This is a genomic window from Psychroserpens sp. AS72, assembly GCF_038900375.1.
GTDB lineage: Bacteria > Bacteroidota > Bacteroidia > Flavobacteriales > Flavobacteriaceae > Psychroserpens.
The window spans coordinates 1-57,671 of record NZ_JBBMRC010000001.1 but is presented as its reverse complement, the minus strand read 5'-3'; the positions used below and the strand labels follow the sequence as shown (position 1 = coordinate 57,671).

Here is a 57,671-nt window from a genome sequence, read left to right as displayed (position 1 = left end):
AATCTTCCGAAGATGAAATATTCACATTATTAAATGACGATTTAACTTATGCAATAGCAAATTTAGATTGGATAGATACTTTTGGTCGTGTTACAAAAGGTACTGCAAAACATGTAAAAGCTAAAGTTGCAATGTGGCAAGGTGATTGGACAGAAGCCAAAAACCAAGCATTAGATATTATTGAAGGACCAGAAAGTCCTCATAGTTTAGTTGGCTCAACTGCTGATGTCTTTGCTGGAGATAGAAATAACTCTGAATCTTTATTTGTAATCCAAAGAAATAATGAACTATCTGGAGGTGGAGGTTTAAACATGATGAATGCAAATTATGTAACCCAATATTTTCAAATAAGTGGTATTGAATCAAATAATGAGCAAGGCGGAAGAGGCTTTTCACGAATATTACCAAATAGATATTTAATGGATTTAATTGCTGAAGATCCAAACGATACAAGAGATGATGACACCTATTTTAGATTAAATTGGTATTATACGTCAGGCTCTAATTTTGGAGAAGTGGTAGATAATTATGCACCATTTCCTTCAAGTGATTATCAAAATTATTATAAAAGAATGCATCCATCTTGTATAAAATTTGCTCAAGAAGATGGTAATGCAGATTCTTACCTTATAACCGGTAATATTTTAGTGTATAGATTAGCCGAAACCTATTTAATTGCTGCAGAAGCAATAATGAATTCTTCAGGTGATCCATTACCTTATATTAACGCAGTTAGAACACGAGCTAATGCTACACCTTTAATGAGTGTAGATCAACAAGCTATATTAGATGAACGTGCTAGAGAATTAGCTTTTGAAGGACAGCGTTGGTTTACTTTAAAACGTATGGGACAATCTGTAATTGATTTTCAAATGACTAACTATGCTGGAGACGGTGAATTTTTTCCTGCAAATTTTGGAGGCTCTAAAGATCCAAGAGTTAATTGGATGCCACATTTTATTAACTGGCCAATTGCTCAAAGAGATCTAGATTTATTAGGTATAGATTATCCTCAAAATGATGGATACTAAAATTTAAAACTTGACTCATCATTATAAGTTTATATTTTGTTTATAATGGTGAGTTTTTCTATAACTTTTTCAATAGCTAAAATCCCGATCCCTAATTAAAAGTAGCTATAATTATCTGCGAAACTCTATTTTCGCTTTAAAAGCCTAAACTATGCGTTACATATTTTTTGTTTTAGTCTCTCTTATATTAATGTCCTGTGAGTCTTCTAAGGTTGAAAATATTAGTTTTGCAGATAATAAAGTTATAGCTCATCGTGGTGCATGGAAAGCTAAAAATTTACCCGAAAATTCCATTGCAGCTCTTAAACATGCCATAGAATTAAATTGTACTGGCTCTGAGTTTGATGTTCGTATGACTTCAGATAATGTGCTTATCGTAACTCATGATGCAGATTATGCAGATTTAATAATTGAAAATTCTACATACGACGAGTTAGCAAAAACTAAACTTTCTAATGGAGAAATTCTTCCAAAATTAAGAGATTTTATCATTGCTGGAATGACCAATAATACCACTACAAGTCTGGTTCTCGAAATTAAACCTTCTAAAACAGAAGGTCGTAACATAGAAATCACTAACAAAATCCTAGATTTAGTAAAAGAACTAAAAGCAGATTCTTACATCTCCTATTATATTAGTTTTAGTTACGAAATTTTAAAACATATCGTTAAAGTCAATCCTAAGGCAAAAACATTATATCTGGATGGGTCAAAAGATCCTCAAGGTTTAAAAAATGATAGTATTACTGGTTTAGATTATTTAATATATAAATTAAAGAAAAAACCGCATTGGATTGAGGAAGCAAAAAAATTAGATCTAAAATTAAACGCTTGGACTGCAGATAAAACTGAAGATATTGATTGGTTAATTGCTAACGACTTTGATTACATCACAACCAATGAACCAGAATTAGTTTTTGAAAGAGAGAAGGTAAGTCCAATACATGAAGGCTATACTTTAGTTTGGAATGATGAGTTCAATGAACAAGGAAAACCAAATGCTTTAAAATGGAGTCATGAAATTGGACTAATTCGTAATATCGAAAAACAATACTACACAGATAGTTTAAAAAATTCTAGAGTGGAAGACGGATTTCTTATTCTAGAAACCCATAAAGAACAAATTAAAAACGCTGCATTTGAAAATAAAAACGTTAAAGACTGGAGAAAAAATCAAGAGTTTTCAAAATATACTGCAGCAAGTCTTACAACTAAAAACTTAGCAGAATGGACTTATGGTCGTATCGATATTAGAGCAAAATTACCAAAAGGTGTAGGCTTATGGCCTGCATTTTGGATGTTAGGTGCTAACCATAGTCAAGTTGGCTGGCCAGAAAGTGGTGAAATAGATATCATGGAGCATGTTGGTTTTGAGCCAGATTCAATCTTCGGCACTATCCACACAAAATCTTATAACCACATGAGAGGCACGCAAAAAGGAAAGAAAATTTACGTTGATAAACCTTATGATACGTTTCATACCTATACACTCGTATGGACACCAGAATACATGGATTTTATTTTAGACGGAAAAGTTTACAACCACATTATAAACGAACACAAAACAACTCAAGAGTGGCCTTTTGACCAAGATTTTTATCTTAAAATCAATGTTGCAGTAGGTGGAATGCTTGGTGGAAAAGAAGGAATTGACGATCAATCCTTTCCAAATAAAATGATGATAGATTACGTGAGAGTCTACCAAAAAGAGAACTAGGTATGAGATGGAACATAGTACTTTTAGGATTACTAATTCTAAATTTAAGTTGTGATGATAAAGTGAAATCTGATTCCGAAGCAGAACAAGATAACTTGCTAATTATTACTCCAAAACACCTCAAGGTAATGACCTACAACATGCGTTTAGATACCGCTTCAGATGGTGAAAATGCGTGGCCTAACAGAAAAGACTTTTTTTGCTCTCAGGTTTTATTTTTAGAACCAGATATTATGGGTATACAAGAAGCTAGACCTAATCAAATTGAAGATTTAAATACATCATTAACAAACTATAAATATATTGGTCATGGACGTGATGGTGAGAATGAAGGGGAATTTTCTGCTATTTATTATAACTCCAAAAAAATAAAAGTAGAACAAGAAAATACATTTTGGTTGTCGCAAACACCAAATAAAATATCTAAAGGTTGGGACGCTGCCTACCCAAGAATATGCACTTATGGTTTATTTACATTTTTAGAAAACAATCAAAAAACATGGGTATTTAATTCACATTTAGACCATGTAGGTGTTGAAGCTCAAAAAGAAGGGATGAAACTCATTCTTGAAACAATCAAATCTATAAATACAGAAAATCTACCTGTGATAGTAATGGGTGATTTTAACGTAGAGCCTAATAGTGATGTTATTTCTTCAACCAAAGTAACAATGAACGATTCAAGAGATTTAGCCAATGTAAAATTTGGTTCTATTGGTACTTTTAATGGATTCAAATATGATGAAATAGCGACAAGACGTATTGACTATATATTACTTTCAAAATCATCAAATTTTAAAGTCAATAAATATGGAGTTTTGTCAAGTGCAATTGATTTCAAATTTCCTTCAGACCATTTTTCGGTTATTGTTGAATTAGAATTTTAATATTTTTTCATGAGATTATCCCCATCTTTTTTTTACAAATTTGTTATTATTTTTTTCGTAGGAATTATAGTCATATTAGGTGCTAACAAATTAAAAGCACAAGACAATACTACTCTTAGACAAATTCTTCCAAGAACATCTACTAATTCTATTCATTTTAATAACAATATTTTAAACCAAAAAGTAGATTCTGTTTTAGCACTTATGAGAATCAATGAGAAAATTGGACAACTCGTTCAATATAGTGGTAAATGGAATATGACAGGTCCATCTTCATCAAAGGGAGACCAATACAAATTAGAAAAACTAAAAAAGGGTGAGGTTGGTTCCATGCTCAATATAACATCTGTGACTTCCATTAGAGAAACGCAACGCATCGTAATGGAGAATTCTAGATTAAAAATCCCTTTGATTTTTGCATACGATGTTATTCATGGTTATAAAACCATCTTCCCAATTCCATTAGGAGAAAGTGCAAGTTGGGATTTAAAAATCATAGAACAATCTGCTGCAGTTGCTGCAAAAGAATCTGCTGCATCAGGTTTAAACTGGACCTTTGCACCAATGATTGATGTCTCTAGAGATGCACGTTGGGGAAGAGTTATGGAAGGTGCAGGAGAAGATACTTTTTTAAATTCTGAAATTGGCGTTGCTAGAATAAAAGGCTTTCAAGGTAAGAATCTGTATGACAACTCAACAATAGCAGCATGTGCAAAACATTTTGCTGGCTATGGTTTTGGAGAAGCAGGACGTGATTACAACACCGTAAATATTGGAGAAAATGAATTACATAACGTCATTTTACCACCTTTTAAAGCTGCTGCAAAAGCTGGAGTAGCAACATTTATGAATTCTTTTAATGACATTGATGGGATTCCTGCGACAGGTCATAAAGAGTTACAAAGAAATCTATTAAAGGGTAAATGGAACTGGAATGGTTTTATAGTTTCAGATTGGGGAAGTATTGGTGAATTAGAAGCTCATGGTTATGCTGTAGACAAAAAAAATGCTGCCGAGATTGCTCTAAATGCTGGTAGTGATATGGATATGGAATCTTATGCTTACGAAGCTTTTTTAGAAACTCTACTAGATGAAAAAAAGGTATCAATTACCCAAATTGACGATGCGGTAAAACGTGTTTTGCGACTTAAATTTGAATTAGGGTTATTTGATGATCCTTATAAATATTGTAATGAAGAGCGAGAACGTACCGAAGTCTATTCCGAAGAAAATCTAGCTATTGCTCGTGATGTGGCAAAAAAATCTATAGTACTTCTCAAAAATGAAAACAACATCCTTCCGCTATCAAAAAGTATAGGCAGTATTGCTGTAATTGGTCCTTTGGCTGACGATAAAAATTCGCCATTAGGTAATTGGAGAGCTAAAGCTGAATATAATTCGGCAATATCCTTGTTAGAAGGCGTAAAAGCTTCCGTAGATAAAAACACAAAGATCTATTTTGAAAAAGGAATTGAACTTACAATTCCAACAGTAGAACCTGGACAAAATCAATTTTTATATCCTTTAAAATTCAATACAACTAATCGTTCTGGCATTAAAAAAGCTGTTGAAGCAGCTAAAAAAGCAGATGTTGTTTTGTTGGCTATTGGAGAAGATGCGTACCAAACAGGAGAAGGACGAAGCCAAACAGATATTGGCTTTAAAGGATTACAAATGGAATTATTAGAAGCTGTTAAAGCAGTAAATCCTAATATTGTGATAGTTTTAATGAATGGTCGACCAATGGATTTAAGTCGTCCTTCACAGATGGTACCTTCAATTTTAGAATGTTGGCATTTGGGTTCGCAATCTGGATATGCAATTGCAGATGTTCTTTTTGGTGATTACAATCCGTCTGGTAAATTACCTGTTTCTTTTCCTCATAATGTTGGTCAGGAGCCTTTGTATTACAATCAGAAAAACACTGGAAGACCCTATAACGTGAAGCATGTCACCTTTTCTGGATATCGAGATGCACCAAAAACCGCGTTGTATCCTTTTGGTTTTGGATTAAGCTATACTACATTTGAATATAGCGATTTAAACAGTTCTCAAACTGAAATAAAAGCAAATGGAAGCTTAACAGTTTCAGTGAATGTGACTAATACTGGAGAACATGATGGTGAAGAAGTCGTTCAACTTTATATTAGAGATGTCGTTGGCAGTTTAACACGACCAGTAAAAGAATTAAAAGGTTTTCAAAAAATAAAGCTTAGTGCAGGAGAAACCAAGACTGTTACCTTTTCTATAGATTCTGAAACTTTACAATTCTACACTGTAAACAAGATATGGGAAGTAGAACCTGGTACATTTAATGTTTGGATTGGCGGAAGTTCTGAAGCACAAATGATGACCAGTTTTAGTGTTGTTGAGTAGCTAAATTTTCTTTTCGGAAATTTTAATGCTTAATTATAAATTCATTTTCTTTATGTTTTCAATCAACAAATAATCAAGATCTTTTTTGTAAAAACACAAAATACTCGTAAAAAGCATAGTAATGTTACATATAGTACATACTTTGTTACAATAGTTTTAAGTATAAACAAAGACTTCAATTAATTTTATCATCTACAAACCAGGCACTTAAAAGAGTCTTAAAATATATGGTGATGAAAACATTTTTACTTTTTACGGGATTTCTAATATTCGGATTAACGTCCGCTCAAAACTCCATAAACTATAAAGCTATTATAAAAGATAGTAACGGTAATGTTTTAAATAACGAAACCATAGCAGTTAGATTCGGTATTATTAATGAATCTGAATTTACAACAGTTTATCAAGAACAGTTTTTATCTGTAGAAACAGACGAGAATGGACTTATCATTTTAGAGATTGGAGAAGGTAACCCATCAATTGGTTTCTTTGAGAATATTAGTTGGAATAATGGTGATTTGTATGCTTTAAAAGTTGAATTAGACATTAACGATGGTTCAGGTTATATTGATATGGGAACAAGCTCATTTAATGCTGTGCCATTCTCCCAAGTGGCTACATTAATTGCAAACATTCCATCAAGAACTCTAGAAGTAGCTGGAGTTGGTGAACAGAAATTACGAATTAATTCGAATGATGGAGACCTCACTTCTTTGGAGTTTTTAAGAACTGGATCAAGTACAGATTGGAAAATAGAAAATTCTAATACATGGTTGGATTTTTTGATATCTGAAAGTGATTTTCTAAATACTAATATAATATTTTCTCTTCATAAAGACGGTCGTTTAGGCATAAACAATAGCAATCCCGTTGAAGAACTTGATGTCACTGGAACGATTCGATCGTCTGATCTCGCTGGTTCAGGTACACGTAACGTTATTGCTGACGCACAAGGGAATCTAGTCACAGACACCCAAACAAAATTCATATCTATTAATCCAGTAGCTTTTCATGCAAAAACGCCAAGTGGAGTAGAAGTAGCATCGACTGTTATTACTGGGAATGGCCTATCAGGACAGTCTGGAGATAAGCTTTTTCAAACGAACCTAAACATTCCTCATGGAGCAACCCTTACTGGTGTATGGGTACACTATGTCGATAATTCAGCAGCCTCAAATATGACTTTCCAAATGGAAAGAAGACCAGTGAATAACAATACTTTCGTTTTAGTTGTTGATGGTGCTTCTTCAGGAAGCAGCTCTGCACATAGAGTTTATACAGTTTCTCCGTTAGGTTTTACTAATATAGATAATTCTACATACACTTATATAATGAAAGTACGTTCAACCAATTGGCAAAATCAAATGTATGTAACAGGTATTGTAATTTCTTATATAGACTGAATATTATGGCTACCCTCTAAATAAAAAGAAGTCATCCTTCATGTCTTCAATTTGAGCATCTTCATTTGTGATGATATAATCAATAGCTTGAGTGGTAAACATATCCCCTTTTGGAGTTAAAGACACAATGTTTTTGTTAATCTCAATCATATTATTTTTCAAAGCTAAATCCAAAACTGTTTTAGAACGCACTTTCTGCCAATTAATATGTTCATTTAAATGATTCACATGACGTTCTCGTTCTTCATCATGGTTTTTTAAATGGAGTAAAAAAGTAAGCAACGACACTTCTGTACGTTGTTGTTTTTCTCTGTACATCACAGCAATGACACCTTTACTTGGTGCAAATAAATAAACTAATAAAAACAATAGCCCAAGCATAGTTGATATGGATCCTGCAATTGAAGCATCAAGACCATGTGCTAACCAATATCCAGAAATAGCACTAAATACTCCAAATACAATAGAGAGTAATAGCATTTTCTTTAAATCTGTTGTCAATAAATACGCAGTTGCAGCTGGAGCAATCATCAATGCGACTACTAAAATTGCTCCAACAGCATCAAAAGCACCTACTGTCGTTACAGAAGAGACTGTCATTAACCCATAGTGAATAATTACTGGAGAGAATCCTAATGAAGCTGCCAAACCTTTATCAAACGTACTTAATTTTAGTTCTTTAAAAAATGCTAGTAACAATACAATGGTGATGATTAAAATAATACCAATCACCCAAAGTGCTTTAGGTCCAACATCAACTCCAGAAATTAGTAAACGGTCAAATGGTGCTAGAGCTAATTCTCCAACTAATACTGCATCAATATCAAGATGTACATCATTGGCTTTTTTTGCAATCATTAATACACCAATACTAAATAGGACAGGAAATACTAAACCAATTGCTGTATCTTCTTTTACTAATCCTGTTTTCTGAATATACTCTACCAAAACAACAGTAATCACTCCAGTTAATGCTGCTAATAGAATTAATAATGGTGAATTCAAATCTTGAGTGATAAAAAAACCAACGACAATTCCTGGTAATATAGAATGACTGATAGCATCGCTTATCATAGCCATTTTCCGAAGTACCAAAAACGTTCCTGGAATAGCACATGCAATAGCTACTAAACTCGCAATAAGTTGTATTTCTATTTGTGCGTTACTCATCGTTTTTTGTTAATTGGTTATATAAATTCAAAGCAGATTCAAAACCTTCGTTAGTTAAACTCCAAGTTGTGCCTTTTAAGGTCACGTAATTTTTCTCAACTAATTTTTTAAGTGTGCCTTTTGTGTAGCCTTGAAAACTATTGAGGATTTTAATTTCGTGTGGATGCGAAATATCAGCATGTGACTCTGCAATATGATACATAAACGCTAACGTTTTATGGAGTTCTAAATCGCGTCGGTTTTTTATAAATCTTATTTGCTTAAATAATAATCCTCTACTTGGAGAAAATATAAAAGAGATCAATACAAAAACTGCTGCTACCAATACTATGACTGGACCAGTAGATAAATTATTCTGACTTGCGCTAATTGCGGTTCCAACAACTCCAGAAAACGCTCCAAAAATAGCAGCTAAAAACACCATGGTTGCGAGACTGTTTGTCCATTGTCGAGCTGCAGCTGCAGGCGCCAAAAGCATCGCACTCATTAAAACAACTCCTACAGTTTGAAGTCCTAATACAATGGCTAAAACAATAAAACTAGTAATCAATATGTCTATGGCTTTTGTATTAAACCCAAGTGTTTTAGCATAGTCTTTATCAAAGAGTAATATTTTAAATTCCTTCCAAAACAACAATAATACGAAGAGACATAATCCTGTGACAATAGCCATCATCCAAACATCGCTTTCTACAAGAGTTGCTGCTTGACCAAATAAATATTTATCCAATCCAGCTTGATTAGCATTAGGTTGCTTTTGTATGAATGTGAGCAAGAGCATTCCGAAGCCAAAAAATAAAGATAAAATCAAACCAAGAGCAGTATCAGATTTGAGATGCGTTTTGGTAATGATTCCTCGAATCCAGAATGTACCAATCAATCCACTAACCAATGCTCCCAACAATAATGTATTACTATCTTTTGCACCTGTAATTAAAAATGAAATAGCTATTCCTGGCAATGCTGCGTGTGAAATGGCATCACCTAAAAGACTTTGCTTTCTTAGTACTGCAAAACTACCTAACATACCAGTGACTGCACCAAGAATTGCAGTTCCTAGTGTGATGGTTCTTAAGGTATAGTCTGTGAAGACAAGATGTATGTATTCTGTTAAGTCCATATTTCTGCGAAGGCAGGAATCTCTTCCTTTTTTCGCAATTATTTTTAATTATTATACTTTTTGACTTCTTCTATTCTTTTTGACCCTTCCGTCTTAAACTCTTCTCTGAGTTTAAATCCACCTTCCCTTGAAAAAAGGGAAGGAATTTTAAATTGCTATTTTATTAAAAATATTTAAACTTATTTTAAAACTGCACTAATCCAATGTACAGTGTGTTATCACCTATGAAATTTCTACCTTCCCAGGAATGGGCTACTCTTGTATACTCACTTTATAATTAATACCATAAGTCTTCGTCAAATTATCATCATTAAAAATATCTTTAACTGGACCTGTGGCTATTTTTTTAACGTTCAAAAATGTTACCCAATCAAAATATTCTGGAACCGTTTGTAAATCGTGATGTACCACTATTACTGTTTTTCCTGCTTTTCGTAATTCTTTTAAAATATTAATAATCGCGATTTCTGTAGTAGCATCAACACCTTGAAATGGTTCGTCCATAAAATAGATCGAAGCATCTTGTACTAAAGCACGTGCTAGAAATATACGTTGCTGTTGACCACCTGACAACTGACTTATTTGTCTACTTTTAAAAGCTAACATACCGACTTTTTCAAGCGCTTCTAAAGCAGCTTTCTTTTGTTTTTGACGAGGACGTTTAATCCAACCTAAACTACCGTAAGTTCCCATTGTAACCACATCGAGAGCTGTTGTTGGAAAATCCCAATCTACACTTCCTTTTTGTGGTACATAAGCGACGAGAGAACGTTGCTTTTCGTATGATTTACCGTAGATAGAAACACTTCCAGCTATGGGTTTTAGAATTCCTAATATGGATTTAATAAGCGTAGATTTTCCCGCACCATTTGGTCCAACAATAGCCATCAAAACGCCTTCTGGGATTTCTAAATCGATATCCCAAAGTACAGGTTTGTAATTGTATGCAACGGTTAAATCGTCTACTTGTACTGCTATTTTTTGTTTCATTTTTTTTATAATTGCTGTCATTCAAAAGGAGGCACGACTAAAGAATCTTTTACTAATAGTTTTTAGATTCTTCGCCTCGCTCTGAATGACACAAAGCATTTATTTTAAAGCATTCACAATCGTATTCACATTATACTCAAACATTCCAATATAAGTGCCTTCAATTGTTCCTGAGTTCCCTAAAGAATCAGAATATAAAGTGCCTCCTATTTCAACGTCATGTCCTTTAGATTTTACGGCAGCTTGTAATGCCTCTATAGTTCGCTTAGGAACTGAACTCTCAACAAAAATTGCCTTAATTTGTTTTTCTATTATGAATGTAGACAATTTCTGTACATCTTGCACTCCAGCTTCTGTAGCAGTAGATAATCCTTGTAAGCCAACAACTTCAAAGTCGTATGCTTTTCCGAAGTAATTAAATGCATCATGCGCTGTCACCAATATTCTTTTTTCCTTCGGAAGTGTCTTAATAGTGGCTATTATTTTTGTTTGTAGTGCGTCTAAATCTGCTAAGTACTTAGTTTCATTTGCTTTAAAATTATCTGCATTTTCAGGATTTTTTTCTGAAAGTACTTGCGTTATTTTTTTAGCAAATTGTTTGAAATACTCAATATCAAACCACACATGCGGATCGTAATTAGACGCAAAATAATCTGATCCAATCAATGTGTTTTTATCTAATTCTTCACCTAAAGCAATTGGCGTTTTTGTTGCAGTTCCCATTTTTTCGAAAACCTCTACGAGTTTACCTTCAAGATGTAAACCATTATAAAAAATCACGTTTGCTTCTACTAATTTTGTCACATCGCCTTCACTTGCTTTGTACAAGTGAGGATCTACTCCACTACCCATTAAACCTTGAACGTTTATGTAGTCTCCACCAATGTTTTTAACTAAATCGGTAATCATTGATGTTGTTGTGACGACATTTAATTTTCCGTTAGATTTTGTGTCATTTTTACAGCTGAAAATTGCCACTAAAACTAAAAATACAAGTATGTTTTTTTTCATAATATTTATTTTGCAAGTATTCTAAAGCTTGCTCCTAGACCTAATAATAAGTCTTGTCCTTTTGTAATACTTGTACCTACGTAAGCGTCTAATTGTAAGTTGTTAGAGACTAAATAAGTGACTCCTGCATCCCAATAATGGTTAGCCGAACTATCTTCTGGAAAATCACCATAAATTTCTGCATATACACCAAATTCATCTGTTAAACTATAACCATATGCTACTGAATAAATAGCTGCAGCTTCTGATGAGTCATTTCCCCATTGCGCTCCTATATTATAACCTAAACTCGATTTTTCACTCAATGTATAAGAAAAAGAAAACCTAAAATCTACAGCAGTTGTTTCTGGTCGATAATCTTGTGAGGCTGTAAATAAAGGGTAAACTTGACCAATCAAGGCTATTTCAGGTATTCCATTTTTTTCTTCAGCAATGTCAATTTTTACACCTAGTAATAGTGGAGACAGTCCACTCGTTACATTATTTAATTTATTCCCATTAACTTTTGTTGTTCCCTCAACAAAATCCCATCCTAAACGTAGCTCTACATTATCGAGAAGACCGTAGCGTAAAAGTGTTGTATTGTATGTGTAGTTTTCTAACTGTATTGAGTTTTCTTCAAAAGACTCATATAAACCACCAGATTCTATTTGAAAAACGCCTTTCCCTACTGTTGACGACGCTTCTGTAGCATCTGGTCTATCAGTCACTAAAGGTGTTGGTGATTTGCTTGGTTTTATATCATCTTGAGCAAAAATTGCTCCAGTACTTAATAATAAGCCAATGTATGTAAATCTAATTTTCATCAACATAAATAATTTTAGTAAAATCTTCATTCAAAACAAGCGTATTAGATCCAATAGAAATTTGGGTCATTTTATTACTAATAAATTGCTTTGAAACCGTTAATGTGTTTCTATATTTAATCTCATTTTGAGCACAGAAATCAAAAAACTCCTTATCATCACTCATCAATCTAGAAATGATATATGTTTTACCTTCTTTTGCTTCGGAAAGTGAGATAGATGTATCTTCTGTGGTTATTTTTCCATCTGCATTTGGGATAGGATCTCCATGAGGATCAAACTTAGGATGACCTAAATAAGAGCTTATCTTATCGGCTAATAAATCTGATGTTTGATGTTCTAACAATTCGGCTTCACGATGAATATCATGCAACGACATATCAAACATCTTAAACAAAAACGCTTCCCAAAGACGATGCTTTCTCACAACATTAAGTGCCATTTTGGTACCTTTTTCTGTGAGTTGGAGTTCCTGGTATTTTTCGTAATTTAATAAATCTTTGGCTGCAAGTTTTTTAGCCATATCTGTAGCTGCCGCATTAGAAATACCAAGTTTCTTGGCTATATTACCAGGCTTGGTGTTTTTAATATCATGATTATCGTTATTGTAAATTGCTTTTACAAAGTTCTCAATCGCTACAGACATTTATTAGTGCTTTAATTAATTTTTAAGTATACTTAAATATTTTACAAATGTAACTAAAATTTATAATTCATCAACATATAAAGACAAAATCTAAATAATTATTATAATTTAGTTAAACACACGCTAACAACAATCCTTTAATTTTAAAGTCATGTCGTTCAAAATATTCATGGTAATAGTTCTCTTTTTTGGATGTTGTCATGCCCAAAAATTAATTAAACCTTTAGGCTTTAATAAAGATTCTATTTCTATAAATACTAATATTAAACTACATGACGCAGTGTCTTTTGAAAATTTGATAATTACCTTTGAGAAGGTAATTGTAGATTCTAGATGTCCTAAAGGTGTACAATGTGTGAGAGCTGGAGAAGCAAAAGTTTTAATCTCAATTTTTGAAGATGGAATCTTTCTTGAAAATAAAGTTATTATTATAGATCCAGAAGGGTATATTTTTAAAAACAATATGTTTTATAAAAAAAAGACGTATGAATTATACTTAAGTGCTCTGCATCCACATCCAAAAGCTGATGAAAAAATTACAGACGAGACTTACAATGCAGATTTTTTTGTAATGCGAAATTACCGTCAATGACAGCCACAATCACTTTCGCCACAAGCTTTAGATCCAGCTGTTTTCTTCTTAGGAAGCGCTCCAAACTTATGCAACAAAAACCATATTGCTAGAGCAACTGCTATAAAAACTAATATGTTTTGAATAATTGTGTTCATAATTACTTGGTCGCGATTTTATCTAATACTTTACTTTAATAATTGATAAGCAATTAAAGCTACAACATAAGCAAAAGCTGACATTATAACCAGTTGATACATTGGCCATTTCCAGGAGTTCGTTTCTCGTTTTACAATTGCTAATGTACTCATACATTGCATGGCAAAGGCATAAAAAAGGAGAAGTGAGATTCCGCTAGCAAAATTAAACAAAGGACCTCCTAAAATTGGATTGACTTCTCCTGCCATACGGTTTTTAATCGTTTCTTCTTCATCACTTCCAACACTATAAATTGTCGCTAGTGTACCTACAAAAACTTCTCGTGCTGCAAATGAACTTACAATAGCGATTCCTATTTTCCAATCATAACCTAATGGTCTAATAGCTGGTTCAATAGCATGTCCTGCAATACCAATAAAAGAATGTTCTAGTTGATGTGATGAAATTTTTTGTTGCAATTCTTCCGAAGATAAATTTTCCGAAGCATATTGCGTTGTTACAATTTCTTCAGCATTATTAAAGTCGTCTCCAGGTCCATAAGATGCAAGAAACCAAAGCACAATTGATATGGCTAAAATGATTTTTCCTGCTCCAAATACAAAAGATTTAGTCTTTTCTAAAACCGTTAAGGCAACGTTTTTAAATAATGGCAACTTATAATTTGGCATTTCTACCACAAAGAACGTTTTACTCTTAATTTTTAAAACTTTATTTAAAATCCAAGCCGATATTATTGCTGCTCCAAACCCAATGAGATAGAGTAACATCAAGGTTAGAGCTTGATAACTCAAACCAAAGAAACGACCTTCTGGTATAACTAATGAAATGATTATCAAATACACTGGTAATCGTGCAGAACAGGTTGTGAAAGGTGTTACTAATATGGTGATTAATCGTTCTTTCCAACTTTCTATATTTCTAGTAGCCATAATTGCTGGAATAGCACATGCTGTACCTGATATTAATGGTACTACACTTTTTCCGCTTAAACCAAAACGTCTCATAATGCGATCCATTAAAAAGACAACGCGACTCATATAACCGCTTTCTTCTAAGACTGCAATGAATAGGAATAAAAATGCAATCTGCGGAATAAATATTACAATTCCACCCAACCCAGGAATAATACCTTCGGCAATTAAACTGGTAAAAGCACCTTCTGGTATGACATTTTTAGTCCATTCACTTAACGAAGCAAATGCGCTATCAATAAAATCCATAGGAACACTTGACCAATCATAAATGGCTTGAAAAATAGTAAGTAAAATAACTCCAAAAATTAAATAACCCCAAACCTTGTGAGTCAATATTCTATCTAATTTTATTCTAAGATCTTTAGCAGATTTGAGATCAATAGTCTGCCCTTTTTTAAGTGTATTATTAATAAATTGATAGCGTTTTATAGTCTCTTTTTGCTGTAAACGCTTAAGATCTGCTTTACCTTTTGTTTTAAAACTATTAATGGCATCAACTTCGTTTCTATTTACATTTCCGAAGTTAACATCTTGCGTAATAACCAACCACAGCTTATATAATAACTGATTTGGAAATGCTTGTCTCAGTTTATCAAAATACTCGTTATCAATTTCCGAAGCATTTAAACAAGGAACAGTTGAAAGTTCTTTATAATTAGCAATTAACTCTTTGAGATTATCTATACCTCTTTTTTTTCTAGTACTTATAAGTGCAATTTTAGTTTGCAGTTCTTTTTCTAAATATGCAATATCTAATTGGATGCCTTTATAAACCATCCTATCAGACATATTGATAACCAAAATTGTAGGAATCTCTAAGTCTTTAATTTGAGTATATAAAAGTAGGTTACGTTTTAAATTTTCTACATCACTTACAACAACTGCAACATCAGGAAAATCCTTATCGTTCTTATTGAGAAGCAACTCAATCACTACATTCTCATCAAGAGAAGAGGCATTTAAACTATACGTTCCTGGTAAATCAATGATATGTGCTTTTACACCTCTTGGAAGTTTACAAATACCTTCTTTTTTCTCAACCGTAATTCCTGGATAATTACCAACTTTTTGATTTAAGCCTGTAAGTGAGTTAAATACTGAGGTTTTTCCAGTATTTGGATTTCCTATAAGTGCAACGTTAATTTGTTTAGGCATTAGAAATCTCGATTAGAATATGAATTGCGGTTTCTTTTCGTATGGCTAAATGTGTCCCATTTATATTAAGATACATTGGATCTGCAAAAGGAGCTACTTGTACAAGCTCAACAGAATTGCCAGGTAAACATCCCATTTCTAAGAGTTTAAGAGGTATATGAATTGATGAAACATCGATAATTGTACCTTGTTGACCTCGTTTGATATCTGCTAATGTGAGTTGCAAGCTTATTTAGATTGATTTTAAGTAAGCAAAAGTAAAGGAAAAAATTAGTGTAAAAAAATTGTAGTCGTTTTTTATTGATATTCCTTTTTAAGTCTCTTGATATCTTGAATCAAAGAGTCTACAGAAGTTGAGCTTATTCCATTATATAAACCTCTAATTTGCTTGTCTTTATCTATAAGCGCGAAATTCTCGGTATGTATCATTCCATAGTCTTCAGAATTATCATCTTTAACCACTAAATATGATTTTCTTGCTAAGTCGTAAATTTGTTTTCGGTCTCCTGTGACGAGGTTCCATTTTTTATCGATGACACCTTTTTCAATAGCATAGCGTTTTAATTGTGCTACCGAATCAATTTCTGGAGTAACAGAGTGAGACAGCAACATTACTTCATCATCATATAATATTTCATTTTGAACACGAACCATTTGATCTGTCATTATGGGACAAATTGTTTGACAAGTTGTAAAAAAGAAATCTGCTACATAAATTTTATCTTTATAATTGTCTTGAGTAATCGTTTCTCCATTTTGATTTACCAGCTTGAAATCTGAAATTTTATGATACTTTTTTTTATGCTGAATAGTGCTATCCACCAATGACGCATCTACTCTATTAGGTTGATAAATTGGCAATGGTTTTTCTATAGCTAAGGCAGAGTAAATAAAATAAATAATCACCGTAGAAACTATCGCAAGTACGATAAAAAACAATTTTAGCTGTTTTAGATATCTCAACATAAACTGATATTTAGGACTTTATATAAAGTGAATTGTAAGTTTGGAATGCAAAAATACGACACTATACCAACAAATTACCTACTTTTATCATGCTATATTTGAATAAAAAGAAAAACATAATACCATGAAATTACGACTACTCCTTTTTTTTGGTCTCTGCTCAGCAGTATCCTTTTCACAAGATTATAACGAAACTCTAGATGCCATCAGTGAGTCTGAAGCTAAGTCTGCATTAAATCACATGATGCAACGCTCTAATCTTAACACAGGTAATTACGATTTAAAATATAATAGACTAGAATTAGACATAGACCCTTCAGTGGCTTTTATTGCTGGTGAAGTTACAAGTTATTTTGAGGCAAAGAGTGATATGACCACCATTACCTTTGATTTGACTTCAAACATGATTGTGTCTCAGGTTTTACAAAGAGGAAATGCATTAGCTTTTACTCAGAATACTGATGATGAATTAGTCATCACTTTACCAACAATTCTAAATACAGGTGTTTTAGATTCTCTTACTGTAAGTTATTCTGGAAATCCAATCAGTTCTGGATTAGGGTCATTTGAACAAACGCAACACAATGGAGACCCAATAATTTGGACACTTTCTGAACCTTATGGTGCAAAAGCTTGGTGGCCATGTAAGCAAGATTTAATTGACAAAATAGATTCTGTAGATGTATTTATGACAACGCCTCAATTTAATCCATCTAATGAAGAATATATATCTGTAGCAAATGGTCTTGAGCAAAGTCAAAGTATTGAAGGAACAAATAAAACAACCCATTATAAACATCGTTACCCAATACCAGCATATTTAATTGCGATTGCTGCAACCAATTATGAAGTCTATTCTCACACAGTACCAAATAATGGAAATCCGTTTGATATCGTAAACTACGTCTATCCAGAAGCGCTTGCAAACGCACAAGCTAACACACCAATTACAGTAGATATCATGAATATTTACAGTAATCTTTTTGAAGAATATCCTTATGCAGATGAAAAATATGGACATGCTCAATTTGGTTGGGGAGGCGGAATGGAACACACGACCGTTTCCTTTATGGGAAGCTTTGGTCGTAATCTTGTTGCACATGAATTAGCACATCAATGGTTTGGTAATAAAATTACCTGCGGAAGTTGGAAAGACATCTGGCTTAACGAAGGTTTTGCCACTTACCTGTCTGGAATTATCATAGAAAACCTTGATGGCAATGACGATTTTACATCTTGGAAACAGCAACGAAATAACTCTATTACCTCACAACCAGATGGAGCTGTGTATCTCACAGACCAAGATACAACCAGTGTTAATAGAATATTTAGTAGTAGATTATCTTACAATAAAGGATCTATGGTTTTACATATGCTTCGGAAAAAACTTGGAGACACTCCATTTTTCCTAGCGATGCAAACATATTTAGCCAGTTCAGAGCACGCTTATGATTATGCTAAAACGGAAGATTTCATCAATATCGTTGAAACGTCGTCTGGTGAAGATTTAACTGAGTTTTTTGATGATTGGTTATACAATCAAGGATATCCTAGTTATACAATTAACTGGAATCAGCCATCAACAAACCAAGTGTCTATAACGATTAACCAAACGCAAAGTCATGCATCGGTTTCCTTTTTTGAAGCGCCTGTTCCTGTACGTTTAATTGGTACACTTGGTGAAACACTAAATCTTGTTTTAGATAACAACACTAATGGGCAACACTTTTTAGAACCCGTTAATTTTGAAGTTCAGAACATTCTATTTGACCCAGAGTCTGATTTAATTTCACAAAATAATAGTGTGCTTTTAGGTGTTGATGATTTGGAAATAGCGGATTCATTGTTGTTGTATCCTAACCCAACTTCACAAGTTTTATTTATAGACAAACCTTCTAGCTTGGATATTTCAGAAGTGAAAATTTTTAATCCGTTAGGTCTACTCGTAAATCAGTTTCCGTTCAACGCTACAATAGACACGACTGATTGGGCTTCTGGTTTATTCTTTATTCAATTTCAAACCAAAGTTGGAGTCATTACTAAAACGGTGTTAAAAAAGTAAGTATAAACCATGCTAAAACACTATTTTTGCAGCTTAGAATTTTTTTGATTTAAGATACATGGAGTTTGTAATTAGAATATCTCAGTTTTTATTGAGTCTTTCACTACTAATCGTTTTACACGAATTAGGACATTTTATACCAGCTAAGTTATTTGGAGCTAGAGTAGAGAAATTTTACCTATTTTTTGATTTAAAATTTTCTTTATTTAAAAAGAAAGTTGGAGATACGGTTTATGGAATTGGGTGGCTACCTCTTGGTGGTTATGTGAAAATCGCAGGTATGATGGACGAGAGTATGGATAAAGAGCAAATGGCTCAACCACCAAAACCTTGGGAGTTTAGATCAAAACCAGCTTGGCAACGTTTAATTATTATGCTTGGTGGAGTTACTGTTAATTTTATTCTCGCTTATATTATTTATGTCTTTTTAGCTTTTGGTTATGGAGATACAGATATTACAACAGATAGTGTAAAAGATGGTTATACGGTTACAAATCCAATTTTAACAGATCTTGGTTTAAAAACAGGAGATAACGTCGTTTCTATTAATGGCGAAAAAGTAACCATGGTTTCTGAAATTAGAAAGAAACTTATTGAAGCTGAAAAAATAACAGTACTAAGTAATAACGAAACTAAGGAAATCACACTTCCTGAAGATTTTTTAGGACAATTAAGTACTGGTGAAAGCAGAAGCTTTTTTGGTTTACGTTATCCGTTTGTTGTTGACTATGTTATTGATAGCATGGCAAATAAAGGAGCATCACTTAAAACTGGAGATATAATAGTTTCTATAAATAATGAACCTTTAAAGTACTTTGATCAAATAGAAGATAGAACTAAACCGTTAGCTAATACTAAGATTTCTGCGGAAATTTTAAGAGATGGAAAAACCATCCCAATGCAACTTAATGTTGATGCTAATGGACAACTAGGCATCATGCCAGGCGGTACATTAACTGATCTGGAAAAAGTAGGCTATTATGATATCGTAAAGAAAGAATATGGCTTAGGTGAAAGTGTTGTTGTAGGCTTCGACAAGTTTACAGAGACAGTAGCTTCATATGGTGTGCAACTCAAAAAAATATTTACACCTAGTACTGGAGCATATAAAGGTGTTGGTGGTTTTAAAGCCATTTATAGCATTTTTCCAGCAGAATGGAGTTGGCAAGCTTTTTGGGCACTGACCGCATTTTTATCTATTATGTTAGGTGTACTTAATTTATTACCAATACCTGTTTTAGATGGTGGTCATGTGATGTTTTTGTTATATGAAATGATTTCAGGAAGAGCACCAAACGAGAAGTTTTTAGAACGTGCTCAGTTGGTTGGATTTATTCTTTTAATCGCAATGGTACTATCTGCCAATATCAATGATTGGATTTAAATAAAAAAATTAGAAATTTTTTAAAAAAATCTTTGACTAACTTAAAAAATGATTTATATTTGCGCTCGCTAACGCGAAAAATAACCTTCCTCTTTAGCTCAGTTGGTTAGAGCATCTGACTGTTAATCAGAGGGTCCAAAGTTCGAGTCTTTGAAGAGGAGCATACAAAGTTCAACAGAAATGTTGGACTTTTTTGTTTTATATTATTTCCTATGAAACATTGTGTCTACATTTTATCTTCCAAAAAAATTAATAGATTCTATATCGGCTATAGCTCAAATCTTAATTTAAGATTACTATTCCATGAAAATCCTGAAAGAAGAAAATATACTTACAACGCAGACGATTGGTTTCTATATTATAAAATTGACTGCAAAACAAAAACACAAGGTCTCGCTATTGAAGCACACATTAAAAGAGTGAAAAGTAAAATTTACATTCAAAATCTACTCAAATATCCTGAAATTACTTTAAAACTTTTATTAAAATATAAAGACTGTTAATCTAAGTCCCGAAAGCTTTCGGGAAAAGTTCGAGTCTTTGAAGAGGAGCATACAAAGTTCAACAGAAATGTTGGACTTTTTTGTTTTATATTATTTCCTATGAAACATTGTGTCTACATTTTATCTTCCAAAAAAATTAATAGATTCTATATCGGCTATAGCTCAAATCTTAATTTAAGATTACTATTCCATGAAAATCCTGAAAAAAGAAAATATACTTACAACGCAGACGATTGGTTTGTATATTATAAAATTGACTGTAAAACAAAAACACAAGGTCTCGCTATTGAAGCACACATTAAAAGAATGAAAAGTAGAATTTATACTCAAAATCTACTCAAACATCCTGAAATTACTTTAAAACTTTTATTAAAATATAAAGACTGTTAATCTGAGTCCCGAAAGCTTTCGGGAAAAGTTCGAGTCTTTGAAGAGGAGCATACAAAGTTCAATAGAAATGTTGGACTTTTTTGTTTTATATTATGAACGAAAACATAATAGCATATTTATAAACTAAAACAACCGCATTTGTCCATCTTTAAAAGGTTCATGCAACTCTGTATTTAACTTGGGCATCATTTTACCTTTAAAATATTTGAGTCGTGCTAATTTCACTAAATCATTTATTTGTTTCGCTATTTGACCTTCGCCACGCATACGTTGACCAAAACGAGAATCGTTAAGCGTTCCTCCATGACAATCTTCTATTTGGTGTAATACTTTCTCTGCTCTGTCTGGCATAGTTTTATGTATCCAATCTGTAAAAATTGCACCAATGGCTCCATTTAATCTCACAATTGTATGTGCTATACTAGACGCTCCAGCATTTGAAACCGCTTTTGCTAATGGTAAAATCTCATGACTATTGATTGACGGAATTATAGGAGCTAACATCACATTTACAGGAATCCCATTGTCAGTTAAAATCTTTACAGTTTCTAGACGTTTTTTAATGGTTGCTGTTCTTGGTTCTAAAATTCGTCGAGTGGTTTCAGAAAGTGAGGTTATAGATATATTAGCACTTACTAAATTATCTTTAGCCAAAACTTTCAACACATCCAAATCTCGAAGAATCAAAGCGTTTTTTGTAATAATACCAACAGGATGCTTGTATTTTAAAAACACCTCCAAACATTGCCTTGTGATTTCAAATATCTTTTCAGCAGGTTGGTAACAATCTGTATTTCCAGACATTATAATGGGATAGGCTTTCCAACTTTTTCTCTTTATAAAAGCTTCTAATAATTGTGGAGCCTCTTTTTTAATTAAAATACGACGTTCAAAATCTAAGCCTGCACTATATCCCCAAAATTCATGACTATTACGAGCGTAACAATAAATACAACCATGTTCACAGCCTTGATACATATTCATAGAATATGCCATTCCAACATCTGGACTCTTTACTTTATTAACTATAGTTTTAGGAAATACGGGAAGATATAGTGTTTTATTTTTATCTGGATCTTCTCCTTCTTTAGCACAATATTCTAAAAAATCATCACGTTGTTCGTGACTCAATTCAAAAAATCGATTGTGTACATTTTGCTGTGCTCCACGACCTTTTATAATTGACTTATCTAACATATTGCTTGTTTTTTTGTAAAATTACAAAAACATTAAAGCAAACTAGTCAGTCAAGTTTTAACTTATAAACAAATCACAAAAGTTTAATTATTTTCCAGGAAAATCAGCTTTACGCTTTTCTAAAAATGCTGTCGTTCCTTCTTTGAAATCTTCGGTACCAAAACATTTACCAAATTGTTTGATTTCAGTTTTATAACCATCAACACCATCTTTATAATTAGCATTAATTGCTTTAATAGCGCCTTTAATTGCTACAGATGAATTTCGCATTATTTTACTAGCAATTTTTTCAGCTAAGTCAATCAATTCCTCTTGAGGCGTCACATGATTAACTAATCCATACGCTAAGGCTTGATTAGCATCAATCATTCCTGCAGTCATTACTAGTTCCATAGCTCGACCTTTACCAACTAATTGTGGTAATCGTTGTGTACCACCATAACCAGGAATGACACCTAGAGAGACTTCAGGTAATCCCATTTTTGCGTTGTCACTCGCTACTCTAAAATGACATGCCATTGCTAATTCTAAACCACCTCCTAGCGCAAAACCATTTACAGCTGCAATAACTGGAGTTGATAAGTTTTCGATATAATCAAACAAGATTTTTTGACCTTCGGCTGCTAATTTACCTCCATTTTTAACATCAAAATCTGCAAATTCACTTATATCTGCACCAGCAACAAAAGCCTTTTCGCCACTTCCAGTAATGATAATAACTTTACTATCCTTACTCTTATTAGCTGCTTTAAAAGCATTATGGAGTTCTGCTATAGTTGCTTTATTAAGGGCATTAAGTTTGTTCGGTCTATTTACTGTAATTGTAGTAATACCGTTATTTGTAGTACTTAAAATATTCTGGTAACTCATGATGTATATTATTATTTCTTCGGAAATGTAACTGTGAAAGTGGTTCCAATTCCTAGTTGAGTTGTAAAGGTAATATTTCCTTTGTAAGTTTCAACGATATTTTTTACCATGGCGAGACCTAATCCCATTCCACTTGATTTTGTAGTAAATTTAGGTTCAAAGATTTTTATTTTATTGTCTTCGGAAATTCCCACACCATTATCAAAAACGGTAATATTAACCATCTCATTATCTGAAGAAACGTTAACTTCAATTCTAGGATGTTCTCTATCATCAGGAATAGATTGAATACTATTTTTAACCAAGTTAGTAACGACACGTATCAATTGCGTACGATCAAAATTGGCTAAAATTTCATCCTCTTCCGAAGAAAATATGATATAATCTTCACTAAAAATATCTAAGCCTAACTTAACGATGTTTACCACGTTCAAGGTTTCGTCTTTTTGCGCTGGCATTTTTGCGAAATTAGAAAAAGCAGAAGCAATTGAACTCAACGTATCTATTTGCTGAATTAATGTCTGACTATACTCATCTACTTTTTGATGTATATTCTCATCATTAGGATCAAATTTTCGTTGAAAACTTTGAACACTTAATCGCATTGGTGTTAGTGGATTTTTAATCTCATGAGCCACTTGTTTTGCCATTTCTCTCCATGCTTGTTCTCTTTCGCTAGTTGCTAATTTAACTGCGCTTTCCTCAAGTTCATCAATCATACTATTATAGGAGTTGACCAATGTAGAAATCTCTTCACTTGATGAAGAAATATCAATTCTCTTATTCCGTTTCTCTAGACGTGTTTCATTTATTTTATCTGAAATCGTCTTCAGCGTTCTTGTAATATATTTTGATAATAATAAGGCTAATAAAATAGCGATGAGCATCATAAAAACATAGGCATAGGCCAAACGTTCTAAAAACTCATTAAGCTCTTTATTTAGAAAGTCATCATTCTCTAAATAGGGTAAATTTAATATAGCTAAAGGTTTAGACTTAGTATCTAAAATATAAATGTATGACGACTGAAAGGTCTCACCATTTTTTTCATTTTTAACAACAAATCTATGTGCTGCATTATTAGAAATTTCATTTAGAATGTTTGTAGGAATACATTTGGTTATAGAATCATTAATAAAACTAGCCTTAGACGTAATGAGTAATGTCCCGTCCATATCATACAAATTGATTCTTAGTCCGTGAATTTCTGAAATTCTATAAATTTCATCCTTAAAAATTAATGGAACTTTCTCGGTTTCTACTAGATATGTTGTTTCTCTAATAACATAGTTTATATCACTAATAATAGCAGTTTCTTTACGCTCTAATCGCTCTTTATGATAATCTATTGCTTCTTCATTATATTGATAAATTGTTACACCTGCTATTAGAACAGATGCAATTAACACCAATAAAATCATGGCAAAAAATATACGGACTCGTAAAGACAGTTTGTTTAACTTCATAGAAATGCTCGTAAAAACGAGTACCTAGTATTAAATAATAATTGTATTAAATGTAACAATAATTAAGCCATTATTAAGCATCTGGGTTTTTGCTCCTCATATTTTTATAGATTTTAAAACCTAACATGAGTAAAATACCTAGGATCAAAATACCAACAACGCCAAAAATCCAATTTATGGCATTTTTCAGAATTACTAAAAACACAACAGCAAAGAGAATAAAAGTGGCTCCTTCGTTCCAAAGACGCATGAAATTTGATGTTTTTTTAACCTCATCACGTTGCAATTGTTTAAAATATTGATGCGTTTTTAGATGATAAAAAATTAGCAATACAACAAAACCTAGTTTTACATGCATCCAGGAGAATTGTAGTAAAACCGGATTTAAAACAAGTAAACAAATTGCAAAAAACGTCGCTAGAATTGCTGAAGGCCACGTAACGATAGTCCATAAACGTCTTGCCATAAGTTTCAATTGTTTGCCTAAGATTTCCTTTTCTGGAGAAGGCTTATGGAACGCTTCAATTTGATACACAAATAATCTTGGGATGTAAAACAATCCTGCAAACCATGTGACAATAAAAATGAGGTGTAAGGCTTTTATATAGTTATAGTATTCCATTAATCTTCAACAAATAAATAGTTTAACTGTTTAGAGTTAAAAGCAGTATTAAACGCAGATATTTCATTACCAACTAATTGATTGAATGCATCTAATTGGGTTTTAATTTGAGCACTTAGTTCATTTTTAACTGCAATATCCTGATCTGTAGGTGCAAAATCACCCATACCAACTAATGAATTTAAATGTCCCAACTTATTGGTTAATCGAATTGGAAAATTCAACGGATCTTGACCACTCTTATTTTGTGTTTGATATAATGCTTCCTCAATTTTAGTAAAATCTTCTTTAAGCTTTTTTGCTTTATCTAATAACTCTTTCAAATCCACATTATCCTTGTATTGTGTTTCAAAAGCTGTCAATTGCTTTTTGATTTTTCTGATTTTTTTAATGGATTTATGCGCATCATCCATTGTTTTATTGACATCTGTAATAAAATCAAATTGCTTCTGCATATCTTCTTGTGTACTCTCTGCTCTTGGATCTGCAAGGATTGTAAAAGGTTGCGAATAATCTGTGCCATTAACATTTAGTGTTGCTTTGTAAACTCCAGGTATTGCTTGAGGTCCATCTAAACTTGCCCACCACAAAATCATTCCATCTAACTTTTCTGCACCTTTATATGACATGCTCCAAATATATTTATTAGTGCCTTTTTCAACTTTTAAAGTATTTTCCTTCTTATTTTTTGTGCTTACATTTTTAATAGTATCACCTTTTGCATCCATATACGTTAATTGAACCTCATCCTTTTTTTCGTCAAAACTCTTCAAATTAAAATAGGTGATTACACCATTTGGATGGTTTGTTCCAGACGTTTTACTTCCGCTTCTACTTCCACCACGCATTCTATACGTATCTTTTGGTTTGAACAATTTATTGTCTTCGGAAGCATTATTATACAATTGATGAATTACCGTTAAATCATCAATCATCCATAAACTACGTCCTTGCGTAGCCACGATTAAATTATTGTCTTTAATGGTTAAATCTGTGATAGGTACAATAGGCAAATTCAATTGAAACGGTTTCCAGTTCTTTCCATCATTAAAAGAAATATACATTCCTGTTTCGGTTCCTGCATAGAGCAAGCCTTTTTGCTTAGGATCTTCTCTTAGGACTCTAGTGAAATGCTCTGAATTGATGCCATCTGTGATTTTTTTCCAAGTTTTTCCGTAATCTGTAGTTTTGTATAAGTAAGGTGCAAAATCACCCGTTTTATATTTTGTTCCTGCCACATAACAGGTTCCCGCATCAAAAACACTAGGCTCAATACTATTGATCATCATCCATTCTGGCATGCCTTTAGGTGTGACGTTTTCCCAATTTTGGCCACCATCTTTTGTGACATGAATTAAACCATCATCACTACCAACCCATAGTAAACCTTCAGTAATTGGCGATTCTTGAGCCGCAAAAATGGTACAATAATACTCTACAGATGTGTTGTCCTGAGTAATTGGTCCTCCTGATGATTTTAATTTCTCAGGATCATTTCTTGTCAAATCCGGACTAATAATCTCCCAACTCTGACCTTCATTTTCGGTCACGTGCACGTGTTGTGAAAAGGTGTATAATCGGTTTGGATTATGCTTAGAAAATATAATAGGGAAATTCCACTGAAAGCGATATTTCATTCCTTCTGCTCCATGTCCCATTGGATTATCTGGCCAAACATTGATAGCTCTAACGGTTCCAGTTTTATGATTGACTCTTGTTAGGAAACCATCATAACTACCTCCATAAATAATATCATCATCCTCGGGATCTACTGCGATATGTGCCGATTCTCCTCCAGCAGTACTTTCCCAATCATCTTCGGAAATTGAACGACCATCAGTTCTGTGCGGAATTCTAACCGTAGAATTATCCTGTTGCGCAGCATAAATACGATATGGAAAATGATTATCTGTCGTCACACGATAAAACTGTGATGTTGGTTGATTGTGATATGTACTCCAAGTTTCTCCACCATCATAAGTCACTTGTGCTCCACCATCATCTCCAATAATCATTCGGTTTGGGTCTTCTGGTGCAATCCATAAATCGTGATGATCTCCATGAGGTGCATTGTAAGTGTCAAATGATTTTCCGCCATCTGTACTTTTGTGGTAACGCACATTCAATACATAAACCACATCTGCGTCTTTAGTATCTGCATATAATCTTGTATAGTACCAAGCACGTTGTCGTAATTTTCGTTCGCTATTAACTTGTTTCCAAGTGTCTCCACCATCATCACTTCTATACAAACCACCATCATCTTTATTCTCAATAATTGCCCAAACACGTTGGTTATTTACGGGAGAAACAGTGACACCAATAATTCCTAGAGTTCCTTCTGGAAATCCTTTATTAGTAGATATTTCTGTCCAAGTTTCGCCTTTATCTGTACTTTTCCAAAGTGCAGAACCTTCGCCTCCAGAACTCAAACTATAAGGTGTACGTTGGATTCTCCATGTTGAAGCATATAAAATTCTAGGGTTAGTTGGATCAATCAATAAATCAACAACACCTGCATTTTCATTCGCAAAGAGTGTTTTTTTCCATGTTTTTCCGCCATCTGTACTTTTGTAAACACCTCTTTCTTGAGTTGGTTTGTAGATATTTCCTAAAACTCCAGCATAAACCACATTATGATCTGTAGGATCTACAGCAATTCTTGGCACGTGACGTGAATTTTTTAGTCCTGCAGAAGTCCAAGTTTTCCCTGCATCAACACTTTTCCAAATCCCGTAACCTGATGACACATTACCACGAACGGTTTTTTCTCCTCCTCCAACATACAAGACATTAGGATCGCTTTTTGAAACTGTTATTGCTCCAATACTACCTCCAAAATAACCATCGGAAATATTTTCCCATGTTCGTCCTCCATCTTGTGTTTTCCAAATTCCTCCACCTGTTGCTCCAAAATAATACAAGTTGGGTTTATTAGGAACTCCTGTAACTGCAGCACTTCGTCCGCCTCGAAAAGGTCCGAGAAGTCGATATTCTAGTGCGTCGTATTGAGTTTCTTCAAAAGATTGAGCTTCTAAAATTGTTACATTTCCGAAGAGAAAAAGACATAAAAGTGTAGTGAAAAGTCTCATTTTGTTGGTGGTTTTTTACATGCATTAAAAATAAGCATAATAATATTATTCGGTTGCAAAGTTGGCGCTCGTTTGTAACGATTACCAAACCTACACATCACTCATCACAGACGTGCGCTAGCGAAAGCATAACATAAATATTATGCAGTGGTTGTTTTCAATTTTAACCTAATCTCACGACGCAAAAAGAACCAAGTCACAATAGTAGACAAGACATCTGAAATAGGAAACGACATCCAAATACCCAATTCTCCAAAATATAATGGCATGATATACATCAACGGAATGAAGAAAATAGCTTGCCTAGTTAATGTTAAAATCAAAGCTGGAAACGCTTTCCCAACAGCCTGAAAATAAGCAGCTCCAATAAGTTGCAATGCTAAAATAGGTACTGCAGCAAACGTCCAACGCATATTAGTTGGTGTGATATTAATTACATCTACATCTGTGGTAAACCATTTGGTAATGACTTCTGGAAACACCATTAGAGCGATAAATAGAATCGCTGCTAAAATGGTTGCATATTTAATTGCTGTATAAATCACTTCTTTAACACGATCATGCTGATCTGCTCCATAATTATAACCTGCAATGGGTATAAAACCTTGTGTAATCCCGTAAATAGGAAATAATGCAAACATGCTTAATCGACCTACAATTGCATATGCAGTAACTGAAGTTTCTCCGCCAAAATTGTAAAGCGCATTGTTTACGAGCAGAAATGTAACACTCACAACTGCTTGTCTTGCGAGAGTAACGAAACCTAAGGAACCAATCTCTGAAACGATTGATTTTTCTAATTTAAAATGGGATAGATTAATTTTTAATTCAGAATTTTTAGACAAAAAATACCATAAAATAAAGAGAAAGGAAACGATATAAGATCCAGTTGTTGCCCAAGCTGCTCCTGCCATTCCTAAATCCATGACATTGATAAAAATATAATCTAACAGCAGATTTCCGACGGAAGGAATCAACATTGCATACATGGCAAATTTAGGATTCCCTTCTGCTCTAATTACTGTATTTCCCATCATGACGAATCCTAGTACAGGAACACCATACAAGATAATTTCATAATAGATTTTTGCAGGATCAAAAATAGTGCCCTTACCACCAAATGCCGGAATTAGTGTGTCAACAAAAATCAACCCAAAAACAGCAAACGAAATGGTGAAAAGAAATGTGAGTGTGATTTGGTTACCGAAAGTTTTAAGCGCTTTTGGTTTATCATCTGCTCCTAAAGCACGAGAAATAATTGACGATCCTCCAATACCAATTGCCATTCCTAATGCAGCAATAAAAAAGGATACTGGAAGCACAACATTTATGGCTGCAATTGCGGTTGAACCAATCCAATTTCCGACGAAAATAGTATCCACCAGAATATTAAGAGACATCACTAAAATACCAATAGACGCAGGAACTGCTTGCTTTATGAGAAGCTTGCCAATGGGTTGCGTTCCAAGATCTTTAGAGCTGGTTTTTGCCATTATGCGATAACGGTTTCATCTTTTGCCCAATCATTAATCCAGTTAGAGAGTAAATCTACAAATTCCTTGTCGTCATTTAAGCATGGTACTGTTGTGAAGTCTTCTCCTCCCATTTCATGGAAAATTTCTTCACCTTCCATAGCAATTTCTTCAAGCGTTTCTAAACAATCACTTACAAACGCAGGTGTTACGATAGCCATTTTTTTAATGCCTTCTTTACCTAAACGTTCAATTGTAAGATCTGTATATGGTTGCAACCATGGATCAAAACCTAAACGAGATTGGAAGGATGTTGAGTAGGTGCCTTCTTTTAAATTTAGTTTTTCTGCAACTAATCGCGTCACTTCTAAGCATTGATGTTTATAGCAAAATTCATGAGCTGGTGATGGTGTTTTACAACACACACAATTCTCCTTATCACTTGGTTTACAGTGTGAATTTGTAATATCACTTTTTCTAATGTGGCGTTCTGGAACACCATGATATGAGAATAATAAATGCTCATAATCATTACTATTGAGATGTCTTGCCACCGAATTTGAAAGTACTTCTATATAATCTGGTTTGTTATAAAACGCTTTTAAGTCTATAATTTTTATCTGCGGAAAATGAGCTTTTCTAATCTCTTCAGTTAATACTAAAATAGTCTCAGTTGTTGCCATAGCAAACTGAGGATACAACGGAATTAAAAACACCTCATCAACACCTTTATCTACCAATTCTTGAAGTCCTTTTTTAATGGTCATACTTCCATAACGCATTGCTAATGCAACAGGATATTCTACTTCTTTTTGAATCCCGTTTTTTAAACGTTCGGAAAGCACTATTAAAGGTGACCCTTCGTCCCACCATATTTTTTTATAGGCAGCAGCCGATTGTTTCGGACGTGTATTTAATATAATCCCTTTTACAAGCGCTGTTCTTGCTATTAACGGAATATCAATAACGCGTTCATCCATTAAAAATTCACCTAAATACTTTTTAACATCTTTAGGTGTTGGACTATCTGGCGAGCCTAAGTTTACGAGTAATACTCCTTTCATATTTATTTTTCTTCTAATAACGTTGTTCTCACACTCTCAGGAATGATAGAATCTACCAATTGTTTCATGGCATCGTCGTTACCAATAAATTTCCAACCATCATATTCCGGATCTTTAATTGCAAACATAGAGGCATCCATATTTATAACAAGAGACATCGTTTCAGCATCTGAAGTCACATTATCTGGACCAAATTGTGTATCCATTGTTGCTTTCATAAAATCTAAAAAAGCTTTTTGATCTTCAGCAGATTTATCTTTTTCAGACAAAAACGTCATTTTCATTTTGCTGTTATAAAACACAGCTGCATAGGTGATATCTTCTACAATTTTTTCTTCGGAAACGTTAGTGACATCATTAGATAGAAATTCGATTTTCATATCAGAAGAACTAAACATTTGCTCCATACCTGCTTTCATTTGATCTCTTGACGCGAAATCAAATACTTTAGGGTACATATAATCTAATACACCATCAAAATTTTGATTGGTCATGTGATCATAATAGGTTTGAGCGTTTTTTGTAATCTCAGTTGTATGAGATTGTGCGAAACTTAATAATGAAATTAATAAGGAAAGTATTAATGTTGTAAGCTTTTTCATAGTAAAAATAGTTTTTACAAAAATACGATAGTATTCTTAAACATTAAGTTACCTAAGTGAAAAATGGGTTTCACTTAACATAATATCATCTTGGCGCATTATCTCTTATTTATCTAGTAGTCTTTTTTTAATTTTAACGTCTTAGAGCTAAACATGAAAAACACATATATACTAATACTACTATTCACAATAATATTCAGCTCATGCAAAGCTCAAAATGCACCATTATATCGCGCAGACCCAGATTTACCAGAAGGTACGCATTACAAAGACGTCGATGGTGATCTTAGTGACTTTGTGGGCACATGGAAATGGCAAAATAATGACTCAATAGTCACTATTAAATTTGAAAAGTGGGAAGATGTTTATGATACTGACTATAATCAATATGAAGACTACCTAGTTGGAGCTTATAAATTTACAGTAAATGGAACAGTCATTGAAGATAATCTCTCACAACTAAATGATAATTCTATTTTTATATATGATCACTATTTGATTGGAAATACAATTTTACACAGAGGGCAATATCCTAAATGTGAGGATTGTACTGATGACCAACGCCAAGTATTTGTTTATTTTACTGATCCACTTTATGAGTATTTAAACTCTGCAATGGTATTAAGGCATAGGGTTGAAGATGGAATTGAAAAATGCAAGTTGTATTTTATTCTTTTAATTATACTGTCCAACCAAGTATGGATTCACCAATGGTAAATAGAATACCTTATGGAGATTATACATTTATAAAACAATAAATTTATAAAAGCTCCACTCAAAAAAGTGGAACTTTTATATTTTAACCCAAAGCCATTAAATATTTCTTAGGTGTTGTCCCATATTTCTTTTTAAATGCTGAAATGAAATGACTAGACGTGCTGTAACCCACTTTAAGTCCAACCTCGTTGACATTATGGTTTCCAGCTTCTAGAAGTTTACGAGCCACTTCCATTTTATAGTCAAATAAGAAACTAAACACAGAGTCTCCATAAATTTGCTTAAAGCCTTCTTTTAGTTTTTTTAGGCTGAGACCTATTTCTTCACTCAATTCTTGAAGTGTTGGTGGCTCTGCCATACGAGCAATCATAATATCTTTGGCTTTTCTAATTTTAATGACGTTAGTTTCATCTACTAAAAATGGACATTGTTCAATATCGGCATCCTCACTCCTATTAAAATACAAGCTCAACAACTCTAAAGCTTTACCTTTAAAATAAAGTGTTTTAATAGATGAGTTTAGATTATAATTGATAATTTGATTCAGTGCAATTGCCATAGATGGTGAGATTTTACCATCCTTGTAATATTTTTTGTCTTTATTGTCTTCACTTAAAAACGTGATATAATCTGCTTCTTGTGAAAAGAGTCCGTGAAATTTTTTAATCGATACTAATACAGAGACCAACCAAGATTTAGAATGTACTTCTAAATGAATTGGTAAATCTCTTTGCGGATTATAAAGTAATAATGAATTCTCCTCCTCAATTTTTAAACGATAATTACCATTATTAAAAATGAATTCACTTGACCCTTTAATACAATAGTGAAACTGAATAAAACTACTATCAATCTCACGTTCAACTATTTGTACATCGTTAGTTTCATTTTGATAAGTGAGCACGAAAAAACCTTCATCTAATTGTGTTTCTTTAAATGAACCTCTAGCGATATTTTTTGAGTCTGAAAAATTCATAATATTTTTATTCTTATTTAGATTCGTTCTAAACAAATACAGATTAAAGCCTTGATATGACTACAAAAATATGACATTTATCATGTTTTAGGAATAAATAACTATAAAAAACCACAAACGATACTTAAAGTTCTTCTAGCGTTGTTTTTTATCGATTGAGCTTTTTACTTTTGCTTTGGTAATTTCCAAATCAGGTATGGAGCACTACAATATGTCGAGAGGCACCACATTTTACGCAATTGGGCTAAGCTACAAAAAAGCTGATGCCGAAATTCGTGGTCATTTTAGTTTGGATGAAGATTCAAAACGCGCTGTTTTGAAACAAGCCAAACATAATGGTATTGAAAGTTTAATAGTGACATCTACTTGTAATAGAACCGAAATTTACGGTTTTGCAGAACACCCTTTTCAACTCATTCAATTATTGTGTGACAATACAAAAGGAACTGTTGAAGAATTTCAACGTGTCGCTTACGTTTACAAAAACAAAGATGCTATTTCTCACATGTTTCGTGTTGGATCTGGTTTAGATAGCCAAATTCTTGGAGATTTTGAAATTATTAGTCAGTTGAAAACAAGCGCAAGATTATCTAGAAAGCATCAATTATTCAATCCGTTTTTAGAACGTTTGGTTAATTCTGTAATTCAAGCCTCAAAACGTATTAAGACCGAAACTGATATTTCTTCTGGCGCAACTTCAGTATCATTTGCTTCTGTTCAATATATCATGAAGTCGATTGATAATGTTTCAGAAAAAAATATTTTACTCTTCGGAACAGGGAAAATTGGAAGAAATACCTGTGAAAATTTAGTAAAGCATACTAAAAACCCACACATTACTTTAATTAACCGAACTAAAGATAAAGCCGAAGCTGTTGCTGGTAAATTCAATTTACTGGTAAAAGATTATTCCCAACTTCAGGAAGAAATTAATACATCTGATATTTTAGTAGTTGCCACTGGTGCTCAAAACCCGACGGTAGATAAACATTGCATTCAAACGACGAAGCCTTTATTAATTTTGGACCTTTCCATTCCGAAGAACGTCAATGAAAACGTTTCAGAATTAAGCAACGTTACTTTAGTACATCTTGATGATTTAGCACAAATTACAGATGATACTTTAGAACGCAGAAAAGAACACATTCCTGTAGCCGAAGCAATTATTGAAGATATAAAAACCGAATTTAATGCTTGGTTAGCAACTCGAAAGTTTGCGCCAACAATGAAAGCATTAAAACATAAATTAACTGGTTTTGCAACTGCAGAATTAGATACGCAACGCAAAAAGATGAGTGATTTCAATGAAGCGCAAGCTGAAGTGATAAGCAATAAAATCATTCAAAAAATTACCAATCATTTTGCACATCATTTAAAAGGCGATGATGTTTCTACAGACGATAGCCTTGAACTCATTAAAAAAGTGTTTCAACTCGAAACAACCACAGACAATGTCTAAACTCATAAGAATAGGAACTCGTGATAGCGAATTAGCGTTATGGCAAGCCAAAATTGTACAAAGCCAACTCGAACATTTAGGACATAAAACCGTCTTAGTCCCTGTAAAATCTACAGGAGATATTGTATTAGACAAACCCATTTACGAGCTTGGGATTACTGGTGTTTTTACAAAAACATTAGATGTTGCGATGCTAAATGGTCACATTGACATTGCAGTACATTCCATGAAAGATGTGCCAACTGTATTGCCAGAAGGCATTGTACAAGCTGCTGTTATTAAACGCGGAAATGTTAGAGACTGCCTAGTATTTAATGACAACGAAGAGTTTTTATCACAACGCGAAGCAATTATCGCAACTGGTAGTTTGCGTCGTAGAGCACAATGGTTAAATCGTTACCCAACACATACTATGGTTGGATTGCGAGGTAATGTCAATTCTCGATTAGAAAAATTAGAAAATAGTGATTGGAATGGTGCCATATTCGCCGCAGCTGGTTTAGGTCGTTTAGATATAAAACCAGAAGAAAGTTTTAATTTAGAATGGATGATTCCTGCACCTGCACAAGGCGCAATTATGATGACTGCATTAGAAAATGATGAAGAAACACGAGCTATTTGTGCAGAAATTAATCACGAAGAAACAGAAATCGCAACATCAATAGAACGTAAATTCTTAAACCTTCTAGAAGGTGGATGCTCTGCTCCAATTGGTGCTTTAGCTTTTGTAAAAGAAGAAGAGGTTCACTTTCAAGGTGTATTATTAAGTCTTGATGGAACCAAGAAAATAGAAGTTCAGCGTACAGTTGCTTTAGGAGCACATCATGATTTGGCTCAATTTTGTGCAGATTATGTTATTGAACGTGGTGGAAATCGTTTAATGGATACGCTTAAAAAAGGAGATCAAAAAACAAATATCTACTCTACTAAAACACTAACAGAAGAACAAAAACATATGTTTTGTGATGCTGTGATTAGTGAGAGTTCAGATTTTATAAAAATTAGTTTGAATCGTATGACACCTACTGTTTTACGACCAATGCCAAAAAACGTGATTGTCACTAGCAAAAATGCTGTACAAGCGTTACTTACAAATTTTTCTTCGGAAGAATTAAAATTCGAGAACATCTATTGTGTTGGAGGTAAAACAAAGCGATTTGTAGAACGCAAAATAGGCAAAGTCAAACATACCGAAACTAGTGCAAAAGCTTTAGCACAATATCTCGTTAATTATATTGATGGCACCAATGTTACATACTTTTGCAGCGATTTAAGATTAGATGATTTACCAACAATATTAGCTGAGAATCATATAGATGTCAATGAAGTCGTTGCTTATGAAACAAAGTACGACTCGCAAACAATAGATGACACTGTAGAAGGCGTCATGTTTTATAGCCCATCAACTGTGCAGAGTTTCAAAAGAGAAAATGATGTTGAAGACAATATGATAGCATTTTGTATAGGAGAGACCACTGCAACAGAAGCTAAAAAACATTTTAAAGATGTTAGAGTTGCTAAAATGCCAACTGTTGAAAGTGTTGTGGCTTTGGTTAATGATTATTATGAAAAATAGCCTTTGGCTATTAGCTAAACTTATCTTACTTAAATTTATTGGCTGAAAAATAAAAAAAGTAACCAATAATAACTAGTAGTATGAGGAATTTTAAAACCTTGAAATTTGGAAGAACGCAATTGAGATTGTAAAGCAATTATATCCGTTAACTGATGTATTGCCTTCCGAAGAAAAATTCGGATTAAGAAGTTAAGTTACAAGAGCTTCAATTTCTATTCCATCTAATATTGCAGAAGGTTGCAGTAGAAATAGTGATATTGAATTTAAGTGCTTTCTTGAAATTGCTATTGGTTCTCTTTTTGAAGTAGAAACACAATTAATAATAGCACAAGAATTAGGATTTATTCCAGAAACTGAGTTAAAAACTATTTTTGAGCTTCTAAATAAAGAGGCTAAAATGATAAATAGTTTGATAAATAAAATTAAAAATAGCTAACTGTCTTTTGCTAAAGGCCAAAGGCAGACAGCTAATAGCCAATTATGATAAAAAACGATTTATTTCTAAGAGCATTAAAAGGAGAAACCGTTGAGCGTCCACCAGTTTGGATGATGCGTCAAGCAGGTCGTTACCTTCCTGAGTTTATGGAAATCAAAGCAAAATATGATTTCTTTACTCGTTGTCAAACTCCAGAATTAGCAAGTGAAATTACTGTGCAACCCATTCGTCGTTATGGTATGGATGCTGCGATTTTGTTTAGTGATATTTTGGTGATTCCGCAGGCAATGAATATTGAAGTACAAATGAAACCTAACTTTGGTCCTTATTTACCAAACCCAGTTCGTACTCAAAAAGACGTAGATAAAGTGATTGTTCCTGATGTGAAAGAATCATTAAATTATGTTTATCAAGCTATAAAAGCAACAAAGGAAAAATTGAATGACGAGATTCCGTTAATTGGTTTTGCAGGATCACCATGGACCATTTTATGTTATTGTGTGCAAGGTCAAGGTTCTAAAAACTTTGATAAAGCCAAAGAATTTTGTTTTACAAATCCTATGGCTGCACATCAATTATTGCAAAAAATTACAGATACTACGATTGCTTATTTAAAAGAAAAAGTGAAAGCTGGTTGTGATGCTGTTCAAGTTTTTGATTCTTGGGGAGGAATGTTGTCTCCTGTGGATTATCAAGAGTTTTCTTGGCAGTATATCCAACAAATTATTGACGCACTAAAGGATGATGCTCCTGTGATTGCTTTTGGTAAAGGGTGTTGGTTTGCATTGGATACGATGGCAAAATCTGGCGCTTCTGCTTTGGGTATTGACTGGACCTGTTCTGCCAAAAATGCACGTTATTTAACTGGAGGAAATATTACTTTACAAGGTAATTTTGATCCAACCCGATTATTTTCTCCTCCAAGTGAGATTAAGAAAATGGTGACGCAAATGATTAATGACTTCGGAAAAGATAAATATATAGTAAATTTAGGCCACGGAATTTTACCAAACATACCTTTAGAAAATGCAAAAGCATTTATTGATGCTGTAAAGGAATATAAAGCATAACCGTCTTAAAATTTAAAATATGATTAATAATATTTTAAAAGGAATTCAAGCATATACTGGAGCTTTAGCTTTAATATCAAAGTTGAAACTTTGGAAATATTTTTTAGTTCCAATCATTATTAGTGTTATTACTGCTGCAGTAATTGCACTTTCTGCTTACGGTTTATCAGATAATATTGGAAATTTCATCGCCAGAATTTGGCCTTGGGATTTTGGAAAAGACACCTTTACCTGGATTTCTACATTTATTGGAGCAATCGTAGTTATATCTATAGGTTTAATTCTTTACAAACACATCATTATGGCATTATCTGCGCCATTTATGAGTCCGGTTTCAGAAAAAATTGAATCATATTTAACAGGTGTTGAAAGACATAATCATAGAAAAACCTCTTTCAATGAACAATTGTGGAGAGGTATTAGAATTAATATTAGAAACTTAGCCAAAGAATTATTGATTACCATCCCTCTTTTGTTACTTAAATTTATACCAGTTGTCAATATATTTTCAACAATTTTATTGATTATGTTGCAAGCTTACTATGCTGGTTTTGGAAACATGGATTATACGCTCGAGCGTCATTTTAATTATCGAGACAGCGTTAAATTTATTAGAAAAAACCGAGGTATTGCCATTGGTAACGGACTTGTATTTATTTTGTTTCTAATTATTCCATTCATAGGTGTCATTTTAGTTCTACCAATGAGTGTTACTGCTGCAACTATAAAAACGGTAGAGTTATTACAAAAAGACAATCTGCTAAATAATACTAAACCTGTCGTCTAATGGTTGCTCAATTTGATGGTTTCGAAATTAATCCAATTCATGAAAGAGATGCGTGGAAAATTTGTGATTTAATGGTTGCAAATGCCGACCGTTTTAAACGCTATTTTCCTGGTACTTTAGCTGAAAATTTAAACCCTACATTATCACAACTTTTTGTTGAAAAAAAGGTGAAAGCGTTCAATGTTAAACAAGAATTTTTATTCACTCTAAAACATTCTGAAACTAGAGAACTTGCAGGACTTATTTATATTAAAGAAGTAGACTTAGAGAAAAAGCAAGGTGAGTTTGCATACTGTATAGGGTATACTTTTGAAGGACAAGGCATAACGTCAAAAGCCATTGAAAAACTGTCTCAGTATGCTTTTGAAACTTTAGGAATAGACACATTACAAATCATTGCGCATAAAAACAATATTCCAAGTAACAAAGTAGCTTTAAATAATGGCTTTGAATGGCAAAAAACTTTAGTGAACGAATTTACTCCTATAGGTGAAGCGCCTCTAGATATGGAGTTGTATGAATTATATAAACCATAAAAGTGAAAGATAAATTCTTCAAGTACATACACGAATTGCAAGACAGTATTGTTGCTGGATTAGAAGCTATTGATGGAAAAGCTAAATTTCAAGAAGATATTTGGAAACGTCCTGAAGGTGGAGGCGGAAGAACTCGCGTCATAGAAAATGGTAAAGTTTTTGAAAAAGGAGGTGTAAATATCTCAGGTGTTCATGGTAAATTACCAGACTCCATGCAAAAATACTTTGGTGTTGAAGATGCCGATTTTTTTGCCTGCGGATTAAGTTTAGTTTTACATCCTAAAAATCCAATGGTCCCTACTGTGCATGCAAATTGGCGCTATTTTGAAATGTATGATAAAGACGGAAATATCGTTGACCAATGGTTTGGAGGCGGACAAGACCTAACGCCTTACTATTTGTTTGAAGACGATGCAAAACACTTTCATAAAACTTGCAAATCAGCTTGCGATAAACATAATCCAGAATTCTATCCAAAATATAAAGCACGTTGCGATGAATATTTCTATAACACTCATAGAAATGAAGGTCGCGGAATTGGTGGTTTGTTTTTTGATTATTGCAAAGCTACTCCAGACATGAACATGCAAAACTGGTATGATTTTGTGACCGAAGTTGGTAATAGTTTCCTAGAAGCTTATGTACCAATTGTTGAAAAACGGAAAGATTTAGAGTATACGAAACCTCAACGCGATTGGCAAGAAATTCGTCGTGGTCGTTACGTAGAATTCAATTTGGTACATGACAAAGGAACTTTATTTGGATTGAAAACTAATGGACGAATAGAAAGTATTTTAATGAGTTTACCTCCTCATGTGCAATGGGTTTATGATCATCATCCTGAAGTTGGAAGTGAGGAAGAAAAATTGATTGAAGTATTACAAAATCCTAAAGATTGGGTTTGATATGAATTGTTACTGCGGAAACGATAAAACCTATACAGATTGTTGTGAAGTATTCCATTTAAATCAAGGAAAAACTAAAACAGCCGAACAACTTATGCGTTCTCGTTATAGCGCATTTGTTTTAGCTAATGGTGATTATTTAATGCAAACTCACCATCGTTCTACTAGGCCAATTTCAGAAAAAAAAGACATTGTAAAATGGACCAAATCTGTACAATGGATTAAATTAGAAATAATTGAAACCTCTAAAGGAATCGAAAAGGATAACAAAGGTACAGTAACCTTTATTGCTTATTTTTTTGAAAATGGAAAAGCTGATGTCATCCATGAAAAATCAGCTTTTGTAAAAGAAAACAACAAATGGTATTACTTAGGTTATGCCAAAAAATAAAAACTATGTATCCATTACGAAGAAACCGAAGATTAAGAACCAACGCATCTATAAGAAGCTTAGTTAGAGAAACCATCATTTCTCCCAACGATTTTCTTGTACCTTTATTTGTGGTTGAAGGCAAAGGGATTAAACAAGAAATTCCATCTATGCCTAATTATTTTAGGTTTAGTTTAGACTTGCTAGAAAACGAAGTAAAAGAACTTTGGAAACTAGGTTTAAAATCGGTTTTATTGTTTGTAAAAGTGCCAGATAATTTAAAAGACAACAAAGGAACTGAAGCTTTAAATCCCAACGGACTCATGCAACGCGCCATCAAAACAGTGAAGAATGTGTGTCCAGGAATGTTAGTCATGACAGATGTTGCGTTAGATCCTTACTCCTCTTTTGGACACGATGGAATTATCCAAAATGGAAAAATAATTAACGATGATACTGTAGATGTTTTAGCAGAAATGAGCCTGTCTCACGCTCAGGCTGGAGCAGATTTTGTTGCTCCAAGCGACATGATGGATGGTCGAATTCTCGCCATTAGAGAAGCTTTGGAAGATGACGGTTTTACAGATACTGGTATTATGAGTTATTCTGCAAAATACGCCTCTGCGTTTTATGGACCGTTTCGTGATGCATTAGACTCTGCTCCTGCAGATATTAAAGATGTTCCTAAGGATAAAAAATCATATCAAATGGATTACGCAAATCGTTTTGAAGCCATTAGAGAAACCGAAATGGATATTGATGAAGGTGCAGATATTGTCATGGTAAAACCAGGATTATGTTATTTAGATATTGTTCGTGAGATTAAAAACGAAGTTGATGTTCCTGTAGCTGTTTACCAAGTCTCTGGAGAATATGCAATGCTTAAAGCCGCTGCCGAAAAAGGTTGGTTAGATCATGATGCGGTTATGATGGAACAAATCACAGCTATTAAACGTGCTGGTGCAGATGTGATTGCGAGTTATTTTGCTAAGGATGTTGTGAAATTATTATCGTAAATTAGCCACAAATAAACCAAAACAAATCCATGGGATTACTTATATTTTACGGTGTCATATCTATCTTTTTTTCATTTTTATGTTCCATTTTAGAAGCAGTGCTTTTAAGTGTAACTCCAACATTTATCAATGTTAAAAAACAAGAAGGCAAACACTACGCAGACGACTTAGAAACATTAAAAAAAGATGTAGATAGACCACTAATTGCCATACTTACATTAAACACAATAGCTCATACAGTTGGTGCTATTTTAGTTGGTAAAGAAGCAGAAGGTCTCTACGGAAGTGAGGACGGTTATGGCGTATTTATCGTTTCGGCAGTCATGACTATTTTAATTTTAGTGGCTTCGGAAATCATCCCAAAAACAATTGGAGCAACCTACTGGAAAAGTTTAGCTAACTTCACAACAATGGCTTTAAAAGTTTTAATATTCCCTTTAAAATGGACTGGATTATTATGGCTCATGCAACTCACCACAAAATTAATAGGTGGTAAAGGTCATGGAAGCGTATTAAGTCGAGAAGGATTTTTAGTAATGGCAGACATGGCTCATGAAGAAGGCGTTTTTCATGAAAATGAAAGCAAAATGATCAAAAATTTATTGAATTTTAAAAAGGTACTTGCTAAAGACATCATGACTCCTAGAACAGTAATGAAATCTGAAGATCATAACACTACTGTTGCAGACTTTTTTAATAAAAATATGGATTTAAGGTTTTCTAGAATTCCTATTTATGTTGATAATCCTGATAATATTAAAGGGCTCGTTTTAAAAGATGAAATCTTTAAAGAAATGGCTTTAGATAATAGTAATAAGAAATTATCAGAACTGATAAGACCTATCATCGTTGTTGAGCGTAATTTGCCAATACCAGGTTTATTTGAACAGCTTGTAGAAAATAGAAACCATATGGCTTTAGTCGTTGATGAGTATGGCTCGGTGAGTGGAATAGTTACTATGGAAGATGTTATCGAAACACTTCTAGGCATGGAAATTATGGATGAAAGTGATAATGTATCAGACTTGCAACACATGGCTAGAAAAAGCTGGCAAGCAAGAGCAAAAAAATTAGGTATCATAGACGAGAACACTTCCGAAGAAACCAATTAAATAATGGAATCCTGTATCATCAAATCGCCTTTAGGTTATACCAAAATTATTGGTGATGATGATGGTATTTCTCAGGTTACTATTTTAAATTCCGAAGAAAAAGAAACCGATATAATTCCTACAGCATTAGAAGATTGCGTCATTCAACTCAGAGAATATTTTGAAGGTACTCGCACCACATTTGATTTAAAACTAAATGCGCAAGGCACAGATTTTCAAAATGTGATTTGGGAACTTCTTCAAGAAATCCCTTATGGTAAGACGATATCTTACTTACAATTATCAAAACGACTAGGTGATGTTAAAGCCATTAGAGCTGTTGCAAATGCGAACGGTAAAAACCCATTATGGATTATTGTACCTTGTCATCGTGTCATTGGAAGTGATGGTAAATTGACTGGTTATGCAGGTGGATTACACAGGAAAAAATGGCTCATTGAGCATGAAAATCCATATAAACAGCAATCTTTATTTTAAAAAAGTTAATACTTAAAATCATTCTGATTAATGAAATTCTTAAAAAAATTCTTCAAGTGGACGCTTATCTCAATTGCAGCATTAGTGCTTTTAATGTATGTTTTTGATTATGGTTATATATTAAGAGGTATTCGTGTGGTCTATTTTACTGGTCACAAAACTGCATTTATTGATGATTTCCCATATTTTGAAAGTGATACCATTAAAAAAGGAGATAATACAGATGCTTGGTCAAATCATAAAAACTACAATACCGTTGCTGCAACCTCAGCTTTAGAAAAGTCTAATCAAGATTGGGGAACTATTGCTTATGTCATTATTAAAAATGACAGTATCTGGTACGAAAAATATTACGACGGTTTTGATGAGCACTCTAAAACGAATTCGTTTTCTATGGCTAAAAGTTATGTGTCTGGTTTGCTAGGAAAAGCGATTATGGATGGTCATATCAAAAGTCTTGATCAACCTTTAAGTGATTTTTATCCTGAATACAGCTATGCAAAAACTACAGTTGGTGATTTAGCATCAATGGCATCTGGTTTAGATTGGGTTGAACATTATACGAGTCCGTTTTCTGTAACTGCTAGAGCTAATTATGATGATGATCTTGCTGAAACTATTTTAAACCAAAAAGTGGTTAAAACTCCAGGCGTTGCATATGAATATTTAAGTGGAAGCACACAGCTTTTAGGTATGGTTATAGAAAAAGCAACAGGTAAAACATTATCTAATTATTTGTCTGAAAGCTTCTGGAAACCATTAGGATCGTCAGACAATGCCTTGTGGCAATTAGACGATGAAGACCATAGATTAGCAAAAGCTTTTTGTTGTATTGGTAGTAATGCTAAAGATTTTGCGCGCTTTGGTAAGCTGTATAAAGACTTCGGAAAATGGAATGGGCAACAAATTCTCGATTCTTCATTTGTAGCAAAGTCTATTACACCTCGTTTTACAGCAAGTCCAGAATATGGTTACGGTTTTTGGCTTTATAATTATAAAGGAAAAGACTTTTTTATGATGCGTGGACACTTAGGACAATATGTAATTGTAGAACCAAATGACAATGTAATTATTGTAAGATTAGGACATCGAAAATCTCCAGATAATAATACACATATATTTAGTAACGATATTTCATTGTATATTGAAGAAGGTTATAAAATGTTAGGTCATTCTCTGAACTAAAAATTCCAATAAACTAAAAATCGATTAATCACAAAACAGAAAAGGCATGATAACAAAATTAAATATAGAAAATATTCTATTCTTAGACATTGAAACCGTACCAGAAACTGAGCATTTTTATGAGTTGGACGAGGTCAAACAAGAACTATGGGAAGCGAAATCAAAATATCAAAGACGTGATGATTTTACTGCTGAAGAATTTTATGATCGAGCAGGTATTTGGGCAGAATTTGGTAAGATTGTTTGTATTTCGGTTGGCTATTTTAAAATGGAAGGTGATCTAAGAAACTTTAGAGTGACTTCTTTTTATGGTGATGAAGTAAAGATATTGAAAGATTTCAAAAATATGTTAATCACACATTTTAGTTCTAACAAACATTTGCTTTGTGCTCATAATGGAAAGGAGTTTGATTTCCCATACATTGCTCGTCGTATGATTATTCATAATATAGAATTGCCCTATAAATTAAATCTCTTCGGAAAAAAGCCTTGGGAAGTACCACATCTAGACACCTTAGAACTCTGGAAATTTGGAGACTATAAAACCTATACATCACTTAAATTATTGACTAACGTTTTAGGCATCCCATCACCTAAAGATGATATTGATGGCAGCGAAGTTTATCGTGTGTATTACAAAGAAAAAGAAGTAGATCGTATTATTGTCTATTGTGAAAAAGATACAATTGCTGTGGCACAGATTTTCTTGAGATTACGAGGTGATGCGTTGTTGCATGACAATGAAATAAAACATGTATAAAAAAAAGTCCAGATTTAAAATCTGGACTTTTCATTTAATCTAATTCATAAGGTATTTATCCCTTAATAAATCGTTGTGTTTTAGTTTTCTCACCAATATTTAATTGCAAAATATAAACACCATCATCAAACTTAGATACATCAATCGTTGATGTATATCGTCCTTTCATTACCGTTTGACCTAACATGTTTTTAATTTCAAAGCTTTGTGCTTCATAACCAACCAAATCTATATTAAGTGTTTGTTTAACTGGGTTTGGATGTATATTAAAATATTGATTTTGATTATCAGAAATTGTTCCAGAATTAACACCAAAATTTGAACTTGAAGTCCCTAAACAGAAATTCGTAGTTTCTGAACTTGTAAACTGTGCTCCAGAAGCCAATGTTATTCCAGAATCTGAATTTGTTAAGGTATAAGAACCGTTTCCATAAGAACAGCAAATACCATCACCATAAACATCAGTAATTATAAAATCATAACAACCTGTATCTAAACAGCCAACGTTGATGTTTAATGTTGATCCATCTGCTTGAGAAGCGTAAGTTCCTCCAGAGGCTACAGTAGTACCAGATGCGTCTATTACACTCCAAGCTGTTTCTTCCGGATAGTTATCAAAAGTAATAGACAATGAAACGTTAGAACATCCACCAGATCCAACACCTGCAGTAAGATTAACTCCATCTACAGCCATATCACCTTGCCAAGTTGTTCCTGTAATTCCATTAAAACGTAATTGAATAGAACTACCAACATAAGCTCCTAAATCTACACTAGCTGATAACCAAGAGTTTCCTTGATTTCCAGACTTGCTCCAAACGCTTGTCCAAGAGGCTCCATTATTATCACTTAATTCTAATGCCAAACTTCCCATTGAAGTCGCACCATACATGTGGTACTTAAATTCGAATGTTGCTTGAGTAGAAGCACTCAAATCAAAACAAGGTGAATTTAAAATCGCTCTTTTAGTTGAATAATTAGGCGAAGAAGATTCCATATAAATATAATATGAACCTGAATCTGCACTAGAAGGACCTGTACTACCAGATGGTGTACTTCCACTTCTAGTTGCCCAATTAAAATCATCACCAGAACCTTGTGTCCAAGCTCCAAAAGTGTTTTCAAAACTTTCAGAATATGGGAATGAAGTAATTCCACCTGTACAATCACCAGTAGTAGGTTGAGTGACAATAATTGATCTCGTACGTTGTGTTGCCGAGTTTCCTGCCGCATCACTTACATTGTAATACCTTGTATATGTTCCAGCTGAATTAGTATTAACACTTCCTGTGATAACAATGCTCGATGTTAAATTACCATCAATATTATCGGTTGCAGTTGCACCTAATTCATTATACGTATCACCAACTTCTAAGTTTATTGTTGAAGCTCCATTTAATGTAATCACTGGTGCTGTCGTATCTGCTGGTTGCGTAACAACTATTGATCTTGTAAGTTGTGTTGCTGCATTCCCAGCTGCATCACTTACGTTGTAATACTTTGTATACGTTCCAGCGGTATTAGTATTAACCGTACCTGTAATAACGATGCTTGACGTTAAATTACCATCAATATTATCGGTTGCTGTTGCTCCTAATTCATTGTAAGTATCACCAACTTCTAAATTAATTGTTGAAGCTCCATTTAACGTAATAACTGGTGCTGTAGTATCTGGAGTTCCTCCTATTAAATTAACAGTGTAATCTTCAACTTCACCATAAGTGAATGATTGACAGGCTGTAGGTATAGCATTATAACTCATAGAAACACGCATTCTTGTATTTCCAGAATATGTTCCAGAAGGGATTGTAAAACTTCCACTAACAGGTGACGTTTGAGTAGCCGATTGAGACCAAACTTGTTCTCCTGAATCTGTAAAATCACCATCATGATTGTAATCAATCCAAACTGAATAACCTTCAGAATATGCAGTTCCTGTCCAAGTTGGAGTTACTGAAATTGTATAACTTTGACCTTGAGTTAAATTTGTTGAAATATTCGTGAAATCTGAATAGAACTGTGCTCCAGATGAATTATTAATGGTTCCTAATTGTACACGACTAATATATTCATCATTTACATTACTACTTGTTGATGTACAATAATTGAGCTGTACTTCTGTAGTTGTAAAGTTTACAGAACTAGAATAGGATGATGTTGAACCATCTGAACATTTACTTCTTACTTGTACTTGATATGATGTTTCCGAAGATAATCCAGATAACGATGTTGAAGTTCCTGACACTGCAGATGTAGTCCAAGTTGTTGTTCCAACTTGACGATATCTAAAATCGTATGATGCTCCAGTGACAGCATCCCAAGATACTGTTGCTGTTGAAGAACCAAATCCATCAATTGATAATCCTGTTGGAGTTGTTGCGCTACAAACTATTGGAGTACCAGATAATCCAGTAACAATTAAAGAATAATTTTGATTTCCGCCAGTTAATGACCCTTTATGCGTAATTGTAATTGTATAAGTTCCTGAAGCATTTGCTACGTCTACACGTTCGTATGGATCTTTAGAGTTATCACCTTTTCCATTTGTAGTGACTCCTGTTAATCTCCAAGGTGTATACGTTGTTCCACCTTTAGTAACTCTTATATCTAAATCGTTAACCAAAACAGACGAATTTGAATTGGCTGTTGTAGTTGCAGTACCTGCTCTATCTGTCCAAGAAATTGAAGCAAATAAATCATTTATACCATCAGAATCTACTGTGATTTGATATGTTTGCCCATTAGATAATGTTAATTCATCAATTTTAGATTCATTACCATCATTTGTAATAGCTTCTGCAGCACGTTTACTATTCATTAATCCCCAACCAAAAACAGCATCTGGACCACTAGAACCTGCATCATCTGCTGTATGAAGAGCTAATCCTTTTAAAGTAGCTGCCCTTAAATAACTTCCATTTACGTTATTAGCGTGTTGTTGTAACAATAATAATGAACCAGCCACATTTGGTGATGCCATTGATGTTCCTGTAATACTATTATAGGCTGTATTACTAGATTCATATGTTGAATAAACTGACGTTCCATTACCAGTGATATCTGGTTTAATTCTATAATCATCAGTTGGACCTTCACTACTACTACTGTTAATTGTCACACTAACTAGATTTCCGTTAGTATCAATATTTGCATCATTTGCATTGGCAACAACCATGTTGTTTTTTGCTGTTGCATGACCAGAAAGTTTATCATAGCTAGAGTTACCATCTAAAGGCGCACCATTAGCTGAATTATCTGAACCATCATTTCCTGCTGCAACAACCATTAAGTAATATGGAGCATTATACATAATTTCATCCCAATCTCTTGAATCTGTGATGTAACCACCAAAATAATAATCTGGTAATTGTGGCTGACCTGCTGAATTTCTAGCAGCATAACCATAAGAATGATTAGAGATTAACATCCCGTTTCCTGCAGCAGTAGTTGCCTCAGAGGTGTCATTGTTCCAATCGTAACCTACTGCGTCTGCTTGTGGTGCCATTCCTTTTGAGTTAGCAACTACTCCAGAAGCAATTATGGTCCCTGTGACATGAGCTGAATGATAGTGTAATGCTGTCGTTCCATCTCCAATTGAAAATCTATTATTTCCTCCTGGTCCATCATATTCTTGGTGTGTAGTTCTTGCCAATCCACCATCCCAAACATGAGCTATCATATTTTGTCCATCTAAATTTAAGCCTAATGAACCTCCAGAATTTAAATGATTAGCTCTGGTTGATTTTGCAGCTGCAACATTAAATGTTGTATAGTAAATTGGTTTCCCTTCTGGAGAAATTCTTTGAAGTTCCATATAAGAATCTTCAGTTTTAATGATGAGAGGCCAACCATTTAATAACGCTATCTGTATAGCTCTGTCTTTTTGTGCCTTAGATTGTTCATTAAGTTTTTTACTTAATTCTTGAATCGCTTGATTGTCATATCGACTCGTAATTTGTTCTTTTTGAAGATTGGTTTGTGAATATGATGTTAGAACAGACAACATTAATAAAATTACACAAATACCATTAAAATAGATTTTTTTCATACTAATTGATAAGTTTTTAGGTTTATTATTTTTAAAAATCCCTTGAAAGTATTAAAATAATATTAATATGAAAATTTTACTATAACGTTTTCGTCAAACAACATTCAATTAAATAATTACTACGGTTTTCCCACATCACTATTGAAGAAAACTACTACAATTACGAATTATAGGTGTGAAATTATTAATAGTTTAACGATTAAGATTTAATACTCTTTTTAAGCTATTTATAAAAGCTTTTAAGAAATGATGTAGAGGTTGAGTCTTAAAAACTATATGTAATATAAAAGCCACTAAAATTGTGGCTTTTATACTATTTAATTAAATTTTTGTATGCTTATGATTTATCATAAATCTACCAGATGTTTTTGATTAACAGCTACTTAACAACAATTTTCTCAGTCTTTTCCTGCATTCCGTTTTTCAAACTCACAATATAAACACCTTTAGAAACTGAAGATACATCAATTCGATTTAGCGTTTGAGAACCATTTAAAATCATTGTTTTTACTACACGACCTTGAATATCAAAAACTGTCAATGCTGTATCTTCAAAGAGTTGTCCTTTTACAAAAATTGTTTTCGGTTCTGTAGAGGTGAAAATCTCAATGTTATTAGAAAAATTTGTGTTTACACTCAACGTATTTTCAGCGAAACTCAAAAAGAAACGTCCTGTACCAGTGATATTTGTATTGGCTGTAAACACATAATCTGACGTATTTAATAATGTAAATGTATTGGTTAAGTTGTCTTCTAAATAGACCTCAACATTTTCAGGAAGTGTTGTTTCTGAAATACTAATTGTTGCTTGTTGTCCTTCGGAAATATGAACACCTAAAGGTATCGTCACATTGTTCAAGTTTGATGACCCAATTGATTGAATGCCATAATTTCGTCCAATATTATCTTCAACTAAATGTGAATACATCGAAAATGAAGGCGCACCTCCAAACAATCCTGAATCATAATTAGGGTCTAACCCTAAAGATGCATTTTCTGTAAAATAGAAATCTGTATCATACGAATTAGATGTATTATCTAGTTTTAATTTTAAATGCGAAATTGGTACGTTGTTACCTTGTCTTCCGAAGATAAAATCATCATCACTACCTGTAATTCGCATAGCTGATGTAAAATTAATTTGCGCTTGACTTGTAGCAGAAGCGATTAAAAATCCTTGACCAGGTGTTATTTTAGCATTTGGATTTGCATCTGAATAGGCTTGATTCCAAATCGTCCAGCCATTTGAATTATAACCATAAACACCAGAACGTTGTGAGTCTAGTTTAGCGTTATTTGCACTTAAAAAATCGGCTAAATAGATATAAGATGGATAAGGATTTCCTATTAAATTCCATTCTGGATTTGTTGGTCCAGAAATAACTACAGGAACACTCATATCTCTAGTATTTACCAATCCTGTAAATGTAAATGTACTCGCATCGGTAGATGCAGATCGATATCCTTTTCCTGCGTACATTGGAGCTATTTCAGTATTTGAATACAACACATAGGTGTCTGTAACTTTATCAAATGGACCAAATAAGAATGACGTGTTCGCTGTATTACTAATAATATTTGGATTTGCGGTTTGAAAAATATTAAATGGTTCTCCAAAAACTGGAGGCGCAATAAGATCGTTACCTCCTGAACTTGCTGTTGTGTTGACATGTCTTTTGTACTGCACATTTCCGACGACATTATTTGCAACAATCAAACTTGCGTATTCATTAGAATCGGACTCCAAAACTACATTATCTTTACTAATTAAATCACCATTTAACGTGAGGGATTGTGCTTTTTCAATAACCATACTTGCACCATCATACACTCTTATATTATTGAGTTGAATGTCTCCTGTAAGATTGTACGTCCCATCTAAAACTAAAGCATTATCTGCTCCTGTGGTTGGTGATGGATTGTAAGGCGTCCATGTATTATTTGTGTAAATTAAATCTCCAGAGCCTGTTATATTTACTGAGTAATCTTCTACTTCTCCATACGTAAATGAACCGCAAGGTCCAGGTGTTTCATTATATCTTAATGTAACTCGCATTCTTAAATTAGTTTCTGAAGCAGTTTGTGGAATTGTAAAACTTCCACTCACTGGAGTATCTTGACTAGGAGATGCTGTAAACACTTCTTCTCCTACATCTGTAAACTCACCATTATTATTATAGTCAATCCAAACACCATAACCTTCATTATAAAGTGTTCCTGTCCAAGTTGGAGTTATATTAATAGTGTATTGCGTTCCTTTTCTTAGCGTGGTTGAAATTGCTGTAAAATCAGAATAAAACGTTGGTCCTGTTGTGTTATCAATCGTATTTAATTGTACTCTACTAATATATTCATCGTTTGTGTTTGTACTTTCTGAAATACAATAATCTAAAACACTAGATAATGTCAAAATTGCTACTTCGTTACTATCTTCAGATTCGTTACCTGATGAATCTTTAGCCTTGACTTTAAAACTATAAATTGTATCACTAGTTAAACTAGTGATTTGATGAGTTGTTGTTGATACGTTTATTATGAAAACGTCATCTTGATAAATATCATATGAAATATTTCCAGAATTATCGGTTGAAGTTTCCCATTCTAAATCTACTGTTGTTTCGGTTATATTACTAGCCAAAAGATTTAAAGGTGTTGTAGGATTTTCGGTATCTGGTTCTAAAGTTGTAATGTTAACCAAATTACTTTGAGGTGAACTATTTCCTGCAGCATCTTTAGCAATGATATAAAAATCATAATTGGTTAAAGGAGTTAATCCTATAACTTGATAAGTAATCGTTGGTACTGTTGCGATAAGAATTCCATCTTGATATATTTCATATTCTGTAACACCAACATTATCTGTGGCAGCATCCCAATTTAAATCTACCGAATTACTTGTAATATTACTAGCGACCAAATTTGTTGGAGCAGTTGGTGCTTCACTATCTGGAATTACAACTTCTGTGAACGTTCCTGTAAATACACCTCTACCATAAGTAGAAGCTATCACTTGATTTGTTGTATCATCTCCACTTACATCCCAATAATCTAATGATGTTACACTCACATCACTCATACCATTATAAGCTTGTGACCATGAAGGACTGGTTACATTAAAATCTTGAGTTTGCCAAACTCCTAATTGCGTTGCAATTATAGCTTCATTTGGTACTAAAGGATTTTGAAGAAAATCTCTAACAGGTATATTTGGAAGATTTCCTTCTTTACTTACCCAATTTGCTCCAGCATCTGGTGAATACCAAACACTTGTTACTCCATAATTATGCATAGTCACAATTAGATCGTTAGCTGTTTCACCGAATCTTACTGAAGATACTGAACCTACAAAAGGTGTTGCAATTGCAGACCATGTAGCAGAAGAATTTGTGACATTCGTTAATCTATATAAGCTTCCATCTGCCGAACCAACATACCAAGTGTTTGTAGCAAAAGGTGATGCTCTAAACGCTGTTGGTTTAGCTGTTAAGCTATTGTTTGTGAACGTTCCGCTAGATGCATTATTTACGTTTATACTTCGTATTGAATAACTGGTTCCTGAAGAATTATTTGACAATAATCTATTAGCCTCATCATCATAACCCATTTGATTTACAAAATCTCCTGTAGCTTGACTACTAGCTAGAGTTGTAGCAGCTCCATCTATACGACCTTGACCATTCCAAGGTAAATCAAATCTATAAATTACATTATAGACATATGTTGCAATTGCATAATCGCCATCCTTATCTATAAATGTATAAAATCCATCTCCATCACTTAGTTCTTCGGAAGAATTAACTCCAGGAGCAGTATTTCCATCTCTAAATGCTTGCGTACCATTATCTTGAGCTCCTGCGGAAAATATTCCGTTTAAATCACCATTTCCATCAGGACCTATTCCAGCTTTTACAAATTGGGTAACGTTATAACCATTATTTCTTGCATTAATATTTCCGCCTGCATTATTGGAGTAATATATTCCTCCATCATTTCCATAAAGCATTCTAGTAGATGAGTTATTAGCAAAAGCAATAGAGTGTTGATCTGCATGAACTGATTGATACCCAAAACCTCCATACCAATGTGAAAGTTGCGTGTATGTTGAACCACCATTTGTGGTTTTAAATAAATCTATACCACCAACATAAAATATATCGTCATCTTCTGGATCTGCTTCAATAACTAAATCATAGAATGCTTGTCCTCTACAAAAATCATTTGCATCAATATCTGTATCTGCATCGTTTGGTAAACTCAAACTAGAAATACTTGTAAAGGCATTTGTAGTTTCATAGATATGTACAGGTGATGTTGAACCTTCAGTTAATGCATAAATTTTATTAGCATTAGTTGCCGAACATTCAAGTTCTACTCTATCAGAATCTGCAAGAGGAGATGCTGCAGCTTCTGTCCAAGTGCTTCCATTTGTAGAGCTAAAAACACGTCCTCCACCAATTGCACCAATTCCTGGTGTACTTATTGTTCCCATCCATAACTTATTATCAGCACCTATTTCAAAGTCATTAGGTATATAATAATAGTTATCTCCACTAAAATCATACTGCATATTTGTAGATTCAATTCGATTCCAATTTAATCCGTTATCAATTGAACGATATAACCCAGCAGATTGTAAACCTAACCAATTTGTAGGATTAGAAGAATCACCATAAAGATGTGCTCCTACACCAACAAATAATTCTGTAGACGTGCCATTATCCCATGCAATAATATCATTAACAAAATATAATCCTGATAAGAATAAATTAGCAGTACTAAAGTTTATATCTCCATTATCTGCAGGCGGAATGTTAATTGCATTCCATGTAGTACCACCATCTGTAGTTACATATACACCATTACCAACCACATCACCTGCTGTATATTGTTCTCCTGTTCCAACATACCAGGTATTAGAATCTCTTGGATCTACAGTAATAGAAGTTACAGATAAATTGCCTGGCACATTTTCTACTCTTGCCCAAGTTGATGCTGCACTGGTAATATTGGTGTTTTTCCAAAGTCCACCACTTACACCTCCAGCATACACTATATTGTTTGAAGCATCATTTGGATCAAACATTATAACCCGAGTTCTTCCACCTATATTATTTGGACCACGTTCTACCCAAGCATTATTGACATCACCAGGATTTCTTGATGAATTTCTTTGCTGAATGATTTGTTCTCTTAAAATCGTTAATTCACCATCATCCAACTTACCTGTTGTTGGGTTAATCGACAATTCCCATAGTTGCTCAAAATATCGGTTTGGAGGCAACCCGTTAAGCTTTCTCTTTTTCTTATCCCAAGTCAAGGTTTCTGTAAAAGGACTATTTACTAAATGATTTTTAAGTTGTAGTCTTTGTTGTTCTATTGTAGGCTCATTATTATTTGACTCATCATTTTTTACAATAAAAAATAATAACGTAATAATAATTAAGACAGTTGCAAGTGAAAATAATTTTTTAAACATTTCTAATAGGGATTTAATACAAACGAATCGTTTTAGAAACTATTCGAAGTGATATAGAGACGATTAAATTACTATCTTTTATTGAAATTTTATAGTTCTTAATAGCGAATTGGATTATCAGTAAAAGTGTGTAAGTTTAAACCTACAAATGGTAATAATTTAGCAATTTATATAACCTATTAGTAATATATTCTGAAGTAAGAATAAAGCAAAAAAAGAAGTCTGGATTTATTCCAGACTTCTTTTTATCAATTAATTAAATAGAATTAAAATTATTTGATCACAACTTTTTCAGTTATTTCTTGAGAACTATTTTTTAATGTTACCATATAAACAGCTGTATTAAGTGATGAGACATCAATACGATGATTCGTTTCACTTGCACTTAAAACCATTGTTTTAATTAATCTTCCTTGAAGATCAAAAATTGACAATTGTGTATCTTCAAATAACTGACCTTTTACAAATAATGCTTTGGGGTGCGTCGTCGTATATATATTCAAATCACTTAAGTCATTTGAACCTGTACTCAACGTTTCTTCTTCAAAACGAAGGAAATATCGTCCCATACTACTCAGGTTTTCACCTAGCGTAATTATATAATCACTATCATTTAAAAGCGTAAAGCTATTATTTACGGTATCTTCTAGATACACTTGAACATTCTCTGGCAAATCGCTTTCAGATATACTTACTGTTAATTGTTGTCCTTCGGAAATATGAATACCTAATGGAATAATTGCATTAGAAAGTGCATCATATCCAAGCGACTGTATAGCCATATCAAATCCAGAATGCTCTTCTAATAAATGTGAATAGATTGCGAAATTTGAAGGTGCTACATTTCCGTAGATGGCAGCATCGTAATTAAAATCCATTCCATTAGAAGCATTATCTGTAAAATAGAAATCTGTTTTATATGCTCCACCTTGTACACTCTCTAGTTGTAATTGTAAGTGATTAATTGTAGAGCTATTGTCAGTTCTTCCGAAGATAAAATCATCAACATTACCTGTACGTCTCATTGACGCAGTAAATTCTATTTGACCGTTATTTGTTGCAGAAGCAATTAAGAATCCTTGTCCAGGTGTAATTAACGTACCAGGATTAGCATCTGCATAGGCTTGATTCCAAATCGTCCAACTATTAGACGCATAACCATTGTAACCATATATTCCAGCTCTCAGTAGATCAAATTGAGCGCTATTGGTCGCTAAAAATTCGCTAAGATCCAAATATGCAGGATAAGGGTTTCCTATTAAATTCCATTCTGGATTTATTGGTCCATCATTAACAACTGGCACACTCAAATCGCCTATTTTAACTTGACCTGTAAAGGTAAATGTACCTGCATCTGTTGATGCTGCCCTGTAACCAATACCAGCTTCTAGTGGTGCAGTTTCTGTATCAGTATATAATAAATAAGAATCTATCGTCTTATCAAAAGGTCCAAATAAGAATAATGTATTTGCCGAATTACTTAAAATATTTGAATTTTCTGATCTAAAATCAATAAACGATTCTCCATAAACTGGTGGAGCAATTAAGTCATTACCACCAGTACTTGCTGTAGCATTGACATGCCTTTTATATTGTGCTGTACCGACAACAAAATTTTCAACAAACAGACTTGAGTACTCATTAGAATCTGATTCTAATATTACATTATTAGCTGTCTTTAAAATTCCGTTAACTGTCATAGCTTTTGCTTTCTCAACAACAATTCCAGCTCCAACACAAACACTCATATTATTAATTTGTATGTCATCTGTAACTGTATAAGTTCCATCTAATACAAATGCATTATCAGTATTTGTTGTAGGTGAGGGTGCATAAGGTGTCCATGCGCTATTTGTGTAAATTAGATCGTTAGACCCAACTATGACTAATGTATAATCTTCAACTTCTCCAAAATCAAATGCTTCACAAGGAGTTGAGGTTGCATTATATTTCATTGTAACACGCATTCTCGTTTTAGTCTCCATAGCATCTACAGGTATTGTAAAGTTTGCGGTTATTAATGCACTTTGCGTTGGTTCGACTGTTACCACTTGCTCTCCTGCATCAATAAAATCACCATCCTTATTAAAATCTATCCATACGACATAAGATTCATTGTATACTGTAGGGTTCCAAGTAGGTGTTATGGTAATTGTATGTGTAGTTCCCTTTCGTAAAACTGTTGAAATATTCGTAAAATCTGAATAATTTTGGGAACCAGATATATTATCAATATCTCCTAATTGCACACGACTAATATACTCTTCGTTAGAATTATTACTTTGAGAATCACAATAATCTGCAGGCTCAGATTCTAGAGTAACAAAGGTTAAAGTTGTTGAATATCCTGATGTTTCAGAAGCTGAACATTTACTAAGAACCTCAACCTCATATTGTGTAAATGGTGTAAGTACAGTTAATGCTTGCGAATTTGTTATTATATCTAAAATATCAATCCATGTTGGACTTCCAACCTCACGATATCTTATATCATATTCAAATGGTGATAAATCATCCCAAGTAATTGTTGCTGTAGTATCTGATATAGAAATCGCATCTAAACTTGTTGGAATTATTGGTTCTGTACCTTGATTTTCCCATGCACATGTTCCAGTATTAAACTGATAGTCATCCCAACAATTTGTTGCTGTTGGCTCTACTGGTTGTGTGCCTGAAACTTCCCATGAACATGTTCCAGTATTAAATGATATAGTTTCCCAACACTCTAATCCTGTTGGTTCTGCTGGTTCTGTACCTAAATTTTCCCAAGCACATATTCCAGTATTAAACTGATAATCATCCCAACAATTTGTTGCTGTTGGCTCTACTGGTTCTGTTCCTTGGTTTTCCCATGAACACGTTCCTGTATTAAACTGATAATTATCCCAACAATTTGTCGCTGTTGGCTCTACTGGTTCTGTACCTAGATTTTCCCAAGCACATGTTCCAGTATTAAACTGATAATCATCCCAACAGTTTGTTGCTGTTGGCTCTACTGGTTCTGTACCTAGATTTTCCCAAGCACATGTTCCAGTATTAAACTGATAATCATCCCAACA

At 33.5% G+C, this 57,671-nt stretch carries 45 protein-coding genes, 1 tRNA gene and 1 pseudogene (1 of these 47 running past the window's edge); 25 read left to right on the top strand and 22 right to left on the bottom strand.

The genetic code is table 11. The features are described 5' to 3' along the window. From WNY78_RS00235 to WNY78_RS00215, 5 genes are all read left to right on the top strand, one after another. Positions 1-1,031 carry the 3' portion of a RagB/SusD family nutrient uptake outer membrane protein gene (locus tag WNY78_RS00235; protein ID WP_342871165.1) on the top strand. Its footprint begins 562 nt before the window's first position, so 1,031 of the gene's 1,593 nt are visible here — the last part of the coding sequence; its start codon lies beyond the left edge, outside the window; its stop codon occupies positions 1,029-1,031. Positions 1,032-1,182: 151 nt separating this feature from the next. Next, positions 1,183-2,748, top strand: a complete 1,566-nt coding sequence (locus WNY78_RS00230) for a family 16 glycosylhydrolase (protein WP_342871164.1) — start codon at positions 1,183-1,185, stop codon at positions 2,746-2,748. Between the two features lie 2 nt (positions 2,749-2,750). Next, on the top strand, positions 2,751-3,635 hold the full coding sequence (locus tag WNY78_RS00225; RefSeq protein WP_342871163.1) for an endonuclease/exonuclease/phosphatase family protein: 885 nt from the start codon (positions 2,751-2,753) through the stop codon (positions 3,633-3,635). Positions 3,636-3,644: 9 nt separating this feature from the next. Next, on the top strand, positions 3,645-6,011 hold the full coding sequence (gene bglX, locus WNY78_RS00220) for a beta-glucosidase BglX (protein WP_342871162.1): 2,367 nt from the start codon (positions 3,645-3,647) through the stop codon (positions 6,009-6,011). A 233-nt stretch (positions 6,012-6,244) separates the two neighbouring features. Continuing rightward, complete coding sequence (locus tag WNY78_RS00215; RefSeq protein WP_342871161.1) at positions 6,245-7,414, top strand: hypothetical protein; 1,170 nt, start codon at positions 6,245-6,247, stop codon at positions 7,412-7,414. Positions 7,415-7,423: 9 nt separating this feature from the next. On the opposite strand, the gene WNY78_RS00210 is transcribed toward WNY78_RS00215, so the two are convergent. The 6 genes from WNY78_RS00210 to WNY78_RS00185 form a co-directional block, all read right to left on the bottom strand. Continuing rightward, positions 7,424-8,584 carry a metal ABC transporter permease gene (locus tag WNY78_RS00210; protein ID WP_342871160.1) on the bottom strand — a complete coding sequence of 387 codons (1,161 nt, stop codon included), beginning with the start codon at positions 8,582-8,584 and terminating at the stop codon, positions 7,424-7,426. Continuing rightward, positions 8,577-9,704, bottom strand: a complete 1,128-nt coding sequence (locus WNY78_RS00205) for a metal ABC transporter permease (RefSeq protein ID WP_342871159.1) — start codon at positions 9,702-9,704, stop codon at positions 8,577-8,579. Before WNY78_RS00205 ends, WNY78_RS00210 begins: the two co-directional genes overlap by 8 nt. Positions 9,705-9,956: 252 nt before the next feature. After that, positions 9,957-10,694 (bottom strand): metal ABC transporter ATP-binding protein, encoded by a 738-nt coding sequence (locus tag WNY78_RS00200; RefSeq protein WP_342871158.1) that lies wholly within the window; start codon positions 10,692-10,694, stop codon positions 9,957-9,959. 99 nt (positions 10,695-10,793) lie between these two features. Next, positions 10,794-11,705, bottom strand: coding sequence for a zinc ABC transporter substrate-binding protein (locus tag WNY78_RS00195; protein ID WP_342871157.1), 912 nt, complete (start codon positions 11,703-11,705; stop codon positions 10,794-10,796). Between the two features lie 5 nt (positions 11,706-11,710). Next, a complete protein-coding gene (locus WNY78_RS00190; protein ID WP_342871156.1) occupies positions 11,711-12,511 on the bottom strand; it encodes a transporter in 801 nt (266 codons plus the stop codon). Then, entirely contained in the window at positions 12,501-13,157 is a 657-nt protein-coding gene (locus WNY78_RS00185; protein WP_342871155.1) for a metal-dependent transcriptional regulator, read from the bottom strand. The genes WNY78_RS00190 and WNY78_RS00185 overlap by 11 nt, the downstream gene beginning before the upstream one ends. Before the next feature lie 151 nt (positions 13,158-13,308). On the opposite strand from WNY78_RS00185, the gene WNY78_RS00180 reads away from it, so the two are divergent. Continuing rightward, positions 13,309-13,749, top strand: a complete 441-nt coding sequence (locus WNY78_RS00180; RefSeq protein ID WP_342871154.1) for a hypothetical protein — start codon at positions 13,309-13,311, stop codon at positions 13,747-13,749. Here WNY78_RS00180 and WNY78_RS00175 read toward each other — a convergent pair. From WNY78_RS00175 to WNY78_RS00160, 4 genes are all read right to left on the bottom strand, one after another. Beyond that, positions 13,743-13,886, bottom strand: coding sequence for a FeoB-associated Cys-rich membrane protein (locus WNY78_RS00175; RefSeq protein WP_342871153.1), 144 nt, complete (start codon positions 13,884-13,886; stop codon positions 13,743-13,745). The genes WNY78_RS00180 and WNY78_RS00175 overlap by 7 nt on opposite strands. Positions 13,887-13,916: 30 nt before the next feature. Beyond that, positions 13,917-16,016 (bottom strand): ferrous iron transport protein B, encoded by a 2,100-nt coding sequence (gene feoB, locus WNY78_RS00170; RefSeq protein ID WP_342871152.1) that lies wholly within the window; start codon positions 16,014-16,016, stop codon positions 13,917-13,919. Further along, a complete protein-coding gene (locus WNY78_RS00165) occupies positions 16,009-16,242 on the bottom strand; it encodes a FeoA family protein (RefSeq protein ID WP_342871151.1) in 234 nt (77 codons plus the stop codon). The genes feoB and WNY78_RS00165 overlap by 8 nt, the downstream gene beginning before the upstream one ends. Positions 16,243-16,313: 71 nt before the next feature. Then, positions 16,314-16,982 (bottom strand): SCO family protein, encoded by a 669-nt coding sequence (locus tag WNY78_RS00160; protein ID WP_342871150.1) that lies wholly within the window; start codon positions 16,980-16,982, stop codon positions 16,314-16,316. A 124-nt stretch (positions 16,983-17,106) separates the two neighbouring features. Between WNY78_RS00160 and WNY78_RS00155 the strand changes: the two genes are divergently transcribed. The 5 genes from WNY78_RS00155 (at position 17,107) to WNY78_RS00135 (ending at position 21,321) form a co-directional block, all read left to right on the top strand. Next, positions 17,107-19,044: a M1 family aminopeptidase gene (locus WNY78_RS00155; protein ID WP_342871149.1), complete on the top strand. Its 1,938-nt coding sequence runs from the start codon at positions 17,107-17,109 to the stop codon at positions 19,042-19,044. A gap of 58 nt (positions 19,045-19,102) precedes the next feature. After that, positions 19,103-20,428 carry an RIP metalloprotease RseP gene (rseP, locus tag WNY78_RS00150; protein ID WP_342871148.1) on the top strand — a complete coding sequence of 442 codons (1,326 nt, stop codon included), beginning with the start codon at positions 19,103-19,105 and terminating at the stop codon, positions 20,426-20,428. An 87-nt stretch (positions 20,429-20,515) separates the two neighbouring features. Beyond that, a tRNA-Asn gene (locus WNY78_RS00145) sits at positions 20,516-20,589 on the top strand. A 51-nt stretch (positions 20,590-20,640) separates the two neighbouring features. Further along, positions 20,641-20,931, top strand: coding sequence for a GIY-YIG nuclease family protein (locus WNY78_RS00140; protein ID WP_342871147.1), 291 nt, complete (start codon positions 20,641-20,643; stop codon positions 20,929-20,931). Positions 20,932-21,030: 99 nt separating this feature from the next. After that, positions 21,031-21,321, top strand: coding sequence for a GIY-YIG nuclease family protein (locus tag WNY78_RS00135; protein WP_342871146.1), 291 nt, complete (start codon positions 21,031-21,033; stop codon positions 21,319-21,321). A 123-nt stretch (positions 21,322-21,444) separates the two neighbouring features. Here the strand turns inward: WNY78_RS00135 and WNY78_RS00130 are convergent, their stop codons facing one another. The 8 genes from WNY78_RS00130 to WNY78_RS00095 all read right to left on the bottom strand — a co-directional run bounded on the left by WNY78_RS00130 (position 21,445) and on the right by WNY78_RS00095 (position 31,706). Beyond that, a complete protein-coding gene (locus WNY78_RS00130) occupies positions 21,445-22,518 on the bottom strand; it encodes a PA0069 family radical SAM protein (protein WP_342871145.1) in 1,074 nt (357 codons plus the stop codon). 87 nt (positions 22,519-22,605) lie between these two features. Next, positions 22,606-23,388, bottom strand: a complete 783-nt coding sequence (locus WNY78_RS00125) for an enoyl-CoA hydratase-related protein (RefSeq protein WP_342871144.1) — start codon at positions 23,386-23,388, stop codon at positions 22,606-22,608. An 11-nt stretch (positions 23,389-23,399) separates the two neighbouring features. Continuing rightward, positions 23,400-24,854 (bottom strand): ATP-binding protein, encoded by a 1,455-nt coding sequence (locus WNY78_RS00120; protein ID WP_342871143.1) that lies wholly within the window; start codon positions 24,852-24,854, stop codon positions 23,400-23,402. 73 nt (positions 24,855-24,927) lie between these two features. Further along, on the bottom strand, positions 24,928-25,476 hold the full coding sequence (locus WNY78_RS00115; protein WP_342871142.1) for a CopD family protein: 549 nt from the start codon (positions 25,474-25,476) through the stop codon (positions 24,928-24,930). After that, positions 25,476-28,568, bottom strand: a complete 3,093-nt coding sequence (locus WNY78_RS00110) for a glycosyl hydrolase (RefSeq protein ID WP_342871141.1) — start codon at positions 28,566-28,568, stop codon at positions 25,476-25,478. The genes WNY78_RS00115 and WNY78_RS00110 overlap by 1 nt, the downstream gene beginning before the upstream one ends. A 140-nt stretch (positions 28,569-28,708) precedes the next feature. After that, positions 28,709-30,061, bottom strand: a complete 1,353-nt coding sequence (locus WNY78_RS00105; RefSeq protein WP_342871140.1) for an MATE family efflux transporter — start codon at positions 30,059-30,061, stop codon at positions 28,709-28,711. Then, entirely contained in the window at positions 30,061-31,104 is a 1,044-nt protein-coding gene (hemH, locus tag WNY78_RS00100; RefSeq protein ID WP_342871139.1) for a ferrochelatase, read from the bottom strand. Before hemH ends, WNY78_RS00105 begins: the two co-directional genes overlap by 1 nt. A gap of 2 nt (positions 31,105-31,106) precedes the next feature. Further along, positions 31,107-31,706, bottom strand: a complete 600-nt coding sequence (locus WNY78_RS00095) for a hypothetical protein (protein WP_342871138.1) — start codon at positions 31,704-31,706, stop codon at positions 31,107-31,109. Between the two features lie 153 nt (positions 31,707-31,859). On the opposite strand from WNY78_RS00095, the gene WNY78_RS00090 reads away from it, so the two are divergent. Further along, positions 31,860-32,423, top strand: a complete 564-nt coding sequence (locus WNY78_RS00090; RefSeq protein ID WP_342871137.1) for a DUF6705 family protein — start codon at positions 31,860-31,862, stop codon at positions 32,421-32,423. Positions 32,424-32,505: 82 nt separating this feature from the next. Here WNY78_RS00090 and WNY78_RS00085 read toward each other — a convergent pair whose 3' ends face one another. Then, positions 32,506-33,399 (bottom strand): AraC family transcriptional regulator, encoded by an 894-nt coding sequence (locus WNY78_RS00085; protein WP_342871136.1) that lies wholly within the window; start codon positions 33,397-33,399, stop codon positions 32,506-32,508. A 196-nt stretch (positions 33,400-33,595) separates the two neighbouring features. Here WNY78_RS00085 and hemA point away from each other — a divergent pair, with 196 nt between their 5' ends. The 13 genes and pseudogenes from hemA (at position 33,596) to WNY78_RS00020 (ending at position 45,088) form a co-directional block, all read left to right on the top strand. Beyond that, positions 33,596-34,858: a glutamyl-tRNA reductase gene (gene hemA / locus WNY78_RS00080; protein WP_342871135.1), complete on the top strand. Its 1,263-nt coding sequence runs from the start codon at positions 33,596-33,598 to the stop codon at positions 34,856-34,858. Next, the gene (gene hemC, locus WNY78_RS00075) at positions 34,851-36,434 is read left to right on the top strand and encodes a hydroxymethylbilane synthase (protein ID WP_342871134.1); all 1,584 of its coding nucleotides are present in this window, start codon (positions 34,851-34,853) and stop codon (positions 36,432-36,434) included. Before hemA ends, hemC begins: the two co-directional genes overlap by 8 nt. Positions 36,435-36,537: 103 nt before the next feature. Beyond that, positions 36,538-36,870 (top strand): annotated as a pseudogene (locus WNY78_RS00070) (four helix bundle protein). Between the two features lie 44 nt (positions 36,871-36,914). Next, entirely contained in the window at positions 36,915-37,940 is a 1,026-nt protein-coding gene (gene hemE / locus WNY78_RS00065) for a uroporphyrinogen decarboxylase (RefSeq protein ID WP_342871133.1), read from the top strand. A 19-nt stretch (positions 37,941-37,959) separates the two neighbouring features. Beyond that, positions 37,960-38,727: an EI24 domain-containing protein gene (locus tag WNY78_RS00060; protein ID WP_342871132.1), complete on the top strand. Its 768-nt coding sequence runs from the start codon at positions 37,960-37,962 to the stop codon at positions 38,725-38,727. Then, the gene (locus tag WNY78_RS00055) at positions 38,727-39,263 is read left to right on the top strand and encodes a GNAT family protein (RefSeq protein WP_342871131.1); all 537 of its coding nucleotides are present in this window, start codon (positions 38,727-38,729) and stop codon (positions 39,261-39,263) included. Before WNY78_RS00060 ends, WNY78_RS00055 begins: the two co-directional genes overlap by 1 nt. A gap of 2 nt (positions 39,264-39,265) precedes the next feature. Next, positions 39,266-40,168: an oxygen-dependent coproporphyrinogen oxidase gene (gene hemF / locus WNY78_RS00050; RefSeq protein WP_342871130.1), complete on the top strand. Its 903-nt coding sequence runs from the start codon at positions 39,266-39,268 to the stop codon at positions 40,166-40,168. Beyond that, a complete protein-coding gene (locus WNY78_RS00045; protein ID WP_342871129.1) occupies positions 40,134-40,559 on the top strand; it encodes a YchJ family metal-binding protein in 426 nt (141 codons plus the stop codon). Before hemF ends, WNY78_RS00045 begins: the two co-directional genes overlap by 35 nt. A 5-nt stretch (positions 40,560-40,564) precedes the next feature. Further along, positions 40,565-41,554, top strand: coding sequence for a porphobilinogen synthase (gene hemB, locus WNY78_RS00040; RefSeq protein WP_342871128.1), 990 nt, complete (start codon positions 40,565-40,567; stop codon positions 41,552-41,554). Positions 41,555-41,583: 29 nt separating this feature from the next. Then, positions 41,584-42,666: a hemolysin family protein gene (locus WNY78_RS00035; protein ID WP_342871127.1), complete on the top strand. Its 1,083-nt coding sequence runs from the start codon at positions 41,584-41,586 to the stop codon at positions 42,664-42,666. Positions 42,667-42,669: 3 nt separating this feature from the next. Next, on the top strand, positions 42,670-43,143 hold the full coding sequence (locus WNY78_RS00030; RefSeq protein WP_342871126.1) for a methylated-DNA--[protein]-cysteine S-methyltransferase: 474 nt from the start codon (positions 42,670-42,672) through the stop codon (positions 43,141-43,143). Between the two features lie 30 nt (positions 43,144-43,173). Next, positions 43,174-44,328, top strand: coding sequence for a serine hydrolase (locus WNY78_RS00025; protein WP_342871125.1), 1,155 nt, complete (start codon positions 43,174-43,176; stop codon positions 44,326-44,328). Between the two features lie 46 nt (positions 44,329-44,374). Then, positions 44,375-45,088: a 3'-5' exonuclease gene (locus tag WNY78_RS00020; RefSeq protein WP_342871124.1), complete on the top strand. Its 714-nt coding sequence runs from the start codon at positions 44,375-44,377 to the stop codon at positions 45,086-45,088. Between the two features lie 55 nt (positions 45,089-45,143). Here the strand turns inward: WNY78_RS00020 and WNY78_RS00015 are convergent, their stop codons facing one another. The 3 genes from WNY78_RS00015 to WNY78_RS00005 form a co-directional block, all read right to left on the bottom strand. Further along, entirely contained in the window at positions 45,144-49,136 is a 3,993-nt protein-coding gene (locus WNY78_RS00015) for an immunoglobulin-like domain-containing protein (protein ID WP_342871123.1), read from the bottom strand. A gap of 379 nt (positions 49,137-49,515) precedes the next feature. Next, a complete protein-coding gene (locus WNY78_RS00010) occupies positions 49,516-54,612 on the bottom strand; it encodes a GEVED domain-containing protein (protein ID WP_342871122.1) in 5,097 nt (1,698 codons plus the stop codon). Positions 54,613-54,884: 272 nt separating this feature from the next. Next, on the bottom strand, positions 54,885-57,671 hold a 2,787-nt coding region (locus WNY78_RS00005), incomplete at its 5' end, for a GEVED domain-containing protein (protein ID WP_342871121.1).

Bases quoted from the DNA above. Each gene is read 5' to 3' on its own strand.
- WNY78_RS00185 (WP_342871155.1), bottom strand. From the start codon at position 13,157: ATGTCTGTAGCGATTGAGAACTTTGTAAAAGCAATTTACAATAACGAT.
- WNY78_RS00210 (WP_342871160.1), bottom strand. From the start codon at position 8,584: ATGAGTAACGCACAAATAGAAATACAACTTATTGCGAGTTTAGTAGCT.
- WNY78_RS00120 (WP_342871143.1), bottom strand. From the start codon at position 24,854: ATGAAGTTAAACAAACTGTCTTTACGAGTCCGTATATTTTTTGCCATG.
- WNY78_RS00115 (WP_342871142.1), bottom strand. From the start codon at position 25,476: ATGGAATACTATAACTATATAAAAGCCTTACACCTCATTTTTATTGTC.
- WNY78_RS00025 (WP_342871125.1), top strand. From the start codon at position 43,174: ATGAAATTCTTAAAAAAATTCTTCAAGTGGACGCTTATCTCAATTGCA.
- WNY78_RS00030 (WP_342871126.1), top strand. From the start codon at position 42,670: ATGGAATCCTGTATCATCAAATCGCCTTTAGGTTATACCAAAATTATT.
- WNY78_RS00180 (WP_342871154.1), top strand. From the start codon at position 13,309: ATGTCGTTCAAAATATTCATGGTAATAGTTCTCTTTTTTGGATGTTGT.
- WNY78_RS00175 (WP_342871153.1), bottom strand. From the start codon at position 13,886: ATGAACACAATTATTCAAAACATATTAGTTTTTATAGCAGTTGCTCTA.
- WNY78_RS00125 (WP_342871144.1), bottom strand. From the start codon at position 23,388: ATGAGTTACCAGAATATTTTAAGTACTACAAATAACGGTATTACTACA.
- WNY78_RS00020 (WP_342871124.1), top strand. From the start codon at position 44,375: ATGATAACAAAATTAAATATAGAAAATATTCTATTCTTAGACATTGAA.
- hemE (WP_342871133.1), top strand. From the start codon at position 36,915: ATGATAAAAAACGATTTATTTCTAAGAGCATTAAAAGGAGAAACCGTT.
- WNY78_RS00205 (WP_342871159.1), bottom strand. From the start codon at position 9,704: ATGGACTTAACAGAATACATACATCTTGTCTTCACAGACTATACCTTA.
- WNY78_RS00085 (WP_342871136.1), bottom strand. From the start codon at position 33,399: ATGAATTTTTCAGACTCAAAAAATATCGCTAGAGGTTCATTTAAAGAA.
- WNY78_RS00160 (WP_342871150.1), bottom strand. From the start codon at position 16,982: ATGTTGAGATATCTAAAACAGCTAAAATTGTTTTTTATCGTACTTGCG.
- hemB (WP_342871128.1), top strand. From the start codon at position 40,565: ATGTATCCATTACGAAGAAACCGAAGATTAAGAACCAACGCATCTATA.
- WNY78_RS00060 (WP_342871132.1), top strand. From the start codon at position 37,960: ATGATTAATAATATTTTAAAAGGAATTCAAGCATATACTGGAGCTTTA.
- hemH (WP_342871139.1), bottom strand. From the start codon at position 31,104: ATGAAAGGAGTATTACTCGTAAACTTAGGCTCGCCAGATAGTCCAACA.
- hemC (WP_342871134.1), top strand. From the start codon at position 34,851: ATGTCTAAACTCATAAGAATAGGAACTCGTGATAGCGAATTAGCGTTA.
- WNY78_RS00010 (WP_342871122.1), bottom strand. From the start codon at position 54,612: ATGTTTAAAAAATTATTTTCACTTGCAACTGTCTTAATTATTATTACG.
- WNY78_RS00135 (WP_342871146.1), top strand. From the start codon at position 21,031: ATGAAACATTGTGTCTACATTTTATCTTCCAAAAAAATTAATAGATTC.
- WNY78_RS00200 (WP_342871158.1), bottom strand. From the start codon at position 10,694: ATGAAACAAAAAATAGCAGTACAAGTAGACGATTTAACCGTTGCATAC.
- WNY78_RS00130 (WP_342871145.1), bottom strand. From the start codon at position 22,518: ATGTTAGATAAGTCAATTATAAAAGGTCGTGGAGCACAGCAAAATGTA.
- WNY78_RS00090 (WP_342871137.1), top strand. From the start codon at position 31,860: ATGAAAAACACATATATACTAATACTACTATTCACAATAATATTCAGC.
- bglX (WP_342871162.1), top strand. From the start codon at position 3,645: ATGAGATTATCCCCATCTTTTTTTTACAAATTTGTTATTATTTTTTTC.
- hemA (WP_342871135.1), top strand. From the start codon at position 33,596: ATGGAGCACTACAATATGTCGAGAGGCACCACATTTTACGCAATTGGG.
- WNY78_RS00035 (WP_342871127.1), top strand. From the start codon at position 41,584: ATGGGATTACTTATATTTTACGGTGTCATATCTATCTTTTTTTCATTT.
- WNY78_RS00140 (WP_342871147.1), top strand. From the start codon at position 20,641: ATGAAACATTGTGTCTACATTTTATCTTCCAAAAAAATTAATAGATTC.
- WNY78_RS00230 (WP_342871164.1), top strand. From the start codon at position 1,183: ATGCGTTACATATTTTTTGTTTTAGTCTCTCTTATATTAATGTCCTGT.
- WNY78_RS00155 (WP_342871149.1), top strand. From the start codon at position 17,107: ATGAAATTACGACTACTCCTTTTTTTTGGTCTCTGCTCAGCAGTATCC.
- WNY78_RS00215 (WP_342871161.1), top strand. From the start codon at position 6,245: ATGAAAACATTTTTACTTTTTACGGGATTTCTAATATTCGGATTAACG.
- WNY78_RS00225 (WP_342871163.1), top strand. From the start codon at position 2,751: ATGAGATGGAACATAGTACTTTTAGGATTACTAATTCTAAATTTAAGT.
- WNY78_RS00110 (WP_342871141.1), bottom strand. From the start codon at position 28,568: ATGAGACTTTTCACTACACTTTTATGTCTTTTTCTCTTCGGAAATGTA.
- feoB (WP_342871152.1), bottom strand. From the start codon at position 16,016: ATGCCTAAACAAATTAACGTTGCACTTATAGGAAATCCAAATACTGGA.
- WNY78_RS00055 (WP_342871131.1), top strand. From the start codon at position 38,727: ATGGTTGCTCAATTTGATGGTTTCGAAATTAATCCAATTCATGAAAGA.
- rseP (WP_342871148.1), top strand. From the start codon at position 19,103: ATGGAGTTTGTAATTAGAATATCTCAGTTTTTATTGAGTCTTTCACTA.
- WNY78_RS00105 (WP_342871140.1), bottom strand. From the start codon at position 30,061: ATGGCAAAAACCAGCTCTAAAGATCTTGGAACGCAACCCATTGGCAAG.
- WNY78_RS00195 (WP_342871157.1), bottom strand. From the start codon at position 11,705: ATGAAAAAAAACATACTTGTATTTTTAGTTTTAGTGGCAATTTTCAGC.
- WNY78_RS00015 (WP_342871123.1), bottom strand. From the start codon at position 49,136: ATGAAAAAAATCTATTTTAATGGTATTTGTGTAATTTTATTAATGTTG.
- WNY78_RS00095 (WP_342871138.1), bottom strand. From the start codon at position 31,706: ATGAAAAAGCTTACAACATTAATACTTTCCTTATTAATTTCATTATTA.
- WNY78_RS00190 (WP_342871156.1), bottom strand. From the start codon at position 12,511: ATGAAAATTAGATTTACATACATTGGCTTATTATTAAGTACTGGAGCA.